Below are 57,671 nucleotides of genomic sequence, written 5' to 3' on the forward strand. Positions count from 1 at the left end.
CAACGGCATTCCTAACCCAATGATTTTGGCAAACCGTGAGTCTACTAAACAAGCGGTTATCGACAACCAAGCTGATTTAGGCATTGCCTTCGATGGCGACTTTGATCGCTGTTTCTTATTCGATGCAGAAGGTGACTTTGTGGAAGGTAGCTACGTGGTCGGTATGCTGGCTCAAGCCTTTTTACAAAAGCATCAAGGCGCTAGCATCGTCTACGATCCGCGTGTCATTTACAACACTATCGCCATTATTAAAGAGGGCGGCGGAAAGGCCATCATCAGCAAATCTGGTCACTCTTTTATTAAGCAAGTCATGCGTGAATCAGGCGCAATCTATGGCGGCGAGATGAGTGCCCACCATTATTTTAAAGACTTCTTTTACTGCGATAGCGGCATGATTCCTTGGCTGCTAACCATTGAGTTATTGTCAACCACTGGTAAGACCTTGGGTCAACTGGTTAATGAACGCATTAGCGCCTACCCAAGCTCTGGTGAAATTAACTTTAGACTCACCGATGTCGAGAGCGATGATATCCTAAATCGTATTAAAGCGCATTATCAGTCGCAAGACCCAAACATTAACACCTTAGACGGTTTAAGTCTCGATTTTGGAAACTGGCGCTTTAATATCCGTGCTTCTAACACCGAGCCCCTCATCCGCCTAAACATCGAAACCATCGGTGATGAGACGCTGCTTAATGAGAAAATTGAAGAAATTAAGCAATGGTTAGCCGAACAAGGGGCAGTTGTCGCTTAATAGTAGAGCAGAGTTTTCTATATAAATTCACTAGAGACGCAGTAACGTGCACAAAATATCGCAAAATTTGTGCACGTAATACGATTTTTAGCATAACGTGCACACCTAATTAATATTATTGTGCATGTTCAGTCGTAAATTTATATATATTGATTTAAAAACTAGAAGTCATCCTCGACACCTGCCATTATATTCGCTATTTCGATAGCATCCGCCTCGCCTATCTCTAAAGCTAATAAAATATCCTGAATTCTATTTTTAAAGTGTTGTTGATCGGCTATACACTTGTCTATCTGGTCAATCAACACCTCTTTTGCAAAGGTATGCTTTGCCCTTATGTCTAGATTTTCATCGCTCTCTATGTCGATATAATCAGAAAGCAAGATACTATCCTGTGTCATTTTGCAATAAATCCAAGGATGTCCTATCCAAAAGAACTGCCAGTCCTCTAGTTGCTTCTGTTGTTCACTATCAGAATTTCTAAGGCTTACCCAATCTGTGATTGCTGATAATTGAGAGCAACACTGAGGTTCAATCACTACTCTACCCTCTTCCAATACCGCAATTCCACCACATAGCGTAGGCGTAGTATGTTCAATATCAGATATATCAACGTCTTTTAAATGATACTGTACGACAAGTTTTAGATCATCATCAGAAAAACTATTCATATCGACTAGCCAAGACTCGTTTTTTAACGGCACAATATCGGTAAAATAAGAGTCTGCAAAGTAAGTATCAATCAAGTGTGGTGGTGTCTTAGGCTTTTTATGCGCATTGTTATTTAAAGATACTGTGCCTTTAAGATGTTGCAATAAGTCATTATTACTCAACTCGTATTCCCAAGGCATGATCTCTACCACTACCATCAGATTTATCATCTTTTTATCCTTTCATCTTTTCATCCTTTTAGCTATCTGCTTAATCCACCTTGTCACCTGCATGGTATGAGCGTTGTAATAACTCAAATAATCGATGATTAATATAATAGTTTTCTTTACCAATTTTTTGCTTTTGTAATAGACCTATTTCAGTCAGTTGTTTTAAATATTTATTCGCCGTATTTCTATGTACATTTAAATCCTGCACTAAAAACTCTGCCTTGGTATACGGATGCTTAAATAGGTTATTTATCAGCTCATGACTGTATAGGTTTTCATTAAATGCCTTAATTTTAGTCTTAAAGTCTGCCATTAAGACCTTAATGTGAGCAATAAGTAACTGTGTTTGTTTAGCAGTAATCTGCACCCCTTTTAATATAAACAATATCCAGTCTTCCCATAATCCTGACTCTCTAACGGATTGTAGAAGTTGGTAATACTCTTGCTTATGATCATTTATATATCTAGATAAATATAAAATAGGCACGGTTAACAAGTCTTGTTTGATCAAGTATAAAATATTTATAATTCGGCCAGTACGGCCATTACCATCATAAAATGGATGGATACTTTCAAATTGATGATGAATAATAGCCATCTTTACTAAATCATCTAACTCAGAATAGTCATTATCGTTAATAAACCTTTCAAGGTCATTCATTAGTACCATTATTTCATCATAATTCTGCGGTGGGGTGTAAATAACTTCCCCCGTATTGGCATTTTTAAGTTGTGTGCCTACTTGGGTACGAAACCCTGCGTTATTTTCTTCTAAAGTTTGTTGAACCTCTATTATGGTGTTAGAGGTTAATAGGCCTGTTCCCTTGACTAGTTCGTAACCAACCCGCATCGCTGCAGCATAGTTATGAACTTCCTTAGCATTCATTGAGGTAAAAAAACTTGAATGATAATTGCTTTGATATATCTCGTCATGCGTGGTTACAATATTTTCAATTTCCGAGCTTGACTGTGCTTCTTGTAAAGATAAGGTACTAAGTAACATTTGCTGGTTAGGTATAGTCACCGCAACGCCCTTTAGCTCTGCAAGTGCTTTATTAGCGGCAAGACTCGCCTTAAGAATAGGGACAGTTTCTAAATTTGGTAATTCAGTCAGTAGTTTCATATTACGTGCACAATATTTGGATTATTTTGTGCATGTTAGCACTAATTATTACTAACGTGCACAAAATAATGGATAATTTGTGCACGTTCTACGATTTTTAGCGTAACGTGCACACCTAAAAGGCATTATTGTGCATGTTGAATACTTCTCTAGGCAGAAAATGGACTTCTAGAATGAAAGCCATTATACAAGCTAATACTATTGTTAAATTTTTGAATTTAATTCCGTGAGTTTTGCTTCGCGACACCATACGCTACCAAACATCCTGTCAGCGTATGGTATTAAGACAGTAAAGCAAAGCGAGATTGGCGCCAAAGCTTTAGTCAGGTAATACTAATAACAAATGTGTATGAAGACTATTTGTGCCGTCCAATACCTTGATAATCCCCTTTGAGTGATTGAATATGCTGTCTGCCAAAAGCATTTTGTGCATCAAACACAGGAATGACCACGTCATTAATTGCAGCAATCGGCAAGCGTTGAGTGCTCGGCCAAGACAGGACAAATAAGGCATCGCTGTTTGGTAACTGCTCGATGGGCGCTTCAATAAACTGTAACAATGGCTGATCAGGATATAAGCCTGCCAACTCGCTTTCGGCCTCTAACGCATACACATAGGTGGTGATGTTATATGACCATAATAGACGCAATAAGGGGTGAATCGCTGACGACGTAGTGCGCCCAGAGCCTGCTTTGTAACTGGCACCCCAAATGCTAACCTGTTTGTTGTCGATCGACCCATCAAAATATTGCCAGAACTTACGGAAGATAAGCTCTTTTTGATCGTCATTGATGTTATAAACGGCTTGCATTAGGCGGTGCTCTACGGGGCTGTCGTCTAGGGTTTGCTGTAAAGCTTCAATTTCGGCCGGTAAGGTCTTCCCACCAAAGCCCCAGCCTGCTTTTAGGTAGCTTTTGCCAATGCGGGCGTCTTTACCCATAATGTTCGCCACTTCAACGATATCAACACCTTGTTGATCAGCAAGACGCGACCACTCATTCATAAAGCTGACGCGGGTGGCAAGCATGCTCATAATCGCACTGCGCGAGAATTCGATAGTGGCAATATCACTAATATAGCTTTGCTCAGCTTGAGCAATGAGCGGCTGTAGCATGCCGACCTTATCGATAGAGTCGGTGGTCTTCTCGCCCATCAACCACAGTTTCGGAGACAGCATGGACGGATAGGTGCGACCATCTTGTAAGAAAACAAAGGGTACATAATACACCCAAGGACGTAGGCACTGTTCGGCAATATCGGCAAACACGCCCAACGTGCTAATACCACTTAAGATTAAGGGTATTTGAGCAGCAACATTGCTTTCGTTGAGCTGATTTACCCAGCGTTGTTCGGTCCCAATCGCCTCCATCCATTGCGCCGGTAAGTCACGATAAAATAGCCAATATAAGTTAGGCTGAGGATCAGCAAATAAAGCGCTGGCCTGTGATGGGATAGGCTGTACGCGGATGGTTTGCTGACTGAGATACAGCTGCCATAAAGCCTGTTGCTGATGCTCAAATGTATAATTATTAAGAGTGCGCTGTAGCTCATCCTGATCAGCATATAAGCTGACAGTATTGCCAAGGCTAACCATGACAGTTGCTGTAGTAATAGCATCTATCGAGTGGCCGACGATGATGCAGTGATTTGGCTCAGCGTTTGACAGTTGTGATACTGGGGTAGCCATTAAGTGATTATCCTTTATTTATTAATTCATTAAATAAGCTGTTTTTTTAGTCGATTATTTTCAAATATCGGGATGCTTAACTATCTCTTGGTTAATATGTCGCAATAAAGCTTGAGTAGAGCCGTCAAACAGATCTTCAGGTTTTAGTCGAGCATTAACGGCATCATTGACATTGTGAGTATCGTTTGTATTAGTGGCATCGTTTGTATTAGTGGCATTACCCTCTTTACTTTCATTGGCTTGCTGAGACTCGGTTTGTGATTCAGCTACCTGACCTGACGTCTTAATATGGGCAAAGACTTCATTCGCCACCTTCTTGCCCATTTCTACACCCCATTGGTCAAAGGGATTGATATCCCAAATACTTGCCATCACAAACACCTTGTGCTCATACAACGCAATCAAGGCACCAAAGCTTCTGGGGGTTAGCTCATCTAGCAAAATGGTAGTAGACGGCTGATTGCCGCGATATCGCTTAAATTTGTCAACCTCGGAAACGGCTTTCTGTAAGGCTTCAGACGCAGCAAGTGCGTCATTACCAAACGCCAGTACCCGACTTTGTGCCAGACAGTTAGCTAACGAGAGCGCATGTTGGTGCTTTAATTCACCGGCATCGGTGCTGTCGTAATAATTGACACAGGCAATAAAGTCACAGGATACTTTTTGAGTGCCTTGATGCAGTAGCTGATAAAACGCATGCTGGGCATTTGAGCCAATCTCCCCCCATAATATAGGACAGGTAGAGTATGGGATAGGCTCACCGCAATGTGTGACAGATTTCCCGTTACTCTCCATTTCTAATTGAGTCAGATAACTGGGTAGGTACTTTAAGCGTCCGTCATATGGCAGAACGGTATGCGCATTGATACCCAAAAAGGTACTGTTCCACACCCCGATCAGTCCCAATAATACGGGTAAGTTTTGCTCAAAGTCGGCATTTAAGAAGTGCTCATCCATCGCATGAGCGCCGGCGAGCATTTCATAAAACCTCGCCATACCGATACGGATTGCCACGGCAAGACCGATGGTTGACCACATTGAGAAGCGTCCCCCGACCCAGTCCCATAACTTGAGCTGATGTGCCTCGACGATACCCCATTCGCTTACTTTTTCAGGATTGGCAGACACCCCGATGAAATGACGCCGCAATACAGTGGCTTGATTGGCGCCTGTTGCCAATAGCCAAGCTCTAGCAGTTTGCGCATTAGACAAGGTATCGACAGTACTAAAAGACTTGGAGGACACAATAAACAAGGTGGTCTCAGGGTTTAAGACATCAAGCAAATTACCCAACTGAGTGCCATCCATATTTGACACAAAGTGTACGTTAATATGGCTGTCTGCCCACTCATCAAGCGCACTATTGGTCATGACAGGGCCTAAGTCAGACCCCCCCACACCAATGTTGACCACATCAGTAATCGCCTTGCCACTATAGCCACGCCAGACGCCACTGCGAATACGCTCGACAAGTTCAGCAGCTTTAGCCAAGCTGTCATGCACTTCTTTGACCACATCTTGCCCATCAACGTCCAGCTGGGCAGACGGTGGCAAGCGAAGGGCAGTATGTAAGGCGGCACGTTTCTCACTGCTATTAACTTTATCACCTCTATATAGTGCCGATATTCGATCGTGAAGGTGACAGGCACGTGCCAAGTCCATCAGTTCCGATTTGACGGACTCATCAACAAGTTGTTTGGAGTAATCAAAATACAGTCCTTCCGCGCTGACGCTAAAGCGCTGCGCTCTATCAGCATCTTCGGCAAACAGATCGGTCAATGACCAGTGGTGATCGGCTAACTGTTGTAATTCCTGCCACTGCGGCAGATCATTGGGTAGAGGGGTAGACATAGTTTTCATTCACTAATGATGCAACTGAGGGTTATATTTTATTAGGGTCACACAAGGCTAAACTTAGCCACTTATCGGACTATAACTGCTGCTGAGCAAAATAAATAAAGGCTTGCATGTAGCTGGTCATATCACCGGCATCAAAGCTCTCACCTATCATCGTCGCTACATCCACCCCTTGGGTACTGATCAGGGCATCAATGGCATCGGTCAGTTGGATTTCACCACCGACAGAGGGCTGGGTCTCTGCTAAGTAATCAAAGATACTTGGGTTAAAGACGTATCGACCCACCACGGCTAAATTTGAAGGGGCATCTTCTAAACGAGGCTTTTCCACAAATCCAGCGACGGCAAAGCTGGCATTGTTATCCTTTGAGCGTTGTGCCAACTGATCTGCCTCTTTTAGATCGGCAATGCCATATTTTTGCACATCGCTATCGGCCACTTCACTGACTAAGATTTGCGAGTGCGATGACTGGGCGTATTGCTCGATCATATAGGCTAAATTATCTTGACTCATATCGGTGGTAAACGGATTTAATACCACATCAGGTAACAAGACCGCAAATGGACTATCGCCAACAATCGGACGAGCTTGTAATACCGCATGCCCTAAACCTAGCGGTTTGCCTTGTCGTATCATCGAAACCGATACATCATTCGGTAGCCAATTGAGACTATCTGCAAGTTCATCTTTGCCTTTGGCTCTTAACTGCGCATCTAATTCAGCATTGATATCGAAGTAGTTTTCAATAGCGCTTTTTTGCGCATGACCGACCAACACAATATGTTTAATACCTGCCGCAATCGCCTCCTCTACGACATAATGTATGGCGGGACGGTTGCCTAAGGGTAATAACTCTTTGGGCACAGATTTTGAAAGGGGTAACATACGGGTACCAAAACCGGCAACGGGGATTACGGCATGCGTTACCTTGTCGTTATTAGATCTTGTATTGTTCGAGTCATTGTTCGAGTCATCGTTCAAGTTATTGCTCATATTATTATCCATAGCTTAACTACTTTTCCAATTTTTCTGTATTTTAATAGAAGAGGTAACCCTTATTGTAACAAACATTGATGACGATTTTATTGACGATAGCATAAAAAAGAGCATCCCGTAGGATGCTCTTAATAGTTATGGTAATCAGGTCTCTTAATACTCTAACTACATTAAAAATTCTTAATGTATTTAAAATTATGCATCATAAATATCAGTAGCGACTGGGTATTATTTATTCGCTTGCTGTACAGTATTTCCAGAGGCTTCATAAATAACCCCCAGTCGCCTTAAGCATCGAAATCTAATATTATGACTTAAGTGCTATACACTTAAAACATATAAAACCAAATCTAAGCCTGTGATACTACCGAATTACCAACCGGTAACTTCTTTAACGGTCTCACCGATCTTAGAAGGGTCACGTGTATAAGCGATGCCAGCATCTTCAAACGCTTTAAATTTCTCTTCAGCAGTACCTTGACCGCCAGAGATAATTGCACCGGCATGGCCCATACGTTTACCTTTAGGCGCTGTCACACCAGCGATGTAGCCGATGACAGGCTTCGTTACATGCTCTTTGATAAAAGCGGCAGCTTCTTCTTCAGCCGTACCACCAATCTCACCGATTAATACTATAGCTTCGGTTTGTGGATCGTCTTGGAACATTTTTAAGCAATCAATTTGGTTCATACCTGGGATTGGGTCACCACCAATACCGATACACGTTGACTGCCCAAAGCCAAGCTTCGTGGTTTGTGCCACTGCTTCATAAGTCAATGTACCAGAGCGTGAGATGATACCGACTTTACCAGGTAAATGGATATGACCTGGCATGATACCGATTTTGCATTGACCCGGTGTGATCACGCCTGGGCAGTTTGGACCGACCATCTTCACATCGCCCGCTTCTTCGATATAACGCTTGGCTTTTAGCATATCTAATGTCGGTACACCTTCGGTGATCACCACGATAAGCTTAACACCCGCATCAACGGCTTCAATGATGGAATCCAATACAAATGGCGCAGGTACATAGATGACAGAAGCATCTGCATTAGTCGCTTCCATGGCCTCGCTCATGGTGTTAAATACAGGCAGACCTAGGTGAGTTTGACCACCTTTACCTGGTGTGACACCACCCACAACTTTTGTACCATATTCAATGGCTTGCTCTGAATGGAAAGTACCATTTTTACCAGTAAAACCTTGCACCAATACTTTGGTGTCTTTATCAATTAATACACTCATTATTTACTCCTAATTAGGGTTACTTATTTGGTAATTTTATTCATTATGCGTTTTTTACGGCGTCAACAATTTTTTGGGCAGCGTCAGATAAGCCTTGCGCAGAAATAATCTTAACGTCTGATTCATCTAACAATTTAGCGCCTAATTCAGCATTGTTACCTTCTAAGCGAACCACTACAGGTACGGTCACATTCACTTCTTTAACCGCAGCAATGATGGCTTCAGCGATCATGTCACAACGTACGATACCGCCAAAGATGTTAATCAACACACCTTGAACACTGCTGTCTTCTAAGATGATCTTAAACGCTTCTACCACGCGATCTTTGGTTGCACCACCACCAACGTCCAAGAAGTTAGCAGGTTTACCGCCATACAATTTGATGATGTCCATGGTTGCCATCGCAAGACCTGCACCATTGACCATACAGCCGATATTACCTTCAAGAGCCACATAGTTTAGATCAAATTCAGCGGCTTTTAGCTCACGCTCATTTTCTTGTGACGGGTCATGCAATTCAGCAATTTTTGGCTGACGGAATAGTGCGTTTGAATCGATACCAATTTTGCCATCGACACAGGCCAATTCGCCATTTTCACGAACCGCTAATGGGTTAATCTCAATCATCGCAAAATCATTGTCGACAAACGCTTGATAAGCACCCGTCATTAGTTTGACAAACTGGTTGATTTGCTTGCCTTCTAACCCTAACTTAAACGCCACTTCACGCGCTTGATAAGGCATTAAACCGACAAGTGGATCAACAGTAACTTTGAAGATTTTCTCTGGGGTTTCTTCCGCAACTTTCTCAATCTCAACACCGCCTTCAGTTGAAGCCATGAAGGTAACACGGCGGGTTGAGCGATCGACGACAGCACCAAGATATAATTCAGTTTGTACAGGGTACATGTCTTCAGCAACTAACACGAAGTTGACCGGTTGACCTTCCGCATCTGTTTGATAAGTCACTAAGTTAGTGCCTATAAGTGAATCAGCAATCTCTTTGGCTTCTTCACGGGTTTTAGCAAGCTTAACACCACCTGCTTTACCACGACCACCGGCATGAACCTGTGCTTTGATCACGGCAACGTCGGTAGGCGTTTTATCAAAGGCTTGCGCTGCTTCATCGCCACTGTAAGCAATGATACCTTTTTGGATTGGCAGTCCGTAGCTCTCTAATAATAGTTTTGCTTGATACTCATGTAAATTCATAAAGTTATCCTTTCGTTTTTATCGTTAACTCATTAAAGTTGACGTTCAATAATCTGGGCAAACGCTGTGGTTATTTTAATAACGTTACCTAAGCTTATGTCATGCCAACCACATAATTAGTGATAGACTTTGATGTCATACCGATTGAATCTAGTGACTGTCAATCAAACTCAATCTGTTAGTCATCAAGCCCATAACTGTTTTTTAGTAATAATGATCGTTATATACGGTGTCACTTTTATTAAATGTATAAGTGACGGTCATTGTGAACGGTATATGTCAACGACCGCACATTAATCTATTTACGTTTTTTACGCTGAATCGCATGGATCGCACGACCATCAGCAGACAACGCCGCTTCATGTACCGCTTCACTAATCGTTGGGTGCGCAAAGGTCATCAATTGTAAATCTTCAACGCTAGACACAAACTCCATCGCAATCATACCTTGATGCACGATATCACCTGCGCCTGCCGCTAGGGCATGCATACCTAATAGACGATCCGTCTTCGCATCTGCCACAACTTTAATAGACCCTTGTCCTTCGCCTTGCGCCAACGCACGGCCATTGGCTGCTAAGTTAAATGAACCTGTTTTGACTTCATAACCTTGCTCAACGGCTTGTTGCTCTGTCAAACCGACCCACGCTATTTCAGGATGGGTGTAGATCACATTGATAATGGTGTCATAGTTGACTTGAGCTTTTTCACCATGAATGCGCTCAACAGCCATCATGCCCTCTTCCATTGCTTTGTGAGCAAGCATTGGACCACGCACTAAATCACCAATGGCATAGACACCATCAAGGTTGGTCTGACACTGATCATTGACTTCGACAAGACCACGTTCGGTCAGCTTGATACCGCTGTCTTCACCCAATAGCTTTTCAGAATAGGCACGGCGTCCCACACAGACGATAAGCTTATCGAAAGATTCTTCAGCAGATTCACCGCCTTTTTCACTAGTCACTACGACTTGTCCGTCTTTAACTTCAGCATTGGTAACTTTGGTATCGACACGGATGTCTAAGCCTTGCTTTTTAAGCAGTTTGCCCGCTTCTTTAGCAATGTCTTTGTCCGCTACTGCTAAAAACTCTGGCATGGCTTCATAGATGACGACTTCTGAACCTAAGCGGCGCCATACTGAACCTAGTTCAAGACCGATCACGCCGGCACCGATAACACCCAAACGCTTAGGGACTTCCGTGAAGTCTAAAGCACCTGTTGAGTCAACAATGTACTCATCATCAACTTTGGCAACTGGAATTTCGATAGGTACAGAACCCGCTGCCAAAATCACATTTTTGGCGGTAATGGTGGTTTCTGATTCGTCTTCAAGGGCGGTAAATTTAACTTTTTTGTCATCGCCTTTACCGTCTAATAGTGTACCCCAGCCTTGCAGCCACTCTACGCCATTGCCTTTTAACAACATGGCAACACCGCCTGTTAGCTGCTTAACAATGCTTTCCTTGCGCTCAATCATTTTTGGCACATCAATATTAACATCGCCAGTAGAAATACCATGATCTTGAAGCTCATGTTGGGTGGCCTCAAAGCGATGTGAGGAATCCAATAAGGCTTTTGACGGGATACAACCGACGTTCAAACAGGTACCGCCTAAAGCTGGCTCCCCTTTGTAAACACGCTTTTCAATACACGCCACACTCATACCTAACTGACCTGCACGGATAGCCGCTTCATAGCCACCTGGTCCGCCACCGATAACGATTAAATCATAATTGTCTTTCATAGTTTATCCCGTATTTTCATTAAATAATTCTTAACGTTTTTATTTATAGGGTTGTCTTTTTAAACATCAAGTCTGATATGACTGTCGCACTAAGATAGTAATTGGACAGTGATTCATCATTACTGTTTACTAAAAACTGATCATTTCATTTATTAACTGATCATTTAATCACATCATAACGAAAAAGCTTGTACCAGATTGACTCCGATACAAGCCTGTGTGCTTTATAGGTCTAATAATAGTTTTGCTGGATCTTCGACAAGCTCTTTAATAGTGACTAAGAACTGAACCGCGTCTTTACCATCAATCATACGGTGATCATAAGACAGCGCCAAATACATCATTGGTAAGATTTCGACCTGACCATTAACTGCCATCGGACGATCATTAATAGCGTGCATACCTAAAATAGCCGTTTGAGGTGGATTCAAGATAGGTGTTGACATTAATGAGCCAAATACACCGCCATTAGTAATGGTAAATGTACCACCCGTCATCTCTTGTAAAGACAGCTTACCGTCGCGTGCTTTACCCGCAAACTCACGGATACCGCCTTCGATATCGGCCATGCTCATACGATCAGTGTCACGTAGGACTGGGACCACAAGACCACGGTCAGAAGATACCGCCACACCCACATCATAGTAGCCATGATAAACGATATCATCACCATCGATAGAAGCATTCACCGCTGGGAAACGTTTAAGCGCTTCTGTCGCGGCTTTAACGAACATAGACATAAAGCCTAGACGAGTGCCATGACGTTTTTCAAACTCGTCTTTGTATTTAGCACGTAGATCCATTAATGGCTTCATGTTCACTTCATTGAACGTGGTCAACATAGCAGTTTCTTGAGTCGCTGATAACAAGCGGTTAGCCACTGTTTTACGTAGGCGAGTCATCGCAACACGTTTCTCAGTACGCTCACCGACAGACTCGGCTACTGGGCGGCCACTGTCAGACTTAATTGAGTTGTCCGTTTTAAGGGTTGGATTTGCCATATCTTGTTTGGTGACACGACCACCACGACCACTGCCTTCGACTTGCTTAGGATCAACACCAGATTCTTTCGCAGCTTTACGCACGGCTGGGCTTTGATCTTTATGATCATCTGCAGAATCTTTAGATGCTTGCTTAGGCTCGCCACCGTCTGATGCTTCTTTTTCTTCAACAGCATCGCTAGACTCTTCATTATCATCTGAGCTGTCATCGCTTGACGTAGAGCCGGTTGCGCCTGCTTCAAACTCGCCAATTAGCTCATCCGATAACACAGTATCATCAACTTGCTTAACAATCTTAGTCACCACACCATCGTCAGGAGCAACCACTTCAAGGACTACTTTATCTGTTTCAATTTCAGCTAAAATATCATCTCGATTGACTTGATCACCTTCACTAACATGCCACTCTACGATAGTACCGTCAGCAACTGACTCTGGGAATACGGGCGCTTTGATATCTGCCATGGGAACTGCTCCTGTTATAAATATAATGTTTTTAATAGATGAGTAATACGTATTTTGATTATGTTGGATAATATCAAAGGTCTAAACTAAAAACCGTTTAGACCTTTTTTAATTTATTTTAAATCATCAACATTGACGCCAAGCCCACCAGCTACCAACTCTTGTTGTTGACGCGCATGGATTGAAGGCAATCCTGTGGCGGGAGCTGCAGAGGCAGGACGCGCGACGGGATCTGCTACCTTAGCTTTTGTGACACGCGGCTGATCATTATCTTGTGGTCCAAAAATACGGAACATATGTGGTGCTAAGTAGTACCAAGCCCCTTGGTTTAATGGCTCTTCTTGACACCACACGATCTGTTCTAGATTGGCATACTTTTGAACCTCTTCTACCATTCTCTTCTCTGGTAATGGATATAGCTGTTCTACCCTGATAATGGCCACATGGTCTAGTCCAAGCTCGCGGCGCTGTTGTAGTAAGTCATAGTAGACTTTACCACCACACATGACCAGACGAGTTACTTTGTCATTATCTAATTGATCAAACTCTGGCAATACAGTCTCGAACTTACCGTCTGCAAGCTCTTCTAAATTGGAAACAGCCAGCTTATGACGCAATAAGCTCTTCGGTGACATTACTACTAATGGCTTACGGATAGGACGAACCGCTTGACGACGTAACGCGTGGAATATCTGTGCTGGCGTCGTTGGCGTAATCACCTGTATATTGTCTTCAGCACATAATTGTAAGAAGCGCTCAAGACGTGCAGAAGAATGCTCTGGACCTTGACCTTCAAAGCCATGTGGCAATAACATGGTTAAACCGCAAACACGTTGCCATTTGGTTTCACCGCTTGAAATAAACTGATCAATCACCACTTGTGCACCGTTGACAAAGTCGCCAAATTGCGCTTCCCAAATGATCAATGCTTGAGGCACCGTGGTTGCATACCCATACTCAAATGCTAATACTGCTTCTTCAGACAATAATGAGTTATAGGTGGCAAAACGAGCTTGGGTGTCATTAAGATGTGCGAGTGGCACGTACATTTCACCATTTGCAGTGTTAAAGATTTCAGCATGACGGTGCGAAAACGTACCACGGCCTACATCTTCACCAGTAATACGCACTAAAAAGTCTTCATCAACCAATGACGCATAAGCTAAGGTCTCGGCTGCACCCCAGTTTAGTGGCTCTTCACCGGTCTGCATCGCCAAACGCTGCTCGACAACTTTTTGCACCTGACGCTGTAACTTAAAGCCTTCTGGCATCTCAGCCATACGGCGTCCATATGCTTTTAATTTTTCGATATCGACACTGGTGTCCCAGTCATCTTCTAAATCGTGACCTAAATAGGGCTTCCAATCTACAAATAACTCTTCATTAGGATCTTTAACCAATGAATTAGCAACATATTCACCTTTATCAAGCGACTCGCGGTATTCATCTTCAAGTTGCTTGTCTTCACCCTCTTTAATCACACCCTCTTCTACCAGTTGCTTCACATACTGGGTGCGTGTAGTTGGTAGCTTTTTGATAACCGAATACATCAATGGCTGAGTAGCTGAAGGTTCGTCTGCTTCGTTATGACCATTACGGCGATAGCAGAATAAGTCAATAACGATATCTTTATGAAACTCATGGCGATAATCAAGCGCCATCTTAGCGGCAAATACCACGGCTTCAGGATCATCACCATTGACATGTAAGATTGGCGCATGCACCATTTTAGCAATATCAGTACAGTATTCAGTCGAGCGCGCATCTTCTTGGCGACTGGTGGTAAAGCCTACTTGGTTATTGATGACAATATGAACCGTACCCCCAGTAGTATAAGCACGCGTTTGTGACATTTGGAAAGTTTCTTGTACTACGCCCTGTGCGGCAAAGGCGGCATCACCATGCACAACTAACGGTAGCACTAAGTTACCATCGGTATCGTTACGACGAACTTGACGGGCACGTACTGAGCCTTCTAATACAGGCGATACAATTTCAAGATGCGACGGGTTGAACGCTAAGGCTAAATGCGTTTCACCACCTGGTGTCATCACATTTGAGGAATAACCATTGTGATATTTAACGTCGCCTGACCCTTTTTGTGGAATAACTTTACCATCAAACTCATCAAACAGATCTGCTGGGTTTTTACCCAATATATTAACCAATAGATTCAGACGTCCACGGTGAGCCATACCAATCACAATCTCTTTGGTACCATAGCCACCAGCACTTTGAATAATTTCGTGAACCGCAGGGATAAAGCTTTCACCGCCTTCTAGACCAAAGCGCTTCACACCGGTGTATTTACGGGCTAAATATTTCTCCAAGCCTTCAGCGGCAGTCAATCGCTCAAGTATCGATTTTTTCTTTTCATTATCAAATTTGATATAGCCCAGGTTGGTTTCCATATACTTTTCAAACCAGCGCTTTTCAGTACTGGTCGTAACATGCATGTACTCAATGCCTATGTGACTACAATAGACGCGGTTTAGGATCTCAATAATTTCACGAAGCGTCGCTTCTGACTTACCAATGTTAAAATCACTGGTTGGAAATACTGTGTCTAAATCTGCTTCTGACAGCCCGTTGAATTCTAACGACAAATCTTCAACCTCTGCTCGTGGCTTAAGACTTAAGGGGTCAAGATTAGCACGACGATGACCACGACGACGGTATGCAGAGATTAACTTCTGTACACTCATTTGACGAGGATCAACACAGGTGGTATCACCCGTATTGTTAGACTGAGCTGAGCTTGAGGCAGCAATCACACCTTTGTTGGCAGTTTGATTGCGGGCAAGTAATAGAAATTGGTCTTGAATAGCATGGTGTAATGCGTCGTTGCCCGTTTCAAAATCTTTGAAATAGGTTTGCCATTCGCTATCTACACTATCAGGATCTTGTAAGTACTGCTCATAGAGAGACTCAATGTAGCTTGCATTATCCCCTGCAAGCTCCGTTGCATCAGCTTTTAAGGCTTCATTAGTCATTGTATTCATAGTCTATTCTTATTTACATTAGGGTTATTTAAAAAAAGTACATACGTTTATGCTATGGCTATATGTTGCGAATTGTCGGTTGTTACTTATTTACTTAGTTACTTATTTACTTAGTTATTTATCAACTCGTTATATTATCAATCAGTTACTAGGCATTCTGTTATAAAAATTAGGTTATTGGAAACTTTATACTTTATCAAATAGAGTATTAAGAATAGAGAGTTAAGAATAGAGAATTTAGAGGTTTAATTAAGGCCTATATGAAAGAAAGATGCATTAAACATACCAGTCTATATAATATTTGATTTTAATTTGAGAGCCTAACGCTTAACCTTCTTTTTAATCTGTTCTTTTCACCTAAACTTTACGATATTTATATTTTTATCTAGACTTTTTATCTTATCTTTTTATCCAGTCTTATTTTAATCATATTATATGTTTAAATTAGTGAGCTCTTTTTTAGGTCTTTGTTTAGTTATTACCTTTAATACCCTATTAAACTCTATTCCAACTTAAACAAAACTCTATTTTCGCTTACTCATTCATTAATAAACGTTTATTAATATAGGTTTATTAATATACGTTAATATCAAGTTATCAATTTAATTATCATAAGCGATAACGTTTTATATTATAGTTATTATTGGTTACATGACCATTAATTAGGTTCAGGTTATAAAAATTAAAAAGACAGACTTAAAATCACAATATTTAAAACAATAATGTTGTATTCCGTTTATAAGACATACAGTTTATCAGATATGTCACTAACCGCTCTGACAATTATTCAGATATTGATTCACATGTTGATTCAGATAATTACTTATAGACAATTACTTATTAAATGAAACAATAAATGATTCAGTTAATAGTGCAGAAAATCAACTCGGTCAGATAACAGTTGCACACTGAATTAAAGAGTAACATGGAACCCATTAATTAAAGGTTAATTTGCTCAATATCTACTATTTAAAAAGTAAATATTCAACCTATCATTGTGCGTAATTTTAACAAAAAAAGACCCCTATCAACAAATAGAGGTCTGTGGTATTCACGTAAAGCAACACAACGACATCACTGCCACGCCATACCCTTTAAATCGTTTTACTATTTCCTATAGTCATAGCCAGACTAAAAAGTTACAGTGTTAACCTCGCTTAGCCTACTACAACAGTAGTACTTACACTGGGTTGCCTTGTACCTTTTTTAGCTGGCTTCGACTATACAATAAGCGGGCAAAAACTATCAGTAAAACTCTCGAATTATCATATTATTATAGCCTATCAAACAGCTGGTTTAATAGACCGTTTAATAAAGAGTGTCATAAAGCATTAGCCAGCTTGCTCTAATAGCAAGTTACGTAGATGACCGATGGCGCGAGTGGGATTCAATCCTTTAGGACATACTGACACGCAGTTCATAATACCGCGGCAACGGAATAAGCTGAACGGATCATCTAAACGTGCTAAGCGAGCACGAGTATCACTATCACGACTATCGGCAACGAAACGATAAGCATGCAATAGCGCAGATGGTCCTAAGAACTTATCAGGGTTCCACCAGAATGAGGGGCAACTGGTTGAACAACACGCACATAAGATACACTCATACAGACCGTTTAATTTCTCACGCTCTTCTGGAGATTGTAGACGCTCAGTTGGTGGTGCAGGCTGATCATTAATTAAGAACGGATGAACTTTTTCATACTGCTCATAAAACTGGTTCATATCGACCACTAGGTCACGCACTACTGGTAAACCTGGTAGCGGACGAATGGTAATCTTCTCAGGTAGCGTATTCATGTTAATCAAACATGCTAACCCATTTTTACCGTTAATATTCATACCGTCAGAGCCACAAATACCTTCACGGCATGACCGACGGAATGTAATCCCTTCATCTTGTTTTTTCAAACGTAGTAACACATCAAGTAACATACGATCTGAGTCTAAAAGCTCAACCGTATATGTTTGCATGTACGGGGCTGCGTCCTTATCAGGATCGTAGCGGTATATCTCTATGGTGCGAGTACCTCGGCTCATAATGCTAACTCCACACGGTGTAAAGCGGCTCGGTGAAAACCTTCTGAATGATTGCTTTTTGCCAACCGCTTTACTAATTTAAAAGTTAAATTCAAAGAAAACAGGTGTAACGAATAGTGTTTATCTATAACTGATAACCTAATGCCTAACATGCTGTGCTCAGCCTTTCGTACTAAGCTAAGCATGGTTACCAAAACTTAGTAGACACGTACTTTAGGCTCTACGTAGTCGACGGTAAGCGGCACTTTACGAACAGGCTTATAGATGATCTTATTGCCTTCAGAGTACCAAAGTGTGTGCTTCATCCATTCATCATCGTTACGACCGTTTGGTGCGACTGGATCATCCTCAGGACGATCATAATCTAGGACGGTATGAGCTCCACGGCATTCATGACGGTGCGCCGCTGATATCATTGTTGCTTTTGCCACTTCGTAAAGATTAGCCACTTCTAACGCTTCGATACGAGCGGTATTAAACACTTGCGATTTATCTGCGAGATGAATATTGTCTACTTTTTCTTTCAGTGCCAATAGTTTTTCCACACCTTCATCCATTAACGCTTGCGTACGGAAGACACTGGCGTGTTTTTGCATCAACGCACGAATTTCATCGGCTACATCCTGCGCATTATAGCCTGACGTTGATTGCTGTAGTTTATTTAAACGACCAACGGTATAGTCTAGCACGCGTGGATTAATCGGCTTATAGTTATGATCGGCATGATTATAGTCATCGGTAATATGTTTGCCGGCAGCGCGTCCAAATACTACCAAGTCAAGCAACGAGTTGGTACCTAAGCGGTTTGCACCGTGAACACTGACACACGCACATTCGCCAATGGCATATAAGCCTTTGACCACTTTACCTTCGGTATATAATCCATGCTCATCCACTGGGCCTTCCAAATCTGGAACGATAACTTGACCATGAATCGTGGTCGGAATACCGCCCATCATATAGTGAATGGTTGGAATAACAGGAATAGGCTCTTTAGTGATATCGACGTTCGCAAAGTTTTTGCCAATCTCAAATACGGACGGCAAACGCTTCATAATGGTATCAACACCTAAGTGAGTCATATCCATAACGATATGATCGGCATTTGGACCACAGCCACGACCTTCTTTGATTTCTTGGTCCATTGAGCGTGATACTAAGTCACGCGGTGCTAAGTCTTTCACGGTCGGGGCGTAACGCTCCATAAAGGCTTCACCGTCTTTATTACGTAAGATAGCCCCTTCACCGCGGCAGCCTTCGGTTAGTAGCACACCCGCTCCAAATACGCCCGTTGGGTGGAACTGCCAAAATTCCATATCTTGCAATGGAATACCCGCACGTACTGCCATACCAAGACCATCACCTGTATTAATATAGGCATTGGTAGAAGCTGAGAAGATACGACCAGCACCACCCGTGGCTAGAACAGTATGGTTAGCTTGGAAGACAGCCACAGTACCCGTTTCTTGCTCAATGGCAACCACACCGTTAATATTGCCATCTTCATCTTTGATTAAATCAAGGGCAATCCACTCGATGAAAAACTCAGTGCCTTTTTCAAGGTTCTTTTGATATAGCGTATGCAATAAGGCGTGACCCGTACGGTCAGCGGCAGCGCAAGCACGTTGAACCGCCTTTTCACCATAGTTTGAGGTGTGACCGCCGAATGGACGCTGGTAAATAGTACCATCTGGGTTTCTATCAAAAGGCATACCCATGTGCTCAAGCTCATACACTACTTTTGGTGCTTCACGGCACATATATTCAATAGCGTCTTGATCGCCTAACCAGTCAGACCCTTTTACGGTGTCATAGAAATGGAAATGCCAGTTATCGTCACTCATGTTACCCAAGCTTGCGCCAATACCGCCCTGAGCGGCAACCGTATGTGAACGGGTTGGGAATACTTTGGTAATAACAGCCACTTTCATGCCACTTTCTGCCAATTGCAGAGCCGCACGCATACCTGAGCCGCCACCGCCAACGATAACAGAGTCGTAATTTAGGGTTTTGATATTACTAATTGTATTGTCTTGTCTAGTTGCCATTACGTTTTCCTAATGAATACGTTAGTCGTCATATAAGCTGGCGATGGTCGCTATAACCTTGAGGGTTGTTATAGCAGCACATTACCAGATAGGCTCACTTAAATCTAAAGTCGCAATTGCAGTTATCTTCACTTTATTAGTAAGGGCTAAATCTTTAATATCGGGACAAAGTGTAAAAGTCACTTATATACGATAAGCTGACCCTGCCCTGACTATTAAAATCAGTCACATTTAAATCATATGTTTTAACTTCAGATGCATTAGCATTAACTACTTTACTAACAACTAACAATCGCTATCACATCAATGACTATAAAAGAGACTGAATTAAAAAACAGTGACTGGATTAACCCTTAATTAAAAATCATTGCTCCTGGGCTCCAGAAAATCATGATGCCCCAAAATACATATACCAAAATTGCAATAATCATCGCAGCTTGTAGTACAAGGCGCAGTCCAGTACTTTTTACATAGTCAGTAAATACGGTCCACATTCCTACCCAAGCATGTGCTGCTAGTGCCAAAATAGCCACCAAACTAAAGAGACGCATTGGCAAACTTGTAATAAAGCCGACCCAGTGCTCATAAGTCACGTCGCCATTGAGTAAGAAAAAACCCACCATGACGACAGCATATACTGCCAATACCACAGCACTAATACGTTGCATTACCCAATCGCGTGTGCCTGAACCGGTTAGGCCAGTTGCACCTTTAATTCCAGAATCATTTTTCATTAGAACATCACCCATATAAATGATAGCACTATCAATATAGCGGCAATAACAAAGCTAATAATTGACGCTTTTTTCCCTGATTGCAGTTCTTCATTTAAGCCCATATCAGCCAATAAATGCTTAATACCCATGACGAAATGATAGGCTGTTGCTGCCACGAATACCCAGGCAATAAAGCGCACAACAATATTGTCAAATACGGCTAAGAAATGATGGGGTGACTGTAAAGACGTTTGCAATAGCCACAACATCACCGGGATTAATAAGAAAAGAATAATGCCTGAGATACGATGCAAAATCGAAGCTCTAGCCGTCGGTGAGCTGTTAACGCTTATCACTTGGCTAAGGGGTAGATTAATCGGTCGATTGCTTTTCACAGCGGGCGTCCTTTTACGGTTGACACTCGGGATACGTTTGAGCACACAATGCCCTATCTAAGCGCCCAACTGAATCAACGACCAACAACTCACTTCATTGTCATAGCACTGAGTTAATAAAGGCTATAATAATAGTCATTGTCAGTCTTAATTTGTTATCGCAATTCTTAGGTTTTGACGCTCAAAACATATACGAGACGGATAAGTTAAGGAGTAGCTAACTGGCTAAAGTCGTCTTTAGCCGAACTGTAAAGCTTACAGTACTCTAAATTTATTTGAATAGACAAATTTTGTATTAGCTAAGCGTAATATATAGTAGCTAAGCGTGTTATTAAGTGATATTCAAATAGATTTAGGGCATTTGGATACGATGCCAAGGCTGACACCTTCGTTAGGTATATAATAATAGAACTCAAAAGTTATCCATTATAAAAACCCTCTATAATCATATTAACTACCGTAAAACATCTGTTGTTAAATAACAGACAGCGTTCTCGACAAGAAAGACGATTATAATTGAAAGGTGTTGGCAGTCACCATTGACTTAACAGGGGTTATCACAGGCATATTTACTGAGAAATTTATAATTAATATCAAATAAACAGTGACACTAATTATAAATCTAGATAAACCAATAACAACAAAAGCGTTAACTAAATGGACGACCAGCATCTATAATGGAGTAATTATAGAGTTTGTTGCTAGTAATTACAAATAAAATACTGAATAAACCCTAAGTGACAAAAGTTATCAGTTAGTTTATTACTCATGAGACTATTGTTTTTTGTTGGTTTAACTGATTGATTTTGATTAAATAATCCAATAGTAATGATACTGAGGCTTGTAAGTAGTAACTTGTAAGTAGTAATAAGTCTTATGTTATAAAGCTTCTTAAGTAAAGACTCTTAAAAGGAGTCTATGGTTAAGAGGAATCTATAGTTTAGAGGAATATATAGTACGGTCTGTGTATTGTTTGGCTAAATGAGTGATAGTCGCTAACTTATCCTATACGTATTTACTAGTGAACTTCCATTGACTAACACGGACTGATTACGTTATAAATGAGGCTTGCACTAAAATTTCGTTATAAATGTTTTATCATTTTTATTCATTAAGTGGTTATTAACTGGTAATATATAGCCCGTTTTATGGCTTTGCTGATAACCGAATACTGATAACCTATTGCTACTCAGGCTACATTTATCCACACGTATATGAGTGAGTGTGGCTACGTTATGGTATTGCTATGGTATGAAAGTCAAATTGTTTCAAGCTCAAACTTTTTAAACCAAAAGGTTCATGTAAAACGTCCGGTTAAAATGTATTGATAAGACTCTATTTTATAACTCCATTAGTCTTTTAAAGATTTGAAATTGATTTAACATCTCATCCCCGATAGCTATTATTATGTTAATTTAGCCTAGTGCTAGATTTTAAAGGAAACGTGAGGACCCTTCTTTGGAACAAATCCTAACCCGTTTCTGATATCTTTTTAGTTATCAATTCCGAACAGCAGACTATTTATTCTAACAATTAAGAGGATTTTATGGCTAACGATACTGCATATTTAAAGGTAGATGGTGAAGAATACGCACTACCCATTATTAAGGGTACACTGGGGCATTCTGTCATCGATGTAGCGGCCTTCCAGGAAGCAGGCTATTGGACGTATGATCCAGGTTTTAAAGTGACTGCCCCTGTTGAGTCAAAAATTACCTACATTAACGGCGAAAAAGGTGAACTACTGCATCGTGGTTATCCTATTGACCAACTTGCTGATAACGCTGAATATCTTGAAGTGTGCTACGCTCTCTTGCACGGTGAGTTACCAAACGCTGAGCAAAAAGCAGACTTTTATGAAAAAGTCCGTTCGCATACCGGTGTGCATGAGCAATTACGTAAGTTTTTTGAAGGCTTCCGCCGTGATGCCCACCCGATGGCCGTGATGGTCGGTGTGGTTGGCGCGCTTTCTGCCTTCTATCATGATAACCTTGATGTGACGGACGAAAGACAACGTGATATCACTGCTATTCGCTTAATCGCAAAAATGCCAACACTTGCTGCCATGAGCTACAAGTACACCAAGGGCGAACCATTCATGTACCCTCGTAACGACTTTAGTTATGCGGAAAACTTCTTATATATGATGTTTGCAACGCCTGCGGATGTCGACTACAAAGTCAATCCCGTAATTGCCAAGGCCATGGACAAGATCTTCACACTTCATGCTGACCATGAGCAAAATGCATCGACCTCAACTGTTCGTTTAACAGCGTCAACTGGCGCCAATCCTTACGCCTGTATCGCTGCTGGTATCGTTGCTTTATGGGGCCCTTCACATGGTGGTGCTAACGAAGCGGTATTGAAAATGCTTGATGAAATCGGCAGCGTAGAAAACGTTGATGAGTTCATGGAAAAAGTAAAACGTAAAGAAGTGAAATTGATGGGCTTCGGTCACCGCGTCTACAAAAACTTCGATCCACGTGCTAAAGTCATGAAAGAGACTTGTGATGAAGTATTGGGCGCACTAGGTATCAATGATCCTAAGCTTGAGCTTGCTATGAAGCTTGAGAAAATTGCTCTTGAAGATGAGTACTTTGTTAAACGTAATCTGTATCCAAACGTTGACTTCTACTCTGGTATTATCTTAAAAGCAATCGGTATCCCAACGTCTATGTTTACTGTGATCTTTGCGTTAGCTCGTACTTCAGGCTGGATCAGCCACTTACTTGAAATGCACAGTGCACCGTTCAAGATTGGTCGTCCACGTCAGCTATACACTGGTGAAACGAAGCGTGACTTTGTTAAGCTTGAAGACCGTAAATAAACAATTTACGCTATAGCACTGACGTGTCAATCTATTAGGCGCTAAATGTTTTAGGTTAAAAGTGTATTACTAAATAAAACCTATGAAAAAGACCCTTGATTTCGCTATCAGGGGTCTTTTTTGTGACTTATTCAAACTGTTTTAATTTCTCTTCATATTTTTTTATCTGCTCGTCGTAGCCTTTAATCTTGGCATCAAACTCGCTAATCAATTCATCAAACTTAGCAGCTTGCTGCTGCTGGGCCGCCCGCTGCGCTTGTTGCAGGCTCTCAAGCTCGGCACTTTGCTGGGCTTCGATTTGCTCCCAAAGCTGATATTGCTTTAGCAGTCTTGCCAGCGCGGGTGTTTTGCTCACCAAATGCTCAGCCAGCTCCATATTGTTAAACACATCTGGGATTAAGGTGGCCACATTGAGGAGCGTATTGACCGCTTGAGCAGGTAAAGGCACCTCATCAGGTAAATATAAAGCCTGCATCGCCACCTGATAGCGGCGGCTAATCTCAACGGCAGTCAGTTCTTCTGGCTCTACGATCGGCACATTGGCTAGTGGCCAATTGCGAAAGGTGACCACCTCAGTTGATTCTGGTGCCGATGAGGCTGCCACTGCTGCAGTATTGTTGACCACTTTAGAGCTATTAGCCGGCGTTTGATCGGTCTGTTGTTGTGATTGGGTCTGACTTTGAGTCTGAATTTGAGTTTTTGTCTCTGTATCGGCTGTGTTAGAGGCTGGCGCACTCTTATTAGATGTTGTTGTTGGTTTGCTTTTAGAGTTTGCTGGCTCAGAACTTTTAGAGTCTGAGTTTTTAGGTTCGGGGCTGGGGCTGGAAGTTGGCTCTGGCTCATCGGCTGCTTGTAAGGCTTCATACTCTGCCAGCTCGCTTTGTTGTAGATCTAACATTTTATTGACAAACTCTGCTTCAAAGCTTGCGACATGATCAGCCGCCGCCGCACTCATTGGGCTTGATTCGGGTACTGTCTCTCCCTCATTGGGCGCCTGTTCTGAGGTGGTTTTATCGACATCTGCACTATCTGGTTGCGGCTGACATCCTGTAGCACTTAGCACACTAGCTAGAGCTACTAACATAAACGATCGCTTAAAACGGCTGACGCTTAGATGTGTTGGCGGATGCTGTTGGCTTAGAGCGGCTGTCTTAAAATCGGTCACTGCGGTTTCTCCATGTTTTTAATGTATATCCTAGTCTCAATGTGTACTCTACTCTCAACGTGTACCCTACTCTGAATTGTTGAAATAGGCTATTCATTAAGATCTGCAGAATGAAGAAAAGGAATGCAAGCTTGCCACGCTTGGCAGTCTTTACCCAGCTCACGACGCACGAAGTAGTCTTGTACCATGCGCGCTTGTTGTTCAATACCATATTTAAAAAAGGACTTGCCTTCTTCTAATACATAGTCGTAACGTCGGTTAAGCACTGCTCCGCGTACTACTTTTAAACCCTGCTGTATCTGCCACACGTGCGTTAATTCGTGAATTAGCCAGCTCTTTTTGCCTAATGATTGGGTGCTAAAGTCTTCTATCCAGTCTTGCGGGTTAAAGTAGATATTACCATTGGGACTGACGGCATAGTTTTTTAATACCCACCAAGCGGTCTTAAGGCGTACGCCGGTTAAGTCAAAATCTGCGCCAAAGACGGAATGCGCCATATCTATTTCTGCCTTAGTTAAGGAGCGACTTTTAGCGGGTGCTAATTTAACTTTATTAAAGATAGACCTTAAGCGGTGAATCGTATTAGATCGCATGTTATTCTCTATATATTGAACCTATACACTGGTGCTTTAAACTTACGCTTTAAATTTATACGTTAAACTTAGAACTTACGCCTCATTTAGATTGGTAGGGACTGGTCATTATTTATCTATGCTTGTATTCATGCTTGCTGTACAGTGGTTCCAGAAGCGCAATAAACAATACCCAGTCGCTGTGAATGACCAAAATCCTGATTTATAAGGTTTGTTATGTATCCTACGATTTTAAATATAGAACCCCTTTTATTACAAATATCATAATGGATTAATATCCGTTAACTTGCAATTGTATAGCGTTTAAGTTGTAATCTAGATATTGTTATTATTAATGTGACTAGTGATATACATCTACTGCTCTAAACAAGGATTTATGTAGAATTAGCATTTGTAGCAACTGGGGATCATTTATTGACACGGTCTGAAAGGTAAAGCCAGACGTTTAATAAATAATCTCCAGTTGCCTATAAAATTTAAATACTGCTAGTCGCGTCAGTCCTAAATCTTAAACAATGCTATTTACCTAGAACTTATTTATATAACACCATTCCTTAAAAGGCCATCGACCTAACCCATGTCTCAACGTCCTAACACTGCTTCTCCTAACGCGATTAATACGTCAGCACAGAGCCTTCCTCATTCTGATATTCCGTTGGCCCAACGCTTGCGGCCGAAGACGCTCAAAGAAGTGATTGGGCAGGCGCATTTACTAGCGCCCGGAGCGCCTATTAGCCGCTTTGTTGAGAATAGCCATTTACCCTCGCTTATCTTACACGGTGAGGCGGGTATTGGTAAGACCACGATTGCGATGCTACTGGCGGATGCGGTGGGTCGACCCTTTTATCCACTGTCAGCCATCAATACGGGCGTCAAACAGCTGCGTGAAGTACTGGATGCTGGTCAGAAATCAGGGCAGGCAGGGCTAGACTTTGCACCGCCTGTGGTCTTTATCGATGAGATACACCGTTTTAATAAAGCGCAACAAGATGCGCTGCTGGGTGCTGTTGAGTCTGGCGATATTACCTTGATTGGCGCCACCACTGAAAATCCGTCCTTCAGTGTCAACAATGCTCTGCTGTCTCGCTGTCAGATCTATCGGCTTGAACCGCTGGATACTGAACAAATTGAGCAGTTATTGAAGCGTGCGCTAGCAACTGACACCCTATTATCACAGATAGACATTCAGCTCACTGCTGCTTCGCAAATTGCAAAGCTGGCACACGGTGATGCACGAAAGTCGCTGAATTTACTTGAGATGGCAGTACAAGCGGCGGATCATAACCAATCGCCTATCTTAATCGATGACGAGTTATTGTCGCGTGTGGCGCAAACGGCGTTGCAGCGCTATGACAAAGATGGCGATCAGCATTATGACATCATCTCAGCGATGATTAAGTCCGTACGTGGCTCAGACCCTGATGCTGCCTTATATTGGATGGCGCGTATGCTGGTAGCAGGTGAGCCACCGGAGTTTATTGCGCGTCGTTTGGTGATATTAGCCAGTGAAGATATCGGTAATGCCAACCCCAATGCGCTACTTCTGGCGGATGCTGCCCTGCGCTCCGTGAAAATGATTGGGATGCCAGAAGCACGTATCATCTTAGGTCAAGTGGTGGTGTATTTGGCGACATCTGCCAAAAGTAATAGCACCTATATGGCGATAAATAAAGCCATGCAATTAGCACAGCAAGATCAATCGCCTGTGCCATTGCATCTACGCAATGGCGTTACCAAGCTGATGCAGTCACAAGGCTATGGCGACGGCTATGTGTATCCTCATGATTATCCCAATCATTATCATCCTCAGCAGTATTTGCCCAACAGCTTAGTCGGTACTCAATTTTATCACTATGCGGATAATCAACGCGAACAACACAGCTTACAGTTTATGCAGTGGCTAAAGTCACAACAATCACAGAAGTCACATAAGTAATAAGTTTGCTAATATTCATCTGAGTTTAAGCTCAGATTAGAGGTTGTAAAGGCAGACACGCCGTCGCACTTTTATCAATACTATTGATTCAAACCATTTAATGGCTCTCGGCGTTAGTAAGCGTTACAATAGCCGACGAATAATCCTACTATACTATTTTTGAAAATTAAAATTTCAATAAAAACAAGCTGATGTTAACCTCAACTCGGAATAAGAATTTTTGTAGGCCATTGTTTTTTTGAGTTAAAAATCCATCCCCAACCCTTCCTTGGGAAAAGGACGGGAGCTAACCTTTCAAAAGTTAATGTCTAGATTTGGTATTATTTTCATCATTGGTATTAAAAATAAATAGTGATTAAATAAATAGTGATTAAATAAATAGTGATTAAATAAATAGTGATTAAATAAATTGGTATTAAACAATATAAGTTACATAATAAAAGAGATGACCCCCTATGGCACTAAATAATATTACAGACATCATTGAAGACATCCGCGCCGGTAAGATGGTGATATTGATGGATGATGAAGATCGTGAGAATGAAGGCGATCTTATTATGGCAGCGACTCATGTGAATAGTGAAGCCATTAACTTTATGATTACTCATGCGCGTGGATTGGTCTGCTTGACGCTGACTGAAGATCGCTGTCGCCGTCTTGAATTGCCGCTTATGAGTGACCGCAATCAGGCCAAATTTAGTACCAATTTTACAGTCTCAATCGAGGCCGCAGAAGGCGTAACGACCGGTATTTCTGCCGCCGATCGTGCACGTACGGTACAAGCCGCGGTGTCTGCCACTGCAAAAGCGGAAGACATCGTACAGCCTGGTCATATTTTCCCGATTATGGCGCAAAAAGGCGGGGTACTACACCGTGCAGGGCATACTGAAGCTGGTTGCGATTTGGCACGCTTAGCAGGACTTGAACCTGCCGCCGTCATCGTTGAAATTATCAATCCTGACGGTACCATGGCACGCCGCGACGATTTAGAAAAATTCGCCGCTGAGCATGACCTCAAAATAGGTACGATTGCCGACTTGATTAACTACCGCATTGCCAATGAAAAAACGGTCAATGAGGTCAGTCATCGCCCTATCGAGACCGATTTTGGCACCTTTATGTTGTATCAATTTAAAGAGTATGGCGCTAGCGAGACCCATTTGGCGTTGGTAAAAGGTGATCCAAGCGAAGGCGTTAGCACGGTACGGGTGCATGGCTTCCATCCCCTGCGTGATTTATTTGCCGCCAAACGAGATGAGACCGGTCGCAGTGGTTGGAGTGTGCAAAGCGCCTTGGCAGAAATTAGCCAATCTGAACGTGGCGTACTGGTATGGATCGGCAGCAATCAGCCTGTCGATCTAGGCGACGTACTTGAGCGTGCTTATAACAACCAATCGCTATCGACACTCTCCAATCAGCCATACCGCAGTATTGGGGTCGGTGCTCAAATTTTACGTCACTTAGGCGTACGTGACATGCGCTTGCTATCGACACCGCTTAAGTTCAATGCGCTATCCGGCTTTGATCTTAATGTGGTCGAGTGCATTGACTCTCCGAACACGCCAACGTCTTAATTTGGCTAGACCCCTTATGTTTGACTCATCAAAGCCTGACTTAAACAATAAGCGAAATAATAAGCTGTCAAATCAGCTAACTCGTAAGCTAGCAGCTAATGTGACGCGCAAGCTTAAACCGATTAGCAAAGCCACGACACTATGGCAGCCCTATAATCCTGAGTTGCACTATATCGTCAGCTATGATGGGTTTAAGATTCCTGTTACCGTTATAGGCCCTAAAGAGGGGGATGATCAAGGTCAGCCTGTCACCCCTGTATTGTTACTACATGCCTTTGGTATGGATGCTCGGCAGTTCCTGCCCTTTATTTTGCCATTGGTGTCGCAGTATCGGTTTTATTTACCGCATTTTCGTGGTTTTGGCTTGGCAGCTGATACGCCGTCGACTGAGTTTGACTTTATTGAGCAGTATGCTGATGATGTCGAGGTGCTATTGAGCCATATCTGCGACAGACATCAGACAGAAGCGGTGGATGTTGCCGCTATCTCGATGGGGGCGTTGGTGGTATGGGCGCATTTTAATCGCTATTGTGATACGCAAGATAGTCGTGATGCTTCAAAACCAGCTCATTCAAAAACAACCCATTCAAAATCAGTTCATTCAAAAATAACTCACTCAAAAATAGCCCGCTATTTAAATATTGACCAGTCTCCGATCGTGCACAATCAACCCGATTGGCAAGGCGGGGTATTTGGTGACAAACAGGACCAGATATTTGAGCAATTTAGGGAGGTACTGCAAGCTGCTCTGCCGTACCTTGATGCGCTAAACGTTTCTGAGTTCTCGCACCTGCCCTATCCTCTTAAGCGTCAGATTACTGAGATGGAAACCGCATTTTCATTGATGTCCGTCGATCGGTTGCCATCCCGCTTATTGATCACAGGTACGGGTTACTTTCCTGCACATAAGCTAGCGTTGTACCAACACCCTACTTGGCAGCAGAAGCTACGCGGACTACAGGCTTATCTAGAGTTGCCCTATGATTACCGCAATGCCCTCCCCAATAACGAGACGCCCATCACCTTATTAATTGGCGGTCAGTCCAAACTTTACGACCCCGTCTGGCAACGTAAGCTAGCCTCTATCCTGCCTACCGCTAAAGTGATTGAAGTACCAGAATCTGGACATGCGATACCAATGGATGCCCCTATTCGCTTTGCGAGTCTCTTAAAGCAGTTTCTACAAGCCTAATATTTACAAGCTAAATTAATATTTACAAGCTAAATAAAGGCGAAATCAAGACAGGTTAGATGATAATTATGACCTGATTAACATAAGTCAACGCATAAGCCATGGGTTTCGTGTCGCTAAAGAGTACGCGACATATTCTAAATACGATAACGATCGTTTGGCTATAAAAATAAACTGTGTCTAAAAACTGTCTATAAACCATTTACAAACTATCTAGAAACAAGCACCCTTTCAAAAAATCATTTAAAAACAAGTGTTCACCCGCCTTATCTACTTATGTTACTGATGGTTAAGCCTTGTTTCATAGGTCTGTATTACTTATACTGGAGATCGCTTTACCATATCCTCAAATGAATATACCTAAATGGATTTAAGTATGGATACTCTTTCTGTGGCATTATTGCCACTGGTGTTAGGCTTTATTATGTTTGCATTGGGACTTTCGATGCAACTGACGGATATTAAATATGTCCTTAAAGCACCTAAGCCCTTCTTCATTGGTTTTATCTCTCAATTAATTATCTTACCGTTAGTTACTCTGTTCCTGATCTTACTTCTCAAACCCGATCCTGTCTTTGCGTTTGGCTTTATGTTACTGAGCTTTTGCCCAGGCGGTGTCACCAGTAATGTGCTTAGTAAATTGGTGAATGGTAATTTGGCCTTATCGGTAGCGCTGACCTCGGTAATGAGCTTGGTCTCCATTGTGACGGTACCCATTTTTACAACCCTTGCTTATCGCTATTATTTGGGCGCAGAATCTGGGCAAGTGAGTATGCTGAGTATGGGGCTTAAGATGTTTTTAATCACTGCCTTGCCTGTTGGTCTAGGTATATTGGTCAATGAAAAGGCCAAAACTTTTACTGATAAACACCGTGATAAATTTATGAAAGTGGCGTTGGTGCTGTTTGTGGTGTTAGTGATCTTAGCAATCCTAAGTAATTACGAGGTACTGCTCGATGATACGGGTAAGATGATCATCATGATTACTACCTTGATTTTGTCTCTATTCACCATCGGTATTGGACTACCGAAACTGTTTGGTTTGTCTTGGCGTGATGCAAAAACCATTGGGATAGAAGTAGGTATTCAAAACAGCACGATGGCCTTGGCACTTTCGGGTCTATTGGCAGTGTCCATAGACAGCATCGACACCGTTCTGCCTGCCTTTGCACTTCCAGCGGCCATTTATAGTGTGGTGATGTACGTGTTAGTCGTGCCATATATTTTATTGTTTAGAAAGTTTGAGTAGTGATGGGTGATGTGTCGTTATTGGAAAATTAAGTGATAATATTAGTGATAGTAGGTAACCAGCATTATAATTTACGGCGGCTGGTAATCATTTATTGACACTGTCTGAGAGGTAAAGCCAGACATTTAATAAATAATCCCCAGTCCGCCTATACCGGTTTAAGTAATTCTTTTATGGCGGCAGGTACTGATTTAATGACACTGTCTGAGAGGTTGAGCCAGACGTTTCATAAATAATCCTCAGTCCGCCTATGCCTGTTTAAATCATATTCTTTTATAACCTCGTTCTTAACTCTTGACGTAGGCTGTGGCTTTAGCCCAGCATTATTGATTAAAGGTCTTAATATGCTGGGCTAAAAGCACCAGCCTACAGTGCGTTGGGGATGGATTTTCGGTAAAAATCCCCCTAAATCCCCCTTTGAAAAAGGGGGGCTTGCCACCCTTTTCAGTATCTTTCAAAAGGTGCAGTAAAAGTGCTACTGATAATTCAGTTATTAAGTTGAGAGTGAGGTATTATATTCTGTAAAATCATCTATCTTTGCCAAGCTTATTCAACCTACTAATCTATCAAAATACCTTCTATAATGTCTTTTTTAATCTCTTTTTTAACACTCTTCTTTAATCCTGCTTTGCCTGACTGATATGACTGATTGATATGAAAAACTATTATGACTGATACTTTATTTGAGACCCAAGATTATAGCTATCCGCGACTTGACGATGAGATTCGGGTCAAGATGAAGCGCTTGGGCCAGTCTATTGCGCGTTTAGAGGCGAATCTTATTACGCCCACTTCAATTTTAGAACAGGTAGCAGACGCTTCTGAAAAAGCAGAAAAAACAGCAGAAAAAACAGCAGAAAAAACAGAAAAGTCTTCATCTTCAACAAATTCTGCAAAAGCATCATCTAAAAAGGCGTCAAAAACAAAAGCCTCAACATCAGCAAAAGAGCCCCTATCCGCGTCTAACAATCAACTATTTAATAAAACCTTAGCCGACAACAATACAGTCCTGCAGCACAGCACGGTGGACTATGCTGGCGAGCTCAATCCAAGCCAACTATTGGCAGCAACAACGGTAAGCGGTAAGGTATTGGTCATTGCCGGAGCGGGCTCGGGTAAAACCAAGACGTTGACTTACCGTACCAGCTATCTTATTGAAAATGGCGCTGCGCCAAACAGTATCTTGCTACTGACCTTTACCCGTAAAGCGGCTAATGAAATAAAGGGTCGGGTTAAGACGCTATTGGCAGACAGCTTAGTGGGTCAACAAAGAGACAGTCGCCACGATGTGGATCTTAATGCCATTACCAGTGGCACGTTTCACTCCTTTTGTCATATGCTGCTGCGCCGTTACTCGGGTCTATTGGGTGTCAATCCAAGATTTACCATATTGGACACTGGTGACAGTGAAGATGCCATTGATCTTATCGTGAAAGAAAAAGGCTATGCCCGCAACAACATTCAACAAGCCTTCCCCCGTAAAAAAACCTTGCAAAACTTATTTTCGACCTCGCGCAATCGCCGTATTCCGCTACGGGATCTTATTGAAAATGACTCCCCCGACCTAGCGATTCATATTCCTGAGATTGAGCAACTCGCCAAAGCATACCATCACTATAAACGTGCCAATCATCTGTATGACTTCGATGACATCATTAGCCAAGTGGTCAATCACTTAAAAAACAATACCCCCTTCCGTCAGCTGATCCAACAGACCTACCGTCATGTGATGGTGGATGAATACCAAGATACCAATTATCCGCAAAAGCAATTGATCGACTATATCTGTCAGCCGGACACTGTGTCGCTAATGGTGGTGGGTGATGACAATCAGAGTATTTATGCGTTTCGCGGGGCCAATTATGAAAATATATTGTTATTTGGCGACAGTTATCCCGATGCCAAGCTGATCAAACTTGAGCAAAATTACCGTAGTACGCCTGCAATACTCAATTATGTCAATGCGTTGTCTGAACAAATCACACTGGGCTACCAAAAGCAGTTGTTTTCAGATCTGACGGTTGCGGGTCATAAACCGGTATTATGTCGACGTAGTCATGAGGCGGAAGAGGCGAAGTACATCGCCAATAAAATAGTCGAGCTCAAGCCGGAGCTTGACTATAACGACTTTGCCATCTTAAGCCGTACCTCATATCAGTCCAACCATATCCAGCTTGAGTTTATGGAGCGTCAGATTCCGTTTATCGTGGTTGGGGGTATTAAGTTTATTGAAAAGCGTCATATTAAAGACGTCTTGGCCTTGGTGAAAATACTGTATAACCCCAATGACTCAATTGCTTGGCATCGTATTCTTACCCTATTTAGGGGCGTGGGTGAGGTCACGGCCTCTAAGATTACACAAGCCATTAATCATGACGGTAAGTCGCCCATAGAGGAGTCGCTACAGGCATTGCTTGACCCAAAACTCAGTAAAAATAAAGAACAGGTGACTGAGCTATACCATGTGCTTATAAAAGCGGAGCAACACGCAACCGTTGCCGATACGCTCGATACCTTGATTGAGTTTTATATACCGATCCTTAAAACAGTTGAGGAAAACTGGCGAGAGCGGGCAGAGGACTTCCGAGTGCTGAAAAACTTAGCGCAAGAGCACAGCAGCTTAACGTCGTTTTTAGAAAATCTAGCGTTAGATCCCCCCAATGACTCAGTGGCAGTATTGAATAAGCCCGATCAACATGATCAAGATGCGGTGACGCTATCGACCATCCATAGTGCCAAAGGACTCGAATGGCCAGTCGTGTTTGTCAATGCATTGGTCGATGGGCTCATGCCTCATCATCGCTCAGTGCATGAGTTTGAAGCGCTAGAAGAAGAGCGTAAACTGTTTTATGTGGCGTGCAGCCGTGCCAAAACGCATTTGTATTTGACTGCCCCTGATTACTTTTCGAGCTTTGCCGGTTACTTTGATAAGGTGTCACGTTTTATCAGTGAAGTGCCAGAAGACAGGGTGACAATTGAGGCGATCACGGCGCGCAAGCTGAATAAGTCTGGCAATAGCTCCCAACATTTTAATCAGGGCGTCCGTTCAGACGATGATATGACAAATCTAAATAACCCTAATGAAAATGACCCTGAATGGTGGTAATGTTTAAGCTTAAATTCTTTAAATAATTGTTTTATAACCCCTTTTAATAATTTTGTTAAATATTCAAATCTTTTTATGACTTTAAATAACTTTAAAAGCCTTAGTAGTAATGCCTCCCTTCATTGCTAAGTTACTTTCATTGTTAAGATTTCTTAAATTCATCGTCTAAAAGTCTTGTTAATTAAGGGCTGACACTGCACGAAATATATCTGTCCTCTCACATTTAGCCCTATACTTTAATTCCCTACTCTTATAATATATATTTAAAATCCCGTTCTCAACTTATTCTGATGCTCACGACACGACATTGATTATACATTAGCACTAAGCACTGACTTAATATGCTGAATGCAGTATTTTTAAAGTTTTCAAATGCTTGCACCTACTATGGTTAGTGTCTTCATGATCACGCAAACTGACACACAAGGCAAAGGCAGAATTTTATTGGGTACTTGAGTTTATTTAATGCTAAAATAACGAAATTTTTAATATTGACTCAAAAGCTTCATAATTAGGCGGTAGACTCCTTAAGTTTTAAAAATGGGTTATTTATTAGACTGTTAAAGCGATCATTAGCCAATTTGACAGACAGAACAGAAGATAGTTCAGCAGATAGTTAAATAAGCGACTAAATAGCCCATTAAATTAATAATTAAATAAACAATTGAATAAATAATTGAATTAATAATTAAATAGACGACAGCGACATATTAGACTAGATCCACAAAAGGTAGATAGGTACACATGACTGTTTTAAAACATTCTAAATCAATGCTCGCCAACACCACCCTAGCCGTACTGATTGCAGTAACGACGGGTTGTGCGACCGTCAATTCAGGCTTACAGTCAGGTGAATTGCCGCCTCAAGGTGCGTTTATTGCAGAAAACGGCATGCAGTTTAATATCCAGCCGTTGAGCATGGCCAATTTACCGCCCTCCCCTACTTATGCCTCACGCAATGGCTTAAAAAATGCGCGGGTACATGAGCTGTTAAGAAACCCACGCGGTTCTGAATATCGTATCTCAACCAGTGATATCCTAAATATAAACCTGATTAGCTATCCAGAAATTACGCCTCCTAATACGACATCGGTTAATACCTCTAACCCCTACGCATCAGGCTACCCTGTCGATCAACAAGGCTATATCCAGTTTCCATTGGTCGGGCGCGTTAAAGCTAGTGGCTTAACCGTCAGCCAATTTACGGCAAGCTTGCGCAGTCAACTACAGCGTTATTTAAAGTATCCTGATCCTCAGGTGAAGATCGTTAATTTCCGAGGCAGTAAATTCTTTATCGATGGCGAAGTGCGGCAACCCGGCGAGTTTAATATCGCGGATGCCCCCGTCTCTATTTATAGTGCTATCTCGATGGCGGGCGGTGCCACACCTGAAGGCGACTCAAATAGTGTGGTACTGCTGCGTAATGGGGTGCGATACGAGCTAGGATTGCGGGACTTACAAGATCGGGGCATCTCAGCCAGCCAGATCTATCTACAGGATGGCGATACCCTGCATGTCAACAGTCAAGATCGCAATAAGGTCTATGTGTTAGGGGAGTTTGGTGAAGTGAAGCCTTTAGAGATCCCTGAGCAGGGCATTAGCTTGTCGCAAGTGATCGGTGAGTCGAAAGGTCTTAATTCTCTCACTGCCAATGCGGCGAAAGTTTATGTGGTACGCGATCATGGACAAGCGTCTTATACCGACATCTATTATGTCAATCTACAAACGGTGACTAACTTGGCGTTGGCCAATCGCTTTGAGATGCAGCCTAATGATATCGTCTATGTCGATCCGACTGGCTTAACGCGCTGGTCTCGATTTATCAACTCGATCTTACCGTCTTCAACTGCCATCCGTCAGTTAGCGACTCTGTAGATGGTTAGAGCCGTTTAGACTGGTTTAGCGTTTTGTAGTATTTTTATAATTTTGGGACTTGTGCATAGTTAGAATTTGTGGCGACTGGGTATCATTTATTCGCTTGCTGTACAGTAGTTCCAGAGGCTTCATAAATAATCCCTAGTCGCCTGAACCACCAAAATCTAGTTTTTTATAAGTTTTATATTTTTATTTGTTTTAATATTTTGAGTGATACCCTATGGCATTTGACAATATATTGGTAGTTTGTATCGGCAATATCTGTCGTAGTCCCATGGCAGAAGCGTTATTAAAACAGCGCTTCCCCAATAAGCATATTGACTCTGCTGGTGTGGGCGCCTTGGTAGGACATGCTGCAGACCCTGCCTCTATTAAGCTTATGGCAGAGCACAATGAGATTGACATCGGCGACCATGTTGCTAAGCAAATCGATGATGACTTGGTACGCAAAGCAGATCTGATCTTTACGATGTCAGACAGTCAAACCAAATGGATCGAAGATCGCTGGCCGTTTTGTCGTGGTAAGACGTTTAAGATGGGTCATTGGCGAGATAAAGATATTGCTGATCCCTATAAGCATGAGATCTCAGCGTTTGAGACGGCTTATAACGACATCGTTAATAGTATTGACGATTGGCAAGACAAACTGGTGTAGGATGTCTTGCTCTACATACGACGGCCAAACCACTTGCAAACCAACTGCAAACGGCGTGCAAACATTGAGCCGTCTGATCTAGTATAATTGTCACACTTGATATAACCCTTGATTTAGATATAGCGAAACCATATGAGTAAAACAGTGCCAAACCCTGCGACCAATACCGCCAATCCTCAGGACGATGAAATCGACCTGATTGCGCTATTGTTGACCCTCTTAAATGGCTGGAAGACGATTCTGGCTTGTGCATTGATTGGTTTAGTGTTGGGTTTCACCTATAGCCGATTTGTGCAGCCCACTTATAAGACAGATGCGTTGATCCAAATCGATGATAAGTCTTCGGGTATCGCAGCGCTTGGTAGTAATATCTCTGAACTGGTCGGTGAAAGCACCAGTCCTGCAGAAACGGAACGTGAGTTAATCAAATCGCGTATGGTACTTGAGCCAGTGGTTCAGCAGCTACATTTGGATATTCGAGTGAGTGATCCTGCTATAGGGGCGTTAGATCGTATCGCTCAGTCACGTGTACCGACTCAAACGAGTACTGATCAAGGGGTGGTATTAGACACCGAAGACGGGCAAGTACAAATCGCAAACTTTAAAGTACCATTAGCCTATCAAGGTAAACCCTTTAGCTTAGTTAAGACTGATACGGGCTTTGATCTCAGCATTGAACTCGATAAAGAAATCGTGCAATACAGAGGGACTATAGGCACACCCGTGACACTCGCTACCCCAGAGGGTGAGATTACGTTGCATGTGGTATCATTGCCCAACGCTGGCCATTCTATTAATGTTACTAATCTGTCTACTCCTTCTGCCATTGACGCACTAAGTCAGAATTTATCCGTTTCTGAACGCGGTAAACAAACTGGAATTGTACAGTTGACGCTCACTGGCGACGATCAAAAACAGGTGAGCCGGGTATTATCCAATGTGGTGCAGTCGTATGTTGATCAAAACCTTGCACGTGGCTCGGAGCAGACGACAACCACCATTAAGTTTATGGAATCACAAATACCAAGACTTAAGCAAAAGCTTGAACAGTCAGAGGAAGCGTTTAATAAGTTCCGTGAAAAGTACGGTACTATCGATGTCAGTAAAGAGTCGGAGATACTACTCAATGAAAGCGCGCAAATAGAGCGACAACTGAGTGAGCTTAACTTAAAGCAAGCGGAGCTGTTAACGTATTATACCGAAGAGCATCCGCTCGTCATTCAGATCAATGATCAACTCAAAGTATTAAACGCTCGACGTCAAGAGATCAAAAACACCTTATCAGGATTGCCTGAAGTACAGCGTCAGTTCTTACAGCTGTCACAGGATATGGATATCAATCGAGAAATCTATCTGACCATGTTAAAGAACTACGAGCAGCTCAAGATCGCACATGCTGGCGAGATTGGCTATGTACGGGTAGTCGATATGCCTATTAATACTTATCGTCCTATTGCACCGAAGAAGTTACAGATTTGGGTATTGGCACTGTTACTGGGTACCATGCTGGGTACTTTACTCGTATTCCTTAGGAGCTTACTACGTAATACGGTTAAAGATCCGGAGCGTTTGGAAGCCAAAACGGGTGTACCAGTTATCGCCACGATCCCACGCTCTAAGACATCATTTAACCTCAGTAAAAATAATAACAAAAACAACCGTCGTCTATTATCTACCGTCGAGCATGATGGCCTGAGCTATGAAGGGATTAAAAGCTTACGCACGGCGTTGATGTTTTCGATGCCTCCTATCAGTAAGATTACTTCACTAATGGGGACCCGGAGCATTCGCAAAGTCAGTGAGCTCAATGATGAAGAGATAACAAAACAAGGAAAAATCATCGTCATCAGTGGTGAGTCGCCTAGTATTGGTAAGTCCTTTATCGCGTCCAACTTAGCTGAGACGCTCTCTCAATTAAATAAAAAGGTGCTTATCATTGATGGTGATATGCGCCGTGGTGAGTTGCACCATATCTTTACCGTCAGTCAAAACACTGGCCTCGGTGACTACTTAACGAACTCAGATGGGTCTAATCTTGCCGACTATATACAGTCGACCAGCTATGATTTTATTGACTTTATGCCACGTGGTAAGCATCCCAATAACCCTGCTTCGCTGTTGTCGACGGATAACTTTGCGACCATGATGTTGCAACTGGTCAGTATCTATGACTATATTATAATTGATACACCGCCTATATTAGCCGTATCTGATGCGCTTATAACAGCACAGTATGCGGATAAAGTATTACTGGTTGCTCGCTATAACCACTCTATTGAGGGGCAAGTCACCTATGCGGTTAACCAGTTGAATAAAGCCAGCATCCGTGTCGATGGCATTATATTAAATGACGTCGTCCAAGGTATCACGGATCGATACAGTTATCATTACCACTATGCGTATGATAACTCCAAAGAGTAGCATATAAATATGCCTTTCAATTAAGTAAAGTACTAAAAAGTTAAGCACAAATAAGTTAAGCACTAAATTTTAATCACAACGTGTTAATCTCATAGATTGGCACATCAAACTAGTGATAGAGCAATGCAACAAGATCCTAATAAAAGTCGTCATGATAAAACTACGATGAGTAATGGTAGTAACCGTAGTAAAGGGCGCCAAACCCATCATCGTGAGTCAGACGTTCGCTCAATGACTAAGCTTAGTTATATAGGTAATACTACTGGCCTAAGAAAAGTTGCCGAATGGCTATTGGAGCTACCGCGCCCTGCCAAGCAAGCCATTTTGTTAATCGTGGATTATACGATTTCTATATTATGTTTATTTTTGGCGCTGTCTTTACGTCAAGGGGTATTTGATGTTAATGCTAGTCCTTTGTTGGTCTGTTTATATGGCTTAGTACCCGTAATTGGGCTATATGCCATTGGCTTTTATCGCGGGGTGACACGTATATTCTTTGATACGGATATGCGCAAAGTGTTGTTGCTATTTGTGGCTATCTTGGTTTTGTTTACTCTGATCTATTTGCTTGATGGCATCAGTAGTATCCCACGCTCAGTGCCGTTGCTCTATTTATTTATGTTATTGATATGGCTCTGGGGCAGTCGACTTTTCTTCCGCGACTTACTGCTACGTCTTCAAGGCAAGCCTGTCTATTATAATGATGGTCACGGTACTTCTGATCGAGATAAAGTTATCATCTATGGTGCTGGGAGTTCTGGCACTGCTCTACTAGATACCCTTCAAGGATCTCCACGCTATCTAGTCGTGGCATTTATAGATGATGATAGCCGTCTAGCGGGTGGACATATTTTAAATAAGAAAATTTACCCTTCCACTAAGATTGAGGCACTGGTAAAAGATCTGGATGTGGCTCAAGTGTTCTTAGCGATGCCCTCCGTAAGTCGCCAACGACGACGCGAGATAATAGATCGTTTAACAGAGATGTCCCTTAAGATCAAGCAACTGCCTAGCCTGCATGATATCGCTGAAGGTAAAGTGACGGTCAGTACCATGCGCCGAGTAGATATCCTTGATGTACTGGATCGTCAAACGGTGGAACCTGATCAAAGATTACTGGCAAAAAATATTGAGCACAAACATGTACTGGTGACCGGTGCGGGTGGCTCTATTGGCAGTGAGCTATGTCGGCAAATTATCAAAAATAGCCCCAAGTGCTTGGTCCTATATGAGCTGTCTGAATACGCGCTGTATGCTATTCATCAAGATTTACTGGCTTGGCAAGCTCAGCACACTTACCTTGAGCAAACTGAGATCATCGCCCTTTTGGGGAACGTAAACAATCAAGATAAGTTAGCTAAAGTATTTAATCAGTATGACATACATACTGTGTATCATGCGGCAGCCTATAAGCACGTGCCCATTGTTGAATTTAATCCCTTTGAAGGGGCTATTAATAATGCTAAAGGCACTTATCACTGTGTCAAAGCGGCAGTTGAGTCAAATGTTGAAACGTTTGTATTAATCTCTACCGATAAGGCAGTACGCCCCACCAATGTCATGGGGGCGTCTAAGCGAATGGCAGAGCTGGTATGTCAAGGGTTTAGTGAGCAGAAGCACAGTACGACCATCAGTATGGTTCGCTTCGGTAATGTACTGGGATCTTCTGGATCTGTGGTGCCCTTGTTTACCAAACAAATTGCTAAGGGTGGACCAATCACGGTGACGCATCCAGAAGTGACGCGCTACTTCATGACTATTCCAGAAGCGGCGAATTTAGTGATTCAAGCTGGCGCAATGGCGCAAGGTGGTGAGGTGTTTGTACTAGATATGGGTAAGCCAGTGAAGATAGTTGACCTTGCTCGTCGTATGATACATCTTAGTGGCTATGAGGTGAAAGACGAGCAGCATCCGGAGGGCGATATCGAAATCGTATTTAGTGGTCTTCGTCCGGGCGAAAAATTATACGAAGAGCTGATCATCGGCGATGATAATGTTGAGCCGACCGAGCATCCACTCATTATGCAAGCTCGTGAACAAAGTTTCCGATTGAACGAAATTGAAAGTACTTTAGTACAATTTGATAAAAAAGCACAATATAATGATGTTTATTGGCTAAAACAGCAGTTTTCAAATTATGTAGAGGGCTATTAAAGTACTTTAAAATTTTATATAAAAAAGGTAAAGTAAAGTTTATGAAAGTTATAAATATTTTAAAAAAATTGGCTAAAACTGAAGATACTGTATTTTATCTACCAAGCGGGGGTAATGCGGGTGATGCCTTGATAAACATTGGCTTCTTTCAGCTAGCTAAAAGAGTAGGGTTAGACTATAAGATTTTAGATCTTTCTAAAATTAATAATTTAACAAATAATGATTATGTAATAATCTCCGGTGGAGGATGCTTAGTACCCGAATGGGACTCTACACCTACGGCTGTAAATGAAATCATAAATAACACGTCTAAATTAATAATATTACCCCATTCAATTAGAGGTATCGATGATTTAGTACAGCGGTTACCTAATACAACTGTTATTTTCTGTAGAGAAAAATTTAGTTATGATTACTGTATAAATTTGAGAAAAGATATTTCAATATACATTGATGATGATATGGCATTTCATTGTAATACTGATGAAATTCTCAATTACAAAGGTCGGTTAACAAAAATTAGTATGAAGAATACTATAAGAAAAGCGGCATTTAATTATCATACAATAAACTCAAAAATAAATAATGAATTAAATGCATTTAGATGTGATAAAGAAGCTAATATTTCACTTGATGTAAAAAGAAGTAAGATTAATGATGTCTCAACTATAGCTGCGTATTATGGCTCAGTGGACTATCATGGTTCAATGTATTCAGGTAAAAAGTTCTTAGAAATCATAAACATGTACGAAACTATCAATACAGATCGGTTACATGTTGGCGTTGGAGGGTTTCTACTAGGTAAAAAAGTCAACATTTATAATAATAGTTATTATAAATGTTTAGGAGTATATCAGCAAAGCATGCAACAGAGCAATAATATTAAGTTCTTAAAATGACTAAAGCCCTAATTTTATTAACCTTAAAGGTTCTGGGTGCGTTCTGTTCTATATTAATTGGTATTATTATATCGCGTCAATATGGACCAGAATATTTTGCAGAGTTTTCTTTAATTTTGACCCTTATTAATTTAGGAGTGATATTAAGTAACTGGGGTTCAGCTAACTATATAATCCAGAACTATTATAGTGGCAATATTAATATTAGAGAAATTACCTTTATTAATACTTTTCTAGCATTTATATATATACTGTCTATATATTTACTTAAAGACCACTTTAAAATTAATTATTTTTTTATTGCAATCTTAACTATCCCATTTTATAGCTTTCTACAAACTAAGGCTTCTTATTTGATTATGAGGCATAAACAAATAGAAAACTCAGTAGTAAATGATTTCCTAAAAAACTTCCTACTACTAATATGTTTTTTATTTTATTGGGGTATGGATATTTCAAAATTAGAGAATGTTTATTATGCATACTATTTAATGTTGGGCGTCATAGCTGTTACATTATATACGCTTCACTTTAAAGTTGAGAAGCATAGCTCTATAAATAAAAAAGTATTATTTATTGAAGGTAGTTTTGTAGCAGCTAGTTTAATAATTATTGTGTTACTCGCTCAATTAGATCGTTTTGCTATAAATGCGTTTGTAGGTAAAAAAAGCCTAGCAAGCTATTTTCTCGTTTACACTCTTCTTAGCCTAACTAGTTTATTCTCTCAATCAATACTTAGTATATTTTTACCAGGTATCTCTAAAGCTATTCAGAAAAACGACAAAGAGAAACTGATACATATTAACTCCACTTATTCTAGGATAATATTATTATTCATATTATTTCAAATAATTGCATTTAATGCTTTATTAAAGTTTATATTTAAAATATATAATTTAACAGTTACTAATACAGACTACTTTGTATTAAATATTTTAATGTTTGGAATGCTTATATCTTGCATGTTTGGAATAGCAATTACCATAGCATCTTATAGTAATTATAAAAAAATACTAGTTGCTAGACAAGCTTTAGTTCTAGCAATATATTTGCCAGTTTTAGTATTGATGGTAAAGTCCTATGGCATTGTAGGTGCAGCTATTTCCTATTCATTTGGACAAATCCTCATTAAATATTTAATGTATAGACTTTATAAAAATAAAGAAGGAATTAACCTTTTCTTTACAACAAATAAAGTTAGCTATAAAAGGACTTAGTCCTTTTATTCTCAGCATATATAGTTCGTATTTTAAAATGTCTAAGGTTATTGAGTCTACAATTATGAATATAGGTATACAGTTATCAAAAAATGCTTACACTCCAGAAGCATATGCTTATGAGGATTTCCTAACCCAGAAGGGGCATTGTATCCAGCTTGAAGAGTCCCTCAATCCTAATAATGACTTAAATATTTACTTTATGGGTTATCGACCTTTTTGGCAAAGTGTTAAAGGTACAGCTGTTAATGTCCATGAATATCATAGCCTATCTACTCCTCCATACCCTCATATTAAAAATCTTGCTAAAAGATTTATAAATAAAAAACCAAAAGGTCATATTTTTTTAAATGAGCTAGTACGCGATCAATTAGGTTTTAACTTCAATATTCCTTACATTTATAGAGATATGGGAGTAGATGAAAAGATGTTTCAAACCCCTAGCAAACATCCAAAATTTGATATAGTCTACTGTGGATCAATTAATGGAAGAGTAGGACTTATTAGTGTATTATCGAAGTTATCCAAAAGCTTTAAAATAGCTATCGTTGGCAAAGTCTCTGAAGATATCAAACTAGCATTAAGTAATAAAAATATACATTTTTTCGGCGCTTTACAAAGATCAGATATTGCTTGTGTTTATAAAGAGTCTAAGTATGGGTTGAACTATACTCCAGATATTTACCCATACAATCTACAAACGAGCACTAAAACCCTAGAGTATTTAGCCTCAGGCCTTCAAGTTATATCAAATAGATACTATTGGTCTGAGACTTTTTTCAATAAAATTAATTTCAAACCTATCTGGATTGAAGAACTCGAAACTGATAGTAATATACAAACTAATTTAGATTTTAACCAACCTCTACGATCTTCTATCATAGAAGCTTATTCATGGAATAATGTCTTAGCCAATTCAAATTTAGATAACTTTTTAAAAGGCCTTCTGGTTAATGAGAATGTTTAAGCTTCCATCTAATAACTTTATATTTTTCATCATTGTGACTCTTATTATTCTAAAAATCTTTATATACTTCTTAGTCACTAATGGTGTAATAAATATCGAAATGGGTGGAGGAAGTGATGCAGATTACTATGACAACTACGCCCAAGGTTATCTAAACGTGGCTGTTAATATTTGGCCTACCATCTTAAAAATGCTAAGTAACTTAGGGTTATATTCGAGAGAAGGCGTATCCTATTTCCTATTGCTCTTAAACTTATTCCCTATCCCTTTGATAGCTTGTAAAGCTGCCAGTCTTAATTTTAAAAAGAATCAAAAGCTTTTTTTAATCATGTACAGCTTATGTCTTATTTACCCTACGCTTTATTTTTTTAGTTTTGATATTTACCGTGATGTATTTATGGTTTTCAGTTTCTTATTTGGCTGTCTAGTCGTTAAAAAGATGCTAAATATTAAGAGCCCTATTTTATTCAGCTTATTATTAATTCTAAACTTCATTATTGGTTGGTTTTTACTCAATTTAAGACCTTATTTAGGATATGCATTTTTGCTTAGTCTATTATTATTTAATATACGATTAAATAAAAATAGACTACTCATCTTTGGAATCTTCTACGTATTAACACTATTTCTTGCCTATTCAATAGGTGCATTAGACGTACTTGTTGAATATCGTGCAGGATTTGATCCAGATGAAGGAGGTTCAACTTTAGGTTTAGACTTCACTAACCCAGTGTTGTTTATACCTAATTTAGTATTAAGTATGTTTGGTCAGCTTTTCGGGCTCTATATTACTAACCCCTTTGCTATCATTTTATTACTGGTTGAAACCATTCCCTTTATTGGTATGATGTTTTATATTATAAAAAATATTAAGCTAGCTGATAGTTTTGCTCGGTTCTTAATAGTATTTTTTGTGCTTTATTCCAGTGTTTGGTTGCTTGGTAATGATAACTTAGGTACAGCGGTTAGATTAAGGTTTTATAACTACTTTTCAGTATACATATGTTTTTTCTATATTATAAGGTTAAAACAATTAATCAAATATAATGAGTTGCAGGGGCAAAGATGAAAATTGCAATGATTGGTACAGTAGCTTCTAGTTTTTATGGGTTCAGAGAGGATATAATTAAGACACTTGTGGCACTTAACCATGAAGTTTACGCTTTCACGAGTGAGTATAAAAAAGATGATTTACATAAAATAGAAGATTTAGGGGCGATTCCAATTCCTTATAATCTCAACAGAGTGGGACTAAATCCACTTAGTGATATTAAAGCATTAGTCTCTTTAGCTTATAAATTAAGGTCTATTAAGCCTGACATTGTTTTTTCTTATTTTTCTAAACCCATAGTTTTCGGTACCTTGGCAGCTATATTAGCTAAAAACCCTAAAACTATAGGCATGCTTGAAGGATTAGGTTATACCTTTACTGAGCAACCTGGGGGTATGAACTACAAAACTAAAGTAATAAAAAACATACAAATTGGTCTATATAAGCTAGCTCTTCCAAAGCTCGACATAATTATTTTTCTCAACCCAGACGACCCAATTGATTTACTTAATAAATATTCTATAAACGTTAAGAGAGTTGAAATATTAGGTGGCATTGGGTTAGATCTTAAGAGTTACCCATTTCAGAAAGTTCCTGCGACTAATTCATATGTTAACTTCATATTTATTGCACGACTTATCAAAGAGAAAGGCATTCATGACTTTATTAAAGCTGCTAAATTAGTTAAGTCAAGATACCCTCAAGCTAAGTTTATAGTTTTAGGTGCTCTTGATAAAGCAAATTTAGGCAGTTTAACTAAATTTGAATTAGATGAACTTATTGAATCCAATATAATTGAATACCCTGGCTATGTTAATAATGTTCATGAATGGATTGCTAAAAGTCATGTGTTTGTATTACCTTCCTATTATCGTGAAGGTGTCCCGAGAAGTACTCAAGAAGCCATGGCTATAGGTAGACCTGTGATTACAACCGATGTGCCTGGATGTCGTGAAACTGTCAATGATGGTGTTAATGGTTTTTTAGTAGAAAAATGGAACCCTAACGCATTAGCTGAGAAAATGATTTACTTTATTGAGAATCCAGAGCAGATTGAAATAATGGGTTTAGAAAGCTATAAATTTGCTCAAGAAAAATATGATGCTAATGAAGTTAACAATCGACTTCTTAAGATACTAGGAGTAAAGATTTAATGCTTAAAAGACTAATAGATATAACCCTAAGTAGCGCTGCATTAGTAACGCTATCCCCTGTTTTAGCTGTTACTGCTTATAAAGTAAAAAAGAACCTAGGATCACCTGTTCTATTCAAGCAAACTCGACCTGGGTTATATGGCGAACCTTTTGAAATGGTGAAGTTTCGCACTATGCTCGATGCATATGATAAACAAGGCAACCTTTTACCGAATGAACAGAGACACACTAAGTTTGGTAACTTTTTACGCTCTACAAGCTTAGACGAACTTCCTGAGTTGTGGAATGTGCTTAAGGGAGATATGAGTCTCGTCGGACCTCGACCATTATTAACAGACTATCTAACCCTATATAATGAAGATCAAGCACGACGTCATAATGTTCGTCCTGGAATAACAGGCTGGGCACAAGTTAATGGTCGAAATGCAATAAGTTGGGAAGAAAAGTTCAAACTAGATACTTGGTATGTAGATAACCAAAGCTTATTGCTAGATCTAAAGATTATCTTCATGACTTTAAAAAAAGTAGTAATTAAAGAAGGTGTTAACGCTAGTGATAACATTACTATGACTCGGTTTACAGGTTCTACAGAATAATGTTAGCTATATTAGGTGCTAGTGGTCATGGTAAAGTTTTAGCAGATATTGCAGAATTAACGGGTTGGGATAAGATCGTATTCTTTGATGATGCTTGGCCTGAAAAAACAAAGAATGGAGCATGGCAAGTTATTGGTAGTACCCAACAGCTTCTCAATACCATAAAAGACTATGATGGAGTTATTGTTGCTATTGGTAATAATAAAATTAGACAAAAAAAGCTTCAACAGCTTACCAGTGCGGGCGCAAGAATAATTATTTTGATACACCCTTCTGCTACAGTTAGCAAATATACACAAATTGGTTTAGGCTCAGTTGTCGTTGCTGGTGCAGTCATCAATCCAGACTGTATTATTGGCTCAGGGGCTATTATTAATACCTGTAGTAGTGTTGGACATGATTGTACTCTTGGAGATGCAGTTCATGTCTGTCCCGGCGCACGTTTAGCGGGAGGAGTAACAATTGATGACCGTGCTTGGGTAGGAGTAGGATCTAGTGTCCGACAGCTTATCAATGTTGGAGCAGACTCCATTATAGGTGCCGGCTCCGCTGTAGTAAAAGATGTACCTCCCGAAACAACAGCTATTGGTGTTCCAGCTAAACCTCAGATTTAATATCCCCTAAATTTACTCTGAAAATTACTTCCAGTTTTTTAGATGATACATTTAAAATAAAGGTAACCAAAGTCATTATGCTAAATACCCCATTCCAACCATGGCCAAGCTTTACACAACAAGAAGCTGATGCGGTTAGTCGTGTTCTATTGTCAAACAAAGTCAACTATTGGACCGGACAAGAAGGTCGCGAATTTGAAAAAGAATTTGCACAGTGGGCCGATAGCGAGTACGCCGTGGCTGTGGGTAATGGGACGTTAGCATTGGATGTCGCATTGCAAGCTTTAGAACTACAGTCTGGCGATGAAGTTATCGTTACGCCACGTACCTTTATTGCCAGTGTCTCTAGTGTGGTCAATGCTCGATTGACACCCGTATTTGCAGATATCGATAAAGATAGTGGCAATATCTCTCCAGAGACTATCGAAGCCGTCATCACCGATAACACTCGGGCTATCGTTTGTGTCCACTTAGCGGGATGGCCTTGTGATATGGATGGCATCATGGCACTTGCTGAAAAGCATAATCTATATGTGATTGAAGACTGTGCGCAAGCCCACGGCGCTAAATATAAAGGTCGAAGTGTGGGTAGTATTGGTCATATCGGTGCTTGGAGCTTTTGTCAGGACAAGATCATGACCACAGGTGGTGAAGGTGGCATGGTGACGACCAATGATGAGGCGCTTTGGCGTAAAATGTGGGCCTATAAAGATCATGGTAAGAGCTATGCCGCTGTCTATGAAACCGAACATCCACCCGGCTATCGCTGGCTACACGAAAGCTTCGGAACCAACTGGCGATTGACAGAAATGCAATCTGCCATCGGTCGTATACAACTAACGCGTATGTCCGACTGGACTGCCAAACGTACTAAAAACGCACAAGCGATCTTACAAGCGTGCCAGCCATGGGAAGAAAAAGGCTATCTCAATGTGCCTATTATGGAACAGACTTCAGGCTTTGAAGACTGCACGCATGCCTACTACAAACTATATGTCTATGTTAACCTAGACAACCTACCGGAAGGCTGGTCGCGTGACCGCATTATCAGTGAGATAAATGCGTTAGGTGTTCCTTGCTACTCAGGCTCTGCCTCCGAAGTCTATTTAGAAAAAGCCTTTGATGATACTGGTCTGCGTCCAGATCCGAGACTATCTATCGCTAGACAACTGGGTGAAACCAGTCTGATGTTCTTGGTTCACCCTACTCTATTAGATAGTGAAATCGATAAAACCATTCAAGCTATTAATGATGTATTCACACAGTTAGATCAACAGGCTTAATAGAATACACTTTTATGATACTTTGATTATCAAATAATTGAACGATTAAAGTCGCGTATTTTATTTAAATCCTTAGTTCTAATTTTATATCAAATTAGAGTGATTGAATAAAATATGTGAACTTTTGTTTAGTACTAAGTTATAATATGCGCTGTCATTATTGTAGCTAACGAAATCAAATTGGCAACATTAAACTCATATCTTACAAAGAGCGTCTTATCATGGCTAACCATCTAACCTCATTGAACCAGACAGTATTTAAACGGATCACCTTAAGTTTAGTTACTGGTCTAAACCTTGTTGGCATCTGTCTGATAAGCAGCTTAGCGTCTGCTCAAAATTTACAAATGAATGATATGAGCCTAAAGTCAGAGCTTGACTGGTTACAAGCGCAAGGGGTGATCCAGATAAGTACCAGTACCTGGCCCCTGACGACTAACGAAATCAATCGTGCCCTTGAAAGTGCTAGTATTGAAACCCCTGAGCAACAACAAATCGTGCAGTCTATCCGCTACACTTTGAACAAACAACCAAAGTCACTGGTTAACACGACCGTATCTGCCTACGCTCAGACCGATAGAGCTCAGCTTCCTCAAACCTTCGCCGATGATAAAATGGCAGACTTCGAGGCGACAGCCCAAGCAGGCTATAGTAAAGATAACTGGGAAGTGAATCTACAAGCGAATATCAAAGAAGACGATCTCATAGATGATGAAGATGTCAGCTTCGAAGGCTCCTATGTGGCAGGTAAGCTTGCTAACCAATGGCTGATAGCCGGTCAAATACCGAGTTGGTGGGGACCTGGACATAATGGTAGCTTAATCCGTGGCGATGCCAGTAAACCTGTCATCGGTGTCACCATGCAACGGGACACACAAGCCGCACCAACGACGCCCTTTCTAAACTGGATCGGTCCTTGGCAGTATCAACTGTTTGCTGGACAGCTTGACGACTATGATGCCGTGCCCGATGCTAAACTGATTGGGATGCGCTTGACTGCCAATCCAACACAGTGGCTACAAGTAGGCGCGTCACGTAGCTTTATGTGGGGTGGTGACGGACGTCCCGAAAATTGGGATTCGTTTTGGGATGCACTAAAAGGAACAAAAGATAATACTTATAGTAAAGACCCTAACGATGATCCAGCTAACCAACTGGCTGGTTTTGATGCTCGTATTAATTTAGCGCCCTTAGTCAATGTGCCTGTCGGGCTTTATGGTAGCTATGTCGGAGAAGATGAAGCGGGTGGACTGCCTGCTAAAAATATGTACTTGGCAGGTATCGACTATGCTGCGAGCTTTGATACTGAACAGTTTGGCGCAGTGCCATACCAGCTCTACACGGAGTGGACGGATACTCGCACCAGTGGAGATGTCAAAGGTATCTCATACAATCACGGTAAATATACCGATGGTTATTATCAACAGGGATATCCGCTAGGCTATGCGCTAGGCGGTGATACTGAAAGCATCACTGTTGGCGGTAAACTATGGCTAGACAATCAGAACTTTATCACTACTAAAATGCAGTATGCTAAAGTAAACCAGTCTGGGGTAGAGGGCAGTCGCTCATATCGAAATAATCGTGCTTTTCCTGAGTCTGACAAACTTAAAGTATTGGATGTGGCTTGGGAGCATCAGGTGAACCCAAAAACGTCTGTCTCTAGTCGTGCTTGGGTCTCTGACTCTGATATCCACTCAACCGATGTTGGCGGTGGTATTGGGCTTGAGTTTACTAACTTTTAGTGTGGATACAAATCCATCCCAGCCTTCCTTTACGAAAGGAAGGAGCTTAAAAATCCTCCCTAACCCTCCTTTAAAAAAGGAGGGGGCTTAAAAATCCATCTCCGTATTCCTTTAAGAAAGGAAGGGGCTTAAAAATCTATCCTAGCTTTCCTTTGAGTAAATCCATCCCAACCTTCCCTTAAAAAAGGAAGGGGCTTAAAAAAGCTCTAAACCGACGGTTTAGAGCTTTTTTTTAGATAACTAATATCTATAGCGTTTTATAATTCGTTAATTAAACATAACCCTCAGGGTTTTTGCTTTGCCAATGCCAACTGTCTTTACACATATCTTCAATCGTTAACGTCGCTTGCCAGCCTAGTAGTTGCTTTGCTTTATCAGCACTGGCATAACAAGCGGCAATATCACCCGGTCGTCTGTCCGTTAACTGATAAGGCACACTTTGACCCGTCACTGTCTCAAAAGCATCAACCAATTGTAGAACCGAACTGCCATTGCCTGTTCCTAAATTGATCGCTTCAAAACCTAAACCTTGTTCTGACTGTTGATGGTTTTGCTTAAGATAATCTAAGGCAGCCACATGACCACGTGCCAAATCTACCACATGGATAAAATCACGCACACCAGTACCATCAACCGTATCGTAATCACTACCAAACACGCTTAACTGTTTGAGCTTACCGACGGCAACTTGGCTAATGTAAGGCATCAAATTGTTTGGGATACCATTGGGATCTTCCCCTATCAGACCTGAATCATGCGCCCCTACTGGATTAAAATAACGCAAACAAGCGATGTTCCAACTAGAGTCAGAATGCGCTAAATCTTGTAGAATATACTCCACCGTTAACTTTGACTGACCATAAGGATTGGTACATGATCGTGGCGCTGTCTCAGGAATAGGTAATGTTTCAGGGTCTCCATAGACCGTGGCCGATGAGGAAAATACAACGTTATTGACACTATGTGCTTGCATCACCTCAAGTAAGTTAATCGTGCCACTGACGTTATTTTTATAATACAGTAAAGGCTTGGCGACTGATTCACCTACTGCTTTTAGCCCAGCAAAATGTATCACACCAAAGAAGTCGTGCTGCTCAAACACGTCATTGAGCAATGCTTTGTCCAGCACATCGCCTTTAATAAATGGAATGTCCTTACCGGTGATTTGCTCAGTACGTCTTAACGCTTCAATATTGCTATTTGATAAGTTGTCGTATACCACCACATCATAGCCCGCTGCTATCAGCTCAATACAGGTGTGTGAGCCAATATAGCCGACGCCACCCGTGACTAATATCTTATTAGTTTGACTGTTATCAGTTGTTGCATTTTCAGGATTGGTTAAGGTCATAGAATGGTCTCCCTATTTTAATTATTATAAAAATGTTCATTACGTCTTACATTATACAAGCTATTTGTTGATAAGTAAGGAAACTAAACAATCTTAGATTGAGTTAACCCTCATTCTGGTTTATCCTTTGTATGTTATGACTCACCAACCTGTAAAGGATAAAATATGTTTGATCGTGTCGATTATTACCCTGGTGACCCCATTTTAGGTCTTAATAAAAAATTTGCCACTGACCCAAACCCTAATAAAGTCAATCTTGGTGTGGGCGTGTATTATGATGAAGACGGTAAATTACCGGTACTGGACTGTGTGAAGACAGCAGAACAGCGTATCGCAGACCCTATCACTCCGCGTCCTTACTTACCGATGGAAGGCCTGCCTGGACACCGTAAAGCGTGCCAAGAGCTATTATTTGGTAAAGGTGCTCAAGTACTCGAAGACAAGCGGGTGGCGACCATTGCCACAGTGGGCGGATCTGGGGCGCTTAAAATCGGCGCGGAATTTATCAACGAATGGTTCCCTGATGCCAAAGCCTATGTCAGTGACCCAACCTGGGGCAACCACATCTCTATCTTTGAATACAGCAATGTGCCTGTGGCTAAGTATCCGTACTATGACAAAGCCAGCAACAGTGTCAAATTTGATGAAATGGTGGCGTTCTTTGAAACCTTGAATAAAAACGACGTCGTCATCCTACATCCTTGCTGCCATAACCCTACCGGTATGGACTTGACACCCGCGCAATGGGACAAAGTACTCGAGATCATCCAAACCCGTGAACTCATCCCGTTTATGGATATCGCCTATCAAGGATTTGGCGAAGACATGGACAGCGATGTGTATGCGATTCGCAAAGCGGTCGACATGGGCTTGCCACTGTTTGTCAGTAACTCATTCTCTAAAAACTTATCTTTATATGGTGAGCGTGTCGGTGGTCTATCCGTGGTCTGCCCGACTGCTGAGCTTGCCGATAGAGTGTTTGGTCAATTGCAATTTACGGTGCGCCGTACCTACTCAAACCCACCGTCACATGGCGGTCATATCGTCGATATCGTCATGAATGATGATGCGCTATATGAGCAATGGGTCAGCGAAGTTTATGGTATGCGTGACCGTATCAAAGCCATGCGCTTAAAGCTTAAATCAGTGCTTGAAGCAAAAGTACCTGGTCGTAACTTTGACTATCTGACCACTCAAAATGGTATGTTTAGCTTCACTGGTCTCACACCTGAGCAAGTCGAACGCTTAAGAGCGGAGTTTGGGGTATATATGGTGTCCAACTCACGTATGTGTGTGGCGGGACTCAATACCAGTAACATCGACTATGTGGCGAATGCGATGGCAGAAGTGTTAAAGGAAGATGCTAATTAAATAGCTTGAACCTTTTGGTATTTCTAATTTTTTAATATCTGGGCTGAACAATGAATTTGTTCAGCTTTTTTTATGAATCCTAACCGTGAAATCCTCCCCAGCCCTCCTTTGAGAAATCCTGCACAGCCCTACTTTAAGTAATCCTCCCCAACCTTCCTTTAAGAAAGGAAGGAGCTAAAATCCATCCCAGCCTTGCTTTGAGAAAAGAAGAAGTTAATTCAGACTACGATGGATAGTGGTAAAGGATAGGATGTGACCGCTAGCCCAGATTGCAGCGGATATACTGCCTGACGGTGCAAATTGCGATGGCTGGGGGTTGGCTGGCACGCGAAGCAAGTGACAGTCAACGCCCACTTGCCAACGCTTTGCACAGACGGGCAGATAGTAGCGTAAAGCTGGATCAGCTCCTAATGTGTTGCGGTCTTCGTACTGTTAATACGGTACATTGCACCCGTTATGTGTGGCAGGTTGATGGTTATTTTTGGGTGTTATTGTCATTGATCGTTATGAGGATTGGTTAGGGTTTTGGGTTGTTTTTGACTAATGGTAAATCCGGTAAAGCCAAATATCAGGGTCAATAACAACGACAAGTAACAAAAGAACGCATAAGGCAGATAATCCAATACCGGAACGTCTAATGCTTGGCTAATAAAGACCCCGCAGACACTCCACGGCACTAACGGGTTAATCACCGTGCCCGCATCTTCGAGGGTACGCGATAAATTCTTCGGATGGAGGTTGAGACGCTCAAAGGTCGGTCTAAACGCGGTACCCGCTAGCAACAGACTCAAATACTGCTCGCCAATCAATACGTTGACACTTAGTGCGGTCATGGCAGCGGCAAATATGGCTTGCCCGGCATTGGTTAAGGTATCGCGTAGCCCTGATAACAAAGCAGGTAAGATGCCCAAGGCTTTTAGCAGTCCGCCTAAGCTTAACGCCAATATCACAATGGTCTGGGTAAAGAACATACTTTGCACCCCGCCCCGTGACAACATACCGCCGACGTCACCCAATTCTAACGACTGCCCAGAGGGGCCGGTTGGCGTATAGCCTGCAAAGAAGTAACCACCCAATTGCTCGATGCTGAGCGTGCTGTGGCTAAATGTAATGACTAACGCGGTGAGGATAGTGGCGATAATAGTATAAATGGCGTTGACGCGCAGTAGGGCCAATACGATCAATACCACAAACGGCAATACCGCATAGGGGTGTACTAAGCCGCTGTCGATCAATTGTGCTTGCAGGACGGTGACTTTACTAAGACCGCCGCTTTGGCTTAGTTCGCTGGCTTGACTGAGAACCTCGCCTTGCGCCAATGCCGTGACTTGAGCCAATTCTGGACTGTGAGTCTGCCCTGAGAATAGCCAAAATAAGGTGACACTGATCAGCCATGCCGGTACGGTGGTATATACCATATTGCGAAGGTGCTCGAATAAATCAATACCGACCACAGACGAGGCGATAGTGCCCGTATCTGATAGCGGCGACATCTTATCACCAAAGAATGCGCCAGAGACCACCGCACCCGCCGCTATCGCCACATTGGCATCGAAGGCATGGCTCATGCCAATAAACGCAACGCCCAAAGTGGCGACGGTGGTAAGACTACTGCCCAAGGCAATACCGATAATCGAGGTCAATACAAACGCTGAGATATAATAAAAATCAGGTGAGATCAGCTCAAAGCCATAATACATGAGGGTCGGAATGGCGCCAGACATCATCAAAGCGGCGACCATCAGTCCGATAAAGAAAAACAAATAGATGGCGCCAATACCACTCATCACCCCTTCTGCCATGTGGGCTTGCATCTGCTGAAAGCTTAGACCTCGAGTCTTACCAATAAAGAATAAAAAGCAAATCGCCAATAGCAACGACAAGTGAGGCACCCAGCCAAAGCCTATCATGGTGATACCCATAATCAATATCACTAGGCCAGCAATGATAAGCGCCCATAGTGGCGTGGGCAGTGGGCTTTGCGGTGGGCTTGGCGGTGGGCTGGGCTGTTTTAACTCTGCGGACGGTTGATGTGCCGTGTCTGTCTGCGCTGTCGTCATACACGCTTCCTCCTTGTTAACCCAATAATGAAATGACGGGTATTTTTGCTTCGGGATTTATTGATAGATTTGCTGTTTGATAGATCTGCTGTTTTGTAACGGCTGTCTTGTATTGGCTGTTTTGGGTTGCGTCAGTTTTAGTCTTCTATTTTTCGAGCTATGTTTTTGAGCTATGCTGTCGAGCTGTCTATCTACCTATATTGCTACCTATATTGGTACTTATATTAGTACCTATATTGGTACTGATATTGCTACCGATAGTTTTGGACACTATGTTACGGACGCATCATAGCAATTATCACTAATTTTACCTATACTTTAATCATAAACCCAAATCATAATCCCAATAGTTATATTGATATCAATAAAGTGGCTTATTGTTGCTCAATGTGGCTCAAGAACGTTATGAAGGGCAATAAAGGGCAACGTAAAACGTAAGGTTCTAAAATGTTTAAACATGTCGAGTTTTATGCAGGTGATCCCATCTTAGAAATGATGGGTCATTATTTGGCGGACACCAATCCTAATAAAGTAAACTTGGGGGTTGGTATATACTTGGATGAGCACGGTCAGCTACCGGTACTAGAGTGCGTGAAGACAGCAGAAGCACGTCTGTCCGATCCTATTGTTCCGCGTCCTTATCTGCCGATGGAGGGACTGGTCGGCTTTCAAAAGGCCTGTCAAAACTTAGTGTTTGGTAAAGATGCGGAAGTATTACAACAAAATCGTGTCGCGACCATTGGCACAGTCGGAGCCTCTGGCGCTTTGAAAGTCGGTGCGGAATTTATCAATGCTTGGTTCCCAAAATCAAAATGCTACGTGAGCGACCCAACTTGGGTCAATCATGTTGCTATCTTTGAAGGTAGCGGTGTTGAAGTGGGTAGCTATCCTTACTATGACACAGAGACGGGCGGACTTAAATTTGAGGCGCTGATCGCCTTCTTTAAGAGCCTGAATAAACACGATGTGGTCCTAATGCATCCGTGTTGTCACAACCCCACTGGCGTTGACTTGACGCATGAGCAATGGGACACCGTACTGGAAGTGGTGAAAGAACATGAGCTTATCCCGTTTATGGATATTGCCTATCAAGGCTTTGGTGAGGACTTAGACAGCGATGCTTATGCGATTCGCAAAGCGGTAGAATTGGGCTTGCCAGTGTTTGTCAGTAACTCATATTCGAAAAACCTGTCTTTGTACGGTGAGCGAGTCGGTGGCCTGTCTATCGTCTGCCCGTCAGAGGATGAGGCGGCGCGGGTATTTGGGCAACTGAAGCTGGTCGTACGCCGTCTGTACTCTACTCCGCCATTCCATGGGGAGCATGTGGTCAATATCGTCATGAGTGACGATGCGTTGTACGAGCAATGGGTGGGTGAATTATATGCTATGCGAGATCGTATCAAAGCCATGCGCTATAAGCTCAAGTCAGTATTAGA

The 57,671-nt window shown here is 41.6% G+C and carries 41 protein-coding genes (2 of these 41 cut by a window edge); 23 read left to right on the forward strand and 18 right to left on the reverse strand.

Going from position 1 to position 57,671, the window contains the following annotated elements:
* A protein-coding gene (locus tag AC2SLT_RS03570) for a phosphohexomutase domain-containing protein (RefSeq protein ID WP_486546194.1) crosses the window boundary here: on the forward strand, positions 1-754 show its 3' portion. Its footprint begins 710 nt before the window's first position; only the last 754 of its 1,464 coding nucleotides appear in the window; its start codon lies beyond the left edge, outside the window; the stop codon is at positions 752-754.
* A gap of 161 nt (positions 755-915) precedes the next feature.
* Here AC2SLT_RS03570 and AC2SLT_RS03575 read toward each other — a convergent pair whose 3' ends face one another.
* From AC2SLT_RS03575 to sdhC, 14 genes are all read right to left on the reverse strand, one after another.
* A complete protein-coding gene (locus tag AC2SLT_RS03575) occupies positions 916-1,635 on the reverse strand; it encodes a hypothetical protein (protein ID WP_486546196.1) in 720 nt (239 codons plus the stop codon).
* Positions 1,636-1,675: 40 nt separating this feature from the next.
* Entirely contained in the window at positions 1,676-2,758 is a 1,083-nt protein-coding gene (locus AC2SLT_RS03580; RefSeq protein ID WP_486546198.1) for a Fic family protein, read from the reverse strand.
* A gap of 356 nt (positions 2,759-3,114) precedes the next feature.
* Positions 3,115-4,446: a UDP-glucose/GDP-mannose dehydrogenase family protein gene (locus AC2SLT_RS03585; RefSeq protein ID WP_486546199.1), complete on the reverse strand. Its 1,332-nt coding sequence runs from the start codon at positions 4,444-4,446 to the stop codon at positions 3,115-3,117.
* A gap of 60 nt (positions 4,447-4,506) precedes the next feature.
* Positions 4,507-6,297, reverse strand: a complete 1,791-nt coding sequence (pgi, locus tag AC2SLT_RS03590) for a glucose-6-phosphate isomerase (RefSeq protein ID WP_486546201.1) — start codon at positions 6,295-6,297, stop codon at positions 4,507-4,509.
* A 79-nt stretch (positions 6,298-6,376) separates the two neighbouring features.
* Positions 6,377-7,297, reverse strand: a complete 921-nt coding sequence (locus tag AC2SLT_RS03595) for a UTP--glucose-1-phosphate uridylyltransferase (protein ID WP_486546203.1) — start codon at positions 7,295-7,297, stop codon at positions 6,377-6,379.
* Between the two features lie 375 nt (positions 7,298-7,672).
* On the reverse strand, positions 7,673-8,548 hold the full coding sequence (gene sucD / locus AC2SLT_RS03600; RefSeq protein ID WP_486546205.1) for a succinate--CoA ligase subunit alpha: 876 nt from the start codon (positions 8,546-8,548) through the stop codon (positions 7,673-7,675).
* A gap of 43 nt (positions 8,549-8,591) precedes the next feature.
* Positions 8,592-9,761 carry an ADP-forming succinate--CoA ligase subunit beta gene (gene sucC / locus AC2SLT_RS03605; RefSeq protein ID WP_486546207.1) on the reverse strand — a complete coding sequence of 390 codons (1,170 nt, stop codon included), beginning with the start codon at positions 9,759-9,761 and terminating at the stop codon, positions 8,592-8,594.
* Between the two features lie 298 nt (positions 9,762-10,059).
* On the reverse strand, positions 10,060-11,511 hold the full coding sequence (gene lpdA, locus AC2SLT_RS03610) for a dihydrolipoyl dehydrogenase (protein ID WP_486546209.1): 1,452 nt from the start codon (positions 11,509-11,511) through the stop codon (positions 10,060-10,062).
* Between the two features lie 224 nt (positions 11,512-11,735).
* Entirely contained in the window at positions 11,736-12,977 is a 1,242-nt protein-coding gene (gene odhB, locus AC2SLT_RS03615; protein WP_486546211.1) for a 2-oxoglutarate dehydrogenase complex dihydrolipoyllysine-residue succinyltransferase, read from the reverse strand.
* 113 nt (positions 12,978-13,090) lie between these two features.
* On the reverse strand, positions 13,091-15,979 hold the full coding sequence (locus AC2SLT_RS03620; RefSeq protein ID WP_486546213.1) for a 2-oxoglutarate dehydrogenase E1 component: 2,889 nt from the start codon (positions 15,977-15,979) through the stop codon (positions 13,091-13,093).
* A gap of 1,331 nt (positions 15,980-17,310) precedes the next feature.
* Positions 17,311-18,021 carry a succinate dehydrogenase iron-sulfur subunit gene (locus AC2SLT_RS03625; protein WP_486546215.1) on the reverse strand — a complete coding sequence of 237 codons (711 nt, stop codon included), beginning with the start codon at positions 18,019-18,021 and terminating at the stop codon, positions 17,311-17,313.
* A gap of 197 nt (positions 18,022-18,218) precedes the next feature.
* Positions 18,219-20,069, reverse strand: coding sequence for a succinate dehydrogenase flavoprotein subunit (sdhA, locus tag AC2SLT_RS03630; protein WP_486546217.1), 1,851 nt, complete (start codon positions 20,067-20,069; stop codon positions 18,219-18,221).
* Positions 20,070-20,422: 353 nt separating this feature from the next.
* On the reverse strand, positions 20,423-20,803 hold the full coding sequence (gene sdhD / locus AC2SLT_RS03635; RefSeq protein WP_486546219.1) for a succinate dehydrogenase, hydrophobic membrane anchor protein: 381 nt from the start codon (positions 20,801-20,803) through the stop codon (positions 20,423-20,425).
* Positions 20,803-21,180 (reverse strand): succinate dehydrogenase, cytochrome b556 subunit, encoded by a 378-nt coding sequence (gene sdhC / locus AC2SLT_RS03640; protein WP_486546221.1) that lies wholly within the window; start codon positions 21,178-21,180, stop codon positions 20,803-20,805. The genes sdhD and sdhC overlap by 1 nt, the downstream gene beginning before the upstream one ends.
* A 1,546-nt stretch (positions 21,181-22,726) precedes the next feature.
* On the opposite strand from sdhC, the gene gltA reads away from it, so the two are divergent.
* Positions 22,727-24,007, forward strand: a complete 1,281-nt coding sequence (gene gltA / locus AC2SLT_RS03645) for a citrate synthase (protein ID WP_486546223.1) — start codon at positions 22,727-22,729, stop codon at positions 24,005-24,007.
* 127 nt (positions 24,008-24,134) lie between these two features.
* Here gltA and AC2SLT_RS03650 read toward each other — a convergent pair whose 3' ends face one another.
* Both AC2SLT_RS03650 and AC2SLT_RS03655 read right to left on the reverse strand, forming a co-directional pair.
* On the reverse strand, positions 24,135-25,172 hold the full coding sequence (locus tag AC2SLT_RS03650) for a hypothetical protein (protein WP_486546225.1): 1,038 nt from the start codon (positions 25,170-25,172) through the stop codon (positions 24,135-24,137).
* A gap of 89 nt (positions 25,173-25,261) precedes the next feature.
* Positions 25,262-25,765 (reverse strand): type IV secretion protein Rhs, encoded by a 504-nt coding sequence (locus AC2SLT_RS03655; protein ID WP_486546227.1) that lies wholly within the window; start codon positions 25,763-25,765, stop codon positions 25,262-25,264.
* 577 nt (positions 25,766-26,342) lie between these two features.
* Here AC2SLT_RS03655 and AC2SLT_RS03660 point away from each other — a divergent pair.
* The 18 genes from AC2SLT_RS03660 (at position 26,343) to AC2SLT_RS03745 (ending at position 51,453) form a co-directional block, all read left to right on the forward strand.
* On the forward strand, positions 26,343-27,701 hold the full coding sequence (locus tag AC2SLT_RS03660) for a replication-associated recombination protein A (RefSeq protein WP_486546228.1): 1,359 nt from the start codon (positions 26,343-26,345) through the stop codon (positions 27,699-27,701).
* 455 nt (positions 27,702-28,156) lie between these two features.
* On the forward strand, positions 28,157-29,275 hold the full coding sequence (gene ribBA, locus AC2SLT_RS03665) for a bifunctional 3,4-dihydroxy-2-butanone-4-phosphate synthase/GTP cyclohydrolase II (protein ID WP_486546230.1): 1,119 nt from the start codon (positions 28,157-28,159) through the stop codon (positions 29,273-29,275).
* A 16-nt stretch (positions 29,276-29,291) separates the two neighbouring features.
* Complete coding sequence (locus AC2SLT_RS03670) at positions 29,292-30,467, forward strand: alpha/beta fold hydrolase (protein WP_486546232.1); 1,176 nt, start codon at positions 29,292-29,294, stop codon at positions 30,465-30,467.
* A 376-nt stretch (positions 30,468-30,843) separates the two neighbouring features.
* The gene (locus tag AC2SLT_RS03675; RefSeq protein WP_486546233.1) at positions 30,844-31,716 is read left to right on the forward strand and encodes a bile acid:sodium symporter family protein; all 873 of its coding nucleotides are present in this window, start codon (positions 30,844-30,846) and stop codon (positions 31,714-31,716) included.
* 667 nt (positions 31,717-32,383) lie between these two features.
* Complete coding sequence (locus tag AC2SLT_RS03680; RefSeq protein WP_486546234.1) at positions 32,384-34,822, forward strand: ATP-dependent helicase; 2,439 nt, start codon at positions 32,384-32,386, stop codon at positions 34,820-34,822.
* 744 nt (positions 34,823-35,566) lie between these two features.
* A complete protein-coding gene (locus AC2SLT_RS03685) occupies positions 35,567-36,697 on the forward strand; it encodes a polysaccharide biosynthesis/export family protein (protein ID WP_486546236.1) in 1,131 nt (376 codons plus the stop codon).
* Positions 36,698-36,917: 220 nt separating this feature from the next.
* A complete protein-coding gene (locus AC2SLT_RS03690; RefSeq protein ID WP_486546238.1) occupies positions 36,918-37,352 on the forward strand; it encodes a low molecular weight protein-tyrosine-phosphatase in 435 nt (144 codons plus the stop codon).
* 132 nt (positions 37,353-37,484) lie between these two features.
* Positions 37,485-39,773 (forward strand): polysaccharide biosynthesis tyrosine autokinase, encoded by a 2,289-nt coding sequence (locus AC2SLT_RS03695; RefSeq protein ID WP_486546240.1) that lies wholly within the window; start codon positions 37,485-37,487, stop codon positions 39,771-39,773.
* A 231-nt stretch (positions 39,774-40,004) separates the two neighbouring features.
* Positions 40,005-41,927 carry a polysaccharide biosynthesis protein gene (locus AC2SLT_RS03700; protein ID WP_486546335.1) on the forward strand — a complete coding sequence of 641 codons (1,923 nt, stop codon included), beginning with the start codon at positions 40,005-40,007 and terminating at the stop codon, positions 41,925-41,927.
* A 41-nt stretch (positions 41,928-41,968) separates the two neighbouring features.
* Positions 41,969-42,826: a polysaccharide pyruvyl transferase family protein gene (locus tag AC2SLT_RS03705; RefSeq protein WP_486546242.1), complete on the forward strand. Its 858-nt coding sequence runs from the start codon at positions 41,969-41,971 to the stop codon at positions 42,824-42,826.
* Complete coding sequence (locus AC2SLT_RS03710) at positions 42,823-44,043, forward strand: MATE family efflux transporter (protein WP_486546244.1); 1,221 nt, start codon at positions 42,823-42,825, stop codon at positions 44,041-44,043. Before AC2SLT_RS03705 ends, AC2SLT_RS03710 begins: the two co-directional genes overlap by 4 nt.
* 64 nt (positions 44,044-44,107) lie before the next feature.
* Positions 44,108-45,010, forward strand: a complete 903-nt coding sequence (locus AC2SLT_RS03715) for a glycosyltransferase family protein (protein WP_486546246.1) — start codon at positions 44,108-44,110, stop codon at positions 45,008-45,010.
* A 100-nt stretch (positions 45,011-45,110) separates the two neighbouring features.
* Positions 45,111-46,079, forward strand: coding sequence for a hypothetical protein (locus tag AC2SLT_RS03720; protein WP_486546248.1), 969 nt, complete (start codon positions 45,111-45,113; stop codon positions 46,077-46,079).
* Entirely contained in the window at positions 46,076-47,215 is a 1,140-nt protein-coding gene (locus AC2SLT_RS03725) for a glycosyltransferase family 4 protein (RefSeq protein WP_486546249.1), read from the forward strand. The genes AC2SLT_RS03720 and AC2SLT_RS03725 overlap by 4 nt, the downstream gene beginning before the upstream one ends.
* The gene (locus AC2SLT_RS03730) at positions 47,215-47,811 is read left to right on the forward strand and encodes a sugar transferase (RefSeq protein WP_486546251.1); all 597 of its coding nucleotides are present in this window, start codon (positions 47,215-47,217) and stop codon (positions 47,809-47,811) included. Before AC2SLT_RS03725 ends, AC2SLT_RS03730 begins: the two co-directional genes overlap by 1 nt.
* On the forward strand, positions 47,811-48,425 hold the full coding sequence (locus AC2SLT_RS03735) for an acetyltransferase (protein WP_486546253.1): 615 nt from the start codon (positions 47,811-47,813) through the stop codon (positions 48,423-48,425). Before AC2SLT_RS03730 ends, AC2SLT_RS03735 begins: the two co-directional genes overlap by 1 nt.
* A 77-nt stretch (positions 48,426-48,502) precedes the next feature.
* Positions 48,503-49,708, forward strand: coding sequence for a DegT/DnrJ/EryC1/StrS family aminotransferase (locus AC2SLT_RS03740; protein WP_486546255.1), 1,206 nt, complete (start codon positions 48,503-48,505; stop codon positions 49,706-49,708).
* Positions 49,709-49,929: 221 nt separating this feature from the next.
* Entirely contained in the window at positions 49,930-51,453 is a 1,524-nt protein-coding gene (locus AC2SLT_RS03745) for a capsule assembly Wzi family protein (RefSeq protein ID WP_486546256.1), read from the forward strand.
* A gap of 271 nt (positions 51,454-51,724) precedes the next feature.
* Here AC2SLT_RS03745 and galE read toward each other — a convergent pair whose 3' ends face one another.
* Positions 51,725-52,804, reverse strand: a complete 1,080-nt coding sequence (gene galE / locus AC2SLT_RS03750; RefSeq protein ID WP_486546258.1) for a UDP-glucose 4-epimerase GalE — start codon at positions 52,802-52,804, stop codon at positions 51,725-51,727.
* Between the two features lie 165 nt (positions 52,805-52,969).
* On the opposite strand from galE, the gene AC2SLT_RS03755 reads away from it, so the two are divergent.
* Together AC2SLT_RS03755 and AC2SLT_RS03760 are read left to right on the forward strand one after the other, a co-directional pair.
* Positions 52,970-54,175 carry an amino acid aminotransferase gene (locus AC2SLT_RS03755; protein WP_486546260.1) on the forward strand — a complete coding sequence of 402 codons (1,206 nt, stop codon included), beginning with the start codon at positions 52,970-52,972 and terminating at the stop codon, positions 54,173-54,175.
* A 293-nt stretch (positions 54,176-54,468) separates the two neighbouring features.
* Positions 54,469-54,696, forward strand: a complete 228-nt coding sequence (locus tag AC2SLT_RS03760) for a hypothetical protein (protein WP_486546262.1) — start codon at positions 54,469-54,471, stop codon at positions 54,694-54,696.
* Here AC2SLT_RS03760 and AC2SLT_RS03765 read toward each other — a convergent pair.
* Positions 54,670-56,235, reverse strand: a complete 1,566-nt coding sequence (locus AC2SLT_RS03765; RefSeq protein WP_486546264.1) for a Na+/H+ antiporter NhaC family protein — start codon at positions 56,233-56,235, stop codon at positions 54,670-54,672. The genes AC2SLT_RS03760 and AC2SLT_RS03765 overlap by 27 nt on opposite strands.
* 447 nt (positions 56,236-56,682) lie before the next feature.
* Between AC2SLT_RS03765 and AC2SLT_RS03770 the strand changes: the two genes are divergently transcribed.
* Positions 56,683-57,671, forward strand: partial view of an amino acid aminotransferase gene (locus AC2SLT_RS03770; RefSeq protein ID WP_486546266.1) — the 5' portion only. It continues 208 nt past the right edge of the window; 989 of the gene's 1,197 nt are visible here — the first part of the coding sequence; it begins with the start codon at positions 56,683-56,685; its stop codon lies beyond the right edge, outside the window.

It is taken from the genome of Psychrobacter sp. CX18 (genome assembly GCF_057396215.1).

Bases quoted from the DNA above. Each gene is read 5' to 3' on its own strand.
- AC2SLT_RS03725 (WP_486546249.1), top strand. From the start codon at position 46,076: ATGAAAATTGCAATGATTGGTACAGTAGCTTCTAGTTTTTATGGGTTC.
- AC2SLT_RS03730 (WP_486546251.1), top strand. From the start codon at position 47,215: ATGCTTAAAAGACTAATAGATATAACCCTAAGTAGCGCTGCATTAGTA.
- AC2SLT_RS03625 (WP_486546215.1), bottom strand. From the start codon at position 18,021: ATGAGCCGAGGTACTCGCACCATAGAGATATACCGCTACGATCCTGAT.
- AC2SLT_RS03705 (WP_486546242.1), top strand. From the start codon at position 41,969: ATGAAAGTTATAAATATTTTAAAAAAATTGGCTAAAACTGAAGATACT.
- AC2SLT_RS03620 (WP_486546213.1), bottom strand. From the start codon at position 15,979: ATGAATACAATGACTAATGAAGCCTTAAAAGCTGATGCAACGGAGCTT.
- AC2SLT_RS03575 (WP_486546196.1), bottom strand. From the start codon at position 1,635: ATGATAAATCTGATGGTAGTGGTAGAGATCATGCCTTGGGAATACGAG.
- AC2SLT_RS03685 (WP_486546236.1), top strand. From the start codon at position 35,567: ATGACTGTTTTAAAACATTCTAAATCAATGCTCGCCAACACCACCCTA.
- sdhA (WP_486546217.1), bottom strand. From the start codon at position 20,069: ATGGCAACTAGACAAGACAATACAATTAGTAATATCAAAACCCTAAAT.
- AC2SLT_RS03585 (WP_486546199.1), bottom strand. From the start codon at position 4,446: ATGGCTACCCCAGTATCACAACTGTCAAACGCTGAGCCAAATCACTGC.
- AC2SLT_RS03580 (WP_486546198.1), bottom strand. From the start codon at position 2,758: ATGAAACTACTGACTGAATTACCAAATTTAGAAACTGTCCCTATTCTT.
- AC2SLT_RS03675 (WP_486546233.1), top strand. From the start codon at position 30,844: ATGGATACTCTTTCTGTGGCATTATTGCCACTGGTGTTAGGCTTTATT.
- AC2SLT_RS03690 (WP_486546238.1), top strand. From the start codon at position 36,918: ATGGCATTTGACAATATATTGGTAGTTTGTATCGGCAATATCTGTCGT.
- sucC (WP_486546207.1), bottom strand. From the start codon at position 9,761: ATGAATTTACATGAGTATCAAGCAAAACTATTATTAGAGAGCTACGGA.
- AC2SLT_RS03755 (WP_486546260.1), top strand. From the start codon at position 52,970: ATGTTTGATCGTGTCGATTATTACCCTGGTGACCCCATTTTAGGTCTT.
- lpdA (WP_486546209.1), bottom strand. From the start codon at position 11,511: ATGAAAGACAATTATGATTTAATCGTTATCGGTGGCGGACCAGGTGGC.
- AC2SLT_RS03765 (WP_486546264.1), bottom strand. From the start codon at position 56,235: ATGACGACAGCGCAGACAGACACGGCACATCAACCGTCCGCAGAGTTA.
- odhB (WP_486546211.1), bottom strand. From the start codon at position 12,977: ATGGCAGATATCAAAGCGCCCGTATTCCCAGAGTCAGTTGCTGACGGT.
- sucD (WP_486546205.1), bottom strand. From the start codon at position 8,548: ATGAGTGTATTAATTGATAAAGACACCAAAGTATTGGTGCAAGGTTTT.
- gltA (WP_486546223.1), top strand. From the start codon at position 22,727: ATGGCTAACGATACTGCATATTTAAAGGTAGATGGTGAAGAATACGCA.
- AC2SLT_RS03700 (WP_486546335.1), top strand. From the start codon at position 40,005: ATGACTAAGCTTAGTTATATAGGTAATACTACTGGCCTAAGAAAAGTT.
- pgi (WP_486546201.1), bottom strand. From the start codon at position 6,297: ATGTCTACCCCTCTACCCAATGATCTGCCGCAGTGGCAGGAATTACAA.
- AC2SLT_RS03660 (WP_486546228.1), top strand. From the start codon at position 26,343: ATGTCTCAACGTCCTAACACTGCTTCTCCTAACGCGATTAATACGTCA.
- sdhD (WP_486546219.1), bottom strand. From the start codon at position 20,803: ATGAAAAATGATTCTGGAATTAAAGGTGCAACTGGCCTAACCGGTTCA.
- AC2SLT_RS03680 (WP_486546234.1), top strand. From the start codon at position 32,384: ATGACTGATACTTTATTTGAGACCCAAGATTATAGCTATCCGCGACTT.
- AC2SLT_RS03655 (WP_486546227.1), bottom strand. From the start codon at position 25,765: ATGCGATCTAATACGATTCACCGCTTAAGGTCTATCTTTAATAAAGTT.
- AC2SLT_RS03710 (WP_486546244.1), top strand. From the start codon at position 42,823: ATGACTAAAGCCCTAATTTTATTAACCTTAAAGGTTCTGGGTGCGTTC.
- AC2SLT_RS03715 (WP_486546246.1), top strand. From the start codon at position 44,108: ATGAATATAGGTATACAGTTATCAAAAAATGCTTACACTCCAGAAGCA.
- galE (WP_486546258.1), bottom strand. From the start codon at position 52,804: ATGACCTTAACCAATCCTGAAAATGCAACAACTGATAACAGTCAAACT.
- AC2SLT_RS03720 (WP_486546248.1), top strand. From the start codon at position 45,111: ATGGGTGGAGGAAGTGATGCAGATTACTATGACAACTACGCCCAAGGT.
- AC2SLT_RS03740 (WP_486546255.1), top strand. From the start codon at position 48,503: ATGCTAAATACCCCATTCCAACCATGGCCAAGCTTTACACAACAAGAA.
- AC2SLT_RS03745 (WP_486546256.1), top strand. From the start codon at position 49,930: ATGGCTAACCATCTAACCTCATTGAACCAGACAGTATTTAAACGGATC.
- AC2SLT_RS03595 (WP_486546203.1), bottom strand. From the start codon at position 7,297: ATGAGCAATAACTTGAACGATGACTCGAACAATGACTCGAACAATACA.
- AC2SLT_RS03670 (WP_486546232.1), top strand. From the start codon at position 29,292: ATGTTTGACTCATCAAAGCCTGACTTAAACAATAAGCGAAATAATAAG.
- AC2SLT_RS03695 (WP_486546240.1), top strand. From the start codon at position 37,485: ATGAGTAAAACAGTGCCAAACCCTGCGACCAATACCGCCAATCCTCAG.
- AC2SLT_RS03735 (WP_486546253.1), top strand. From the start codon at position 47,811: ATGTTAGCTATATTAGGTGCTAGTGGTCATGGTAAAGTTTTAGCAGAT.
- ribBA (WP_486546230.1), top strand. From the start codon at position 28,157: ATGGCACTAAATAATATTACAGACATCATTGAAGACATCCGCGCCGGT.